This window comes from Bacillus sp. AY3-1 (genome assembly GCF_008368785.1).
In the GTDB taxonomy this organism is placed as follows: Bacteria; Bacillota; Bacilli; order Bacillales; family Bacillaceae_G; genus Bacillus_A; species Bacillus_A wiedmannii.
This window is the reverse complement of sequence record NZ_QORZ01000016.1, coordinates 229,888-287,558: the sequence shown is the minus strand read 5'-3', so window position 1 is coordinate 287,558 and position 57,671 is coordinate 229,888. Positions and strand designations below refer to the sequence as shown.

Sequence of the window (57,671 nt, the reverse complement as noted above, 5' to 3'; positions counted from 1 at the left end):
ATTCTTCGGCAGTTTTACTTTGTTATTGCCGCTCACGATGGTAAAGTTGACACATACTCCATTCTCATCATACACCGCGAACGCACCCTTCGATGGCAATGTCACGGTCATCCTTTTTCCTGCTGCCGCTTGCGGAATCGTAAACCATTTAGCATGCCCATTTGCTTGCAGAGTAACTTTGGATGATTGGCCAGCATCAAGTGGTTTTACGTTGTTTCCACTTACATATAACAACCCGGCCATTTCCATATATTCATTGCCGCCTTCTGTATAGAAATGCGTTTCCGTCGTATCACGGCCATTCATCACGGGGATCTGGAGCTGATGCGCCGCGGTGTTCGGACCTGTAATTTTTCTGCCCTCCCAATAGCCCGCCAGGCCTTCCTTACGAATAATTTGTGTGGTAATAAGTTTCGGTTGTACGAGATATTCAATAGAACTAAATTTCTCATTCACGAGATAGAACTTGACACCTTCCCGCTTCGCCCATGCGGCAGCGGTTTTCTTCGATAGCACATTGTCTTCTAGTTTCTCGGCTAAATAGTGAGTCATCGCACCTTGCCCTAAGTCTGGTGTCGATTTATATGTGCTCTCCCTCAAATAAGTTCTTCCATTCTTCTCGGTGACAAAGTTGAGCTTAGAAGTACCCTTCTCATTAATAAAGCTTCCATCCACAGTATATACATATTTTTCTTCTCGATTAGATGGTAAGAACAGTTCTCCATTCTTCGTAATTTCAATTTTGAAATGAGTTTCGCTATTGCCATAAAAGCCCGCTTTCTTTGCCACGTCTTGAGGCATCTTGACCTTGATCGGCTTGCCAAAAGATTTGTTCGGCTTGATGTTCTTAATTGTCCCCTTCTCTTTAAGCACGGCGAGCAGCAATTCAGTTGCCAGCAGTTGATTTGTAGAGCTTCGTCCACCGGATGACAACACAGCCGCTGCCATTTTCTGTTCCGGAAGCACGACCAGTATAGCATGTTGCAGTGCCGTGTCGCCGCCCTTAGCCAAGCCTTTTATCCCATATTCACTGAATGGGTATAGTTTCACACTATCCCAGCCAAGACCATAGTTAAAAATATTATCTCCATCCCCCGGCCACATTCCTTTTTTATATTCCTCTTGCTCCATCGCCTTAACTACCTTATCAGAGAGGATCCCTTTTCCCTGTCCCATAAATAATTGTGAGAATCGTACCATATCTTCTGCCGTGGAAGAGACCCCTCCCGTACCAATCACATTCACCGATTCAATTGGAAGCTGCCCTTGGTACGCCGGAAAATAAAGTCCAGCCCGCTTTTCGTCTCTCCATTTGTCCTGCGGCGTTTTTGTATGATTCATCTTTAAGGGTTCTGTAAACCGTTGCTGTAGAAATTCGGTAAAGCTCATACCGCTGACTCTTTCCACCAAAATTTCGGCCAGCGTAAAACCATCGTTGCAGTATACCGAGAACGCGCCAGGGTCTGCTTTCAGGCTCTGGTTGGACAATTGCTGCAACAAGAAATCATGGGAATAGGTATCATTATCGTTAAATAAAAATGCATTACTTAACGTGGAACCTTGCAAGCCGGAGGAGTGATTCAACAACATACGCGGGGTAATGCGTTTGTACCGCCCATCTTTCATCTTAAAATCAGGAACATAGTTAACCACAGGAGCATCCAAATCGACTTTTCCTTCGTCGACCAATTTCATTACAGCCGCTGTTGCATACATTTTACTGACTGAACCAATCCCGTATAGAGTATCTTTGGTTAGTGGCTGTTCCCCTTCCATATCGTTCTTTCCAGCCTGCCCCGACAAAGTAAGCTTGCCATTATCAATTAGCGCATACTGCACGCTAGTCGTCCCATGGGACTTCGTGAGTAGCGCAGCCTTCTCTGCTGCAATCTTCTTCAGCTCTTGGCTAGCTACTTCTACGTTAGATACAACTGTAGTCTTACTATCAGAAAATGCTTTCGCCCCTGTTGGTAGAATCATAGTTAGCGCTAATGTAGCGGCTAATACACCAGTTAGTTTATTTTTCATGAGGGAATTGCCTCCTTAGATAAGTGATCAATTTCATCATTTGTTTGTTTAACTATGAAAATATGATAAAATTTATCCGTTCTTCCTTTTGGCCTACTTGCTAAATTCAGCAAGTAAAATATTTTTAAAAGGATCAGGACTATCAGCATTAAGGCTGTTCAAATTGACAGCTAATGTATGCTTGCCTCCAAGTGTACCTCCAGCAAAAGTAACAAACCCTGGAATGCTACCTCCGTGTCCCCATATTGAGACACCGTTTGGAAGCTTAGTTTCATAGATTCCAAGACCATATCTGCCAAGTGCAGCTTCTCCTGTTGGAACTGTAGTAAGCATTTGTTTTAGTTGCTGTTCTTTTATTAATTTACCTCCAAGTAAGTAAGAGAAGAATTTGTTTAAATCATCAGCAGTAGAAATCATATCTCCAGCCGAGCTCCCCATACTTGGGTTATAATACGTAACATCTTTTGGCTCACTTGCTCCGTCTAGTTGGATATATCCACGGGCATGCTTGGTTCCTGGAATCACGCTTGAATTGCCAGGTAAGAATGTATTCGATAATTCAAGCGGTTCAATTATCCGATTTTCAATCTCTTCCGCATAGCTGTTCCCGGTTACTGTTTCAATAAGGATCCCTAGTAATACGTATCCTGTATTTGAATAAGACCAGCTCTTTCCTGGAGCAAAATCTGGGGGCATCGAAATCCCCATCTTTACTAATTCTTCAGCCCTATACGATTTTTTTGTATCCATAAGATTAAAACTTTTTGACCTTGTGTATTCAGCGATACCACTTGTGTGGTTCAATACTTGCCGGATAGTAATCTGTTTATCATCATATCCGTTTCCTTGAATGACACCAGGCAACCATTTTTCAATAGAGTCGTCTAGATTCAAGCGGTTCTCTTCGGCTAATTGAAGTACAACTGTTGCCGTGAACGTCTTCGTCACGCTACCAATGCGAAAGCGAAAATCTGTTTTCATTGGTTTCTTGCTGCTCAGATTCGCTACCCCAGCGGCATAACTCCATGTTTTTCCACCCTCAGAAGTTTTAGCAAGTATCCCCGGGAATCCAAGTTGCAATGTATCCCGCACTGCTTGCTTGACAGAATTACGATCTCGTTGAGTACTTGTTTGTACCGAACTAGATACACTTTGAGTAGGTTCTGCTTTTACAATTAAGGTTGGCGTTGTGTATAACAGAGAACTTCCAGCTATTAAAAGGGCCAGACTTGCACATGTAATTTGACTACATGTTTTCATAGGGCATCCCTCTCCTCTATTCATATTGTATAGGTGGTTTCTTGCTATTTCGTATTAACCACACAGCTACCATCTCCACCAATGAAAAAAGGTCAACATTGAATTCGTAATCATCTTCATATTTATTATTTTTACAAACGCCATTCTGTCCTGGGTAAATCCCTCTTTTTCCACATATATGTTAACCACATAAATTACTTCTTTTCCTTGAAACAGTCTTGTTACTGGTCTGTTTTTCATATATAAGTCATATCTGTTCCGCCTTTCACGCTTCTTTATATTTTTATCATACACAATGAAAATTTCTTTTTTCTTACCCATTTCTTACAAATTACTTACTTTCAAAATCGCTTTTATAATAGGATAGAAGGAGCATCTGTGCCGTAAAGTTCGGTAAATATATTAATCAAAAAGAAACACAGTTTTTTTACTTCTGTGTTTCTTTTTACCATCCTTTTAAATATTAAGAGTCGATTTACCCTTAACAGGATGAATTCTGGCTCTTTTCTAATGTAATTTTTTTCTTGCAATACAACACAAATGACATTGTGCTGCATGAAACACTCCTAACGTTGTTAAAATCACTTGTTTTTAAGTCAAAATTTATTTAACTTAGGGCGGATACTCCACATCCATCAGCTTAAGAAAAATAAACGCCCTCAAAACGAAAAAATAAGCTACCTTCTCAAAGTAACTACCTGTAGAAAAAGAAAAAGAAAATGTTCATTTAGGAGATATATTAAAACCTTAGCTTGATAGTAATGTGGTGCTACCCCACATCCATCAACTTAAGGAGAATAAACGCCACCAAAACAAAAAAAGCCCCAAATTTTTCTCGAAAATAAGGTGGGGCTTTTGAACCAGAAAAGTATATTTTTAACTATGAAAACTACAGTAAATTTTTCCTTTTTTCCTACTTGCTAAATTCAGCAAGTAAAATATTTTTAAAAGGATTAGGACTGTCAGTTCTACCCAAACTATTCCAATTGACAACTAACGTATGCTTGCCTCCAAGTGTACCTCCAACAAGAGTAGTAAACCCTAGAATGCCACCTGTGTGTCCCCATATCGAGACACCGCTTGGAAGCTTAGTTTCATAGATTCCAAGACCATATCCATCGATTCCTTCTCTTCCTGTAGGAACTGTAGTAAGCATTTGTTTTAGTTGTTGTTCTTTCAGTAATTTACCACCGAGCAAGTAAGAGAAGAATTTGTTTAAGTCGTCAGCAGTAGAAATCATATCTCCAGCAGAGCTACCTGCACTTGGGTTATAATAAGTAACGTCTTTTAGCTCACTTGCTCCGTCTGGTTGGTCATATCCACGGGCATGGTTAGTGCCTGGAATAACGCTTGAATTGCCAGGTAGGAATGTATTCGACAATTCAAGTGGTTCAATAATCCGATTTTCAATCTCTTCCGCATAGCTGTTTCTGGTTACTTTTTCAATAAGAATACCCAGTAATACGTATCCTGTGTTTGAATAAGACCAGCCCTCTCCTGGGTCAAAGTCTGGGGGCAAAGAAATCCCCATCTTCACTAACTCTTTAGCCGTATACGATTTTTTTGTATCCGTAAAATCAGCGTCTTTTGACCTTGAGTATTCAGCGATACCACTTGTATGGTTCAATATATGCCGGATAGTAATCTTGTTACCATCATATCCATTTCCTTGAATGACACCAGGCAACCATTTTTCGATGGAGTCGTCTAGATTCAGGCGTTTCTCTCCAGCTAATTGAAGTACAACTGTTGCGGTGAACGTCTTCGTCACACTCCCAATGCGAAAGCGAAAATCTGTTTTCATTGGTTTCTTGGTTCTCAGATCCGCTATTCCAGCGGCATACCCCCACGTTTTTCCACCCTCAGAAGTTTTAGCAAGTATCCCCGGGTATCCAAGTTGCAATGTATCCCGCATTGCTTGCTTGACGGAAGTACGATCTCGTTGAGTATTTGTTTGTAACGAACTAGATACATTTTGAGTGGGCTCTGCTTTTACAATTGAGGTTGGTGTTGTATATAACAGGGAACTTCCAGCTATTAAAAGGGCCAGACTTGCACATGTAATTTGACTACGAATTTTCATAAGGCATTCCTCTCCTCTATTCATATTGTGTAAGTGTTTGCTTACTTACTGTTCCTTACTTCCTGACAAGACTTAGGGAAAGGCCCTCATGCATATAGATTAAAGCCCCAGTACAAAGGTATCTATCAATACCAACAATTTGAGCCATTTAAATCTCCATCCCCTCCTATAACAAAATTATTCAAAGGTATGAAAGCATATTATGTACCCTTAGTTATTGTTAGGATTAACACAACCTGAGACATAACCCCAACCCATATTTTACTTTATTTATCCATAATATGTATTGAGAAAGAATGTAAATTCAAATCCTTTCCGTAACCTAACTATTGATCGTTTTTTTCACCTATTATAATTAATTATTTAGAATTTCATAATAAAAAACTGTAAAAAAAATAACGAGTCCCTTAATGTACAGGAATTTGAAGTACTCACTAAATGAAATTTTTCTTTCTCTACAGTTAGTTATTCTGAGAAGTCAGTTCATTTTTTTGTTTTTGGGGTGTTTACTTTTCTTAAGTTGATGGGCCACATGCCCATCAAGCTAAGGTTATGCAAGTTTAATTTCATGTGAGATTTTTTCTTTTTTCTAAAAATCCAGTGTAAGCTCTTTAAAGATTTTCATACCAAATAAACCCTATCGGGTTTCAATTTTTGAATTACGCTACATGATTGTGAGACAGGGAAAAGTCATAGACGACGCCTAAGATATCAAAAACTGTTTTCTTCTCATACCTATGGGATTTTCGTCCGTTTTTCTGTAAAAGATTGAACAGACGAAACAATATCTTTGTTAATTCTTGGGTGTCTTTTTGCAAAGATTGATAAATAAGTGAAAAATAATCTTTTATGATATAAGTTGCTTTATATTCGCTTAATTCTCGCTTCTTCTTGATGAGGAGTAGTTGGCGCATTTGAAACATGGTAGAGGAACAAAGAAGGATACTTATTAATTGCCCGTATAAGTGACATTCTAGTCTTTCTAATTTTACAGAACTACATTGATGAATACGAAAAAATGATTTCCATGTTTTAAAAATAAGCTCAATTTGCCATCGTAAGGAGTAAAAATCGTATACTTGCTCTTTTGGCAGATATTCCAATGGAATATTTGTAACGTAAAAGTTAATTGCACTAAGCCGCTTACTGCGTTCTTTATAGGCTATTTGCTTCTTATATTCTTTAGATGCTAAATCCTTTTGTCTTCGCTTCATTTGTGTTTCAGTTAATTTATACAGAATAAGTCATGCAGGAAGTTTTTGATACATTCCAATATAGATTTCAGGAATTTCATATGTTTCACCGGACTGTAATTGGTCAATAAATTGTTCCATATCTAATTGGATGTACTCAGATTGCTTTTTTATGGTTCCATTTTGAAAGTATTCAGGTACTTTATTCTTCTGATATATACGTGTATTAAGCTTTAATCATGAAATAAAATAAGCACCACACTCGCTTATAGTATGTAAATCTTTTAAGTCGAAATATCCTAAATCACGTATAAATACATCGTTCGGTTGAAGGGATGTTAAACAAGTAGAAGCATAAGTTTTATCATTGTGTTTTCCTGATCCTACATGAAGAAATTGACCACTTAGTAAATCATACTCTAGTTGAATTTTTACTCCAGCACTTTGACCGCTACCACCTGAACCTTGATATGTAGAAGTGAATTTATCTGGAATTTGAAAATGTGTAGAATCCAATATACGGATACGTCGAAAATAGTTTGTATACAAAGTTGGAATCTTGCTAGAAGAACAAAATTGTTGGTGAAGTAAATGTGCTAAGAGTTGTTGTAAAAACTTAACAGCCTGAGGGTTAAAACGTTGATTGAGTCCCTCAGGACTCATAGAAATACCGGTGTTAGCTTCTAATCGACTACATAATTGTGTCAATGAAGAACGAGCCACATTTTGACTTAACCAGACACACAAAGCTACTAAATCTTGTGCTCGATATTTACTTTTTCGTTTAACAAATCCTATATTTTTAGCTAATTGCTCTAAAGCATCAGGTAACATATATCGTTGTAACTCTTGGGAATACAATTGCAGCTCATCTTGAATTGAAAAGTACATTATAAAAACATCCTTTCTTTTGATTCTAAAGAAAGGTTAACGCTTTTTCCGTTTTTATAACAGGGTTTTTCGAAGGTTTTAATTTAATCCTAATTATATTTTTTATAAATTCTAAAGCACATTCCCTATTTTTAGTATGATAGACAGGAACTATTTTTTAGAACAGGAGACAATAAATGAAAAAAATCATATTAGGATTATTAGTTATATTTCTATTTATATTTATGTACATGTCTTTAGTAGGAGATGAGAATAAGAGTTCTTTAACTCCTAATCTGATTTCAAAGATAAAATACTTAGAGACTGATTCTGTTGCTGGAGGTACATTTAGAGATTATGGCCAAGAAGCAAAATCAGTGTTTGAAAAACTAAGTAGTCAGAAAGATGTTGTAACAAAAAAAGATTTTTGGAAGAAGAAGTTTTTTGAGGAATCTTCTCAACGTAACATTGACTTTGTATTAGATGATGGTAAAAAAATCAAATTCAAAGTATTATTTTTTAGTGTGAAACCATACTTTGATGAAGCGTATGTTCAACGTATAGGAGATGATTCCATTTACCACTTAAATAAAGAAGATGCAACAGATATAGCAACCCAATTTGCAAATCGTTAATACTTTTCTTGAAAATTTATGTTTTATATCTATCAATTATAAAATAAGAACATCCCCAAACGAATTTTTTCGTTTTGGGGATGTTCTTATTGTATTAGCTTGATGGTGATGTGGCGGTACCCCATACCCATCAACCTAACAGATCAGGTTGCCCCCAAACGATAAAATGAACTTCATTGCTATAAAAGACTCAAATTTTTCGTTTTGGAGCATTATAAAATTTTAACTTGATGGTGATGGGGTGGATCCCAAACAGTACGATTTTATTTCAAAGACACAACGATTTTACTACACACTTTTTATTTATCTCACACTCTCATCTGCTAGTATTACTATTTTTTATTACTAATGTTGCCGTTTCACTCGGATGGCTAAGAGGAAAATGATGGCCATATGGAACAAAATCAACCTTACCAAGATGCGATGGAGCAGAATAGCCTCTGTCATAATCCCCCCAAATAATGTGAAGATTATACTTTGTTACTTCATTGAAATCACCTTGATCGTTTTTCAGTAGTAAACTGTTAAGCTGAACCGTAGTATTTAAAATTCTAGGAGAAGTAAAACTGTTACTTATTTTTTCAATATAATGTTCAGGGATGCTCTCCGTACTTTCAAACAAACCATTACTTAATAAATAACGCCCTATCAGATTAGTAGTTGCCAATTTTAATGTCCATTTGTTCATAAATTGAGGAACATTTAGCGATTTAGCATTTTTTTTAGCAACAGGTGGCTGAAGTAAAGTGATTGAATACTTCTTATCTATGTACTCTTGTACCAATGCTTCCAGAAGAATAAACGCACCGAATGAATGGCCAATTAGATGTGCACCATTAGTAGCTTTCTCCAATAACTTTTTCACTACATTCAAATAGATATCTAGAAGATTTTTCTCTCGTTTAAAAGGAGAACGTCCCAAACCTGGAAGATCCAAGATCCATACAGGTTGACCAGTTTTTTCATGAAGTTCTTGTGCTAAAGGAAATAAATCCTCTCCATCACTCAATAAACCATGTAATAAAATAAACGGTTTACCCTCTCCTTGTAATTGGTAAAGGGTAGTGTTATCGCATAATGTTCGTTTAAATAAATGATTATGCTGGCCATTTTGATACATCATTCGATAATCCAGATCAGCTACTACGGCAGGGAAAAATTTCATTACACTCGTCTTCTTAAACCAATCTCCTCCCATAATTTTTTTCGCTGAAACATTTGAAAATTTTCGTTTTGTAATAAAATTCAGTCCATCAGAAGGAATTTTTGTTATTTTACTTACTCCACTATTCATAATTGCTTTCATAAGTGGCATTGGGACAGAGAGTTTTGGTGCCCTCATATTCATACTTTCCGACATAATACTTAATAATTCAGCAATGTTCGGATCGTGCTGTTTGTCTTCAACAAGTGTATATGTTTGAATAGTCGGTTGCTCCAATTTGAAAACCTGCACAATAAACTTCGCAAGCTCATCGTTTGAAATAAGTGGTAACCTATATCCCTTACCTCCAGGAATCACTGGCATGAGCCCTCTTCGCATACTCATCACAAGCAAACCTAATCCTGCTATCTGCTCTGTACTCCCTGTTTTACTACTACCGACTACAGTTGGCGGATTAATTACAGAAAGCGGATAACCTACTGCTGATGCCTGATGACGGATATAAAGATCTGCTAAAAATTTTGTTCTCTCATATGGATTTTTTATTTTCAAATAATTGTTTCCTTCTTGAAACACATCAATTGCAATCTTGCTATTTTTATCATCAAAGGGACTCATATAACCTACAACATGAATAAATTGTTGCAAGCCCTTCAATTGATGAATACTTTTAGCTAATTCACTAATATGTTTGGCACCATTTAAAAATACGGAAGCTGCCTCTTTACTTGTCGCTTGAATATCCATGGGGCCTCCTGCGTGAATAATCACATCCGTTTTCAATACCCTCTCCTTATCTTCAGCACTTAGACCTAAATCTATTTTCGTCAAATCACCTTCAATAAAGTGCATAACTTCCTTTTTTAAGATGCCTCTTTCTTGAAAAATGCTTGTTGCTTTACTTTTCGACCTTACTAAAAGAAGAATTTTAACATCCTCTTTGGCTAATTCTTTCACTAATTGCTTTCCAATAAAGCCTGTTCCACCAGTTAAAAATACTGTTCTCATATAAAATCTCCTTTTTAGTACTACTTAGTACTAATTTGATGTAAAAAAAATGCTTCTTTTATCGAAGCAATTTTAAAAAATGATTAGCTGTTTTCGTGATTACAGTTGCATCCTTCAATGTTTCTGAAATAAATAACGCTCCTTCAAGATTTGTAATAAAAAGTGATGCTACCTCATCAATATTAATCGTATTTCTGAATTCTCCATTCTCTACCCCTTGTTTAAGTAATAGAGAAACTTTCTTTTGTAATCCTGTAAAAAAAAGACCTATTTTTTCTTTTATTTGCGTGGCCTGTGTAGGACTTTGAATATAAAGAGTAATAAATGGACAGCTCCCCTTATACTCTCTCGACTGAACTCCTTGTGATAATTGCTTTAAAAACAGTTGGATACGATCTTCAACTAAAAATTGGTTCTGAGAAAGTACGTCATCAATTGCAGATTGATACATTTCAATCCAATAATCAACGACCCCTTCTAATAATACTTCCTTATTAGAAAAGTGATAATACACATTAGACTTTGAAACTTTGCTTACACGTACTAATTCATCCATACTTGTATAAGCAAACCCTTTTTCTAAAAATAATGTTGCAGCTACTTCAATCACACGTTTTTGATTCATTAATTTTACCTTTGTCATAATTAGAACTATATAGTACTAATTTGAATATTGCAAGTATTTATGTTCATTTAGAAAAAAGTTTGATTAAAAAAGTTCCACTAACATTGATTTTACTGCAAAAAAATCTTATTTTGAATAAAGTTGAACTGAACCCCGAAATTGTTCATTCACTATCGTCTAATAGAGGTCACCATACATGCCCATCAACTTAAGAAAAAGAAATGCCCCAAAAACGAACAAATGAACGGCTTCTCAGAATAGCTATCTGTAGAGAAAGAAAATTTTAATTTAGGGGGATATGAAAATATTAGCTTGATGGTGATGTGGTGCTCCCCCATATAAAGAAATTTTAAACATCTTAATCTGCCTTTCCTTTATGTAAATATGGGAATAATGAAATTACCCCAAGGATAGCTAAACAAGCTCCAATCCATAGCGGAGATACAAAACCATATCCTTTACTGATTCCAAGACCACCTAGTGACGAACCAATAACAATACCTAGCGTAATAAAAGAACTATGAACGGTATTTATCATTATTCCATTACTAGCTGTTTTCATCACCCTCGCAACCATAGCTGGATTCAATGCTACACCAGTTAAACCAATAAAAATTGTAGAAATCACTGCAATGTATTTATTCTCTGCACTTAAAGCAAATACAGACAACGCTATGATTAATATAATTAATCCACCCATAAGTATTTTCATTGTAAATTCATCAGCAAACTTGCCGATTATTATATTTCCAATTACCGTCGCACTACCATAGAGAGCAAGTAAATATGGAATACTTGCACTTGAAAAGCCTGTGACATTTGTAAAGATCGGAGTAAAATAACTAAATGCTGCAAACGTACCACCAATAATGAACATACTTGTTACGTACGCTGCCCAAAGATGAATATTCTTAAATCGCAGAAGTTCGTCTTTCCAATTTAATTGCTCTTTATTTGAAGATGATGGTAACAACCGTTGAATCATAAGCCCTGATACTAGCACAAGAACAGAAACAGCCCCAAAACTAATACGCCAGCCAAAAGATTGGGAAATAACGGTTGTTATAGGTAAACCTAATACAGTTGCGAACATTAAACCTGCAAGTACAATTGATGCAGCTTTTCCCCTTGAATCAGAGTGAACCAATGTCGCAGAAAAGGAAATCGCAACTCCAAAAGCTGAAGCTGAAGCAATACCAGTTATAATACGTGAAATCATCATAATATCATAGTTCCAAGCAATAGCTCCGAGCGATTGACCAATTAAAAATACGAACATTAAAAACAATAATGCTTGTTTGCTGCGCATTCGTAAGAGGATTGCAGTTAAAATGGGGCCTCCTATTACCATTGCTCCTGCATAAGCTGAAATTAAATACCCAATAGATGATACAGAAACCTGGAATGCAAGAGCAAGTTCATTCATCATACCTGCAACCATAAATTCTGATGTAGTCATACAAAAGATTGCTAAAGCTAATAAATAAATAATCGATGGCATAAAAACACTCCTTATTCATTATTGTAATGATTGGTACAAAAACAGTGCGAAAAAAGAGCGCACTAAGCGCCACAAATAGACTCTATTGTTCCTTTGATAACTTGTTCAGACAACACCCGATTTTGCATCGATACATTAAGAACACGGAATCCGTAATAACTGCTTAAAAGCAGACTAGCTAATTCCTCAGCTGATTGCTTCTTTGAAATTTCACCTGTTTGCAATCCTTCCTCCATCACTGTTACAATAGCTTGTTTAAGAAGTTCAACATGCTTCGAGAAAATTTCTTGTACCATTAAATTGTTTTTAGCACGTTCTATACTGGCATTAATCAATAAACATCCTTTTTGATCAACATTCTGAAAGTCTTCTTTCAATGCCCATTCAAAAAAATTACTTAATCGTTCTTTAACTGGAATTGGAGTATGTAACAATTTCCTTTGTTCCTTAATCCCAATTTCATGGTAGCGTTCTAATACTTGTTTATACAGTTCATGTTTACTACCGAAAGTATTGTATAAACTTCCTTTTCCAAGTCCTGTATCACTGCATAAATCTTGTGTAGAACACCCTTCATATCCTCTTAACCAAAATGTTTTCATTGCAACATCTACAATTGAGGAATAATCAAACTCTCGAGGTCTGCCGCGTTTATTCACCCGTATCCTCCTCTCATTTTAAAGATAACATGAATAGAATACCCTTTTTGTACCACGCGGTCAATAATTTTGTTTTATTGTTACTGTAAAATAAAATTTGATTATGTTAGATTACGAATAATTAAAAATAGACCCCTTATTCAAGTTGTCTAGCGAAAAAATCACGTTTTAATAGGCTTCTTTAGCATGCCTACCTTTCTATAAATTACTAGCTATGAAACAAGGATCGTTTCATAACTAGTAATTTACTTGATTAGCTTGATGGGTATGGCGTAGTGCCCCTATAAGCAAAACCCTCCAGAAACATCTAAAATTTGCCCTGTTACCCAGCGGCTATCAGAAGAAGCAAGAAATGCTACTGCATCTGCAATATCTTCAACTTTCCCTATTCGTCCGAACACAGATGAATTCGCAGCAAAATTTCGTATTTCCGGATCATCTAGCAATTTTGCATTGATATCTGTCTTCGTATATCCAGGCATAATTGTATTCACTGTTATCCCTCTTTCTCCAAGATGTTTAGCTAGAGGCAGTGTCATCGTATTTAATGCACCTTTACTTAAGCCGTATGCAATGGAACCTGTAAAACCAAGTCGTACTTCAGCTGATGAAACGTTAATAACGCGTCCCTCTGCTCGTAGTAACGGTAATGTTTGCTGAATTAAGAAGAATGGTGCTTTCATATTTACAGACATAATTTCATCAAAAACTTCTTCTGTCGTATTTTCAATTGTTCCTTGTGTACCTATCCCTGCATTGTTTACTAAAATATCAATCTCTGATGTACCAACTCTTATTTGTAATTCATTCTTCAATTGTTCTACTATCTTTTTGACACCATCAATTGAATTGAAATCCGCTTCAATTAAGAATGCCTTTCCTCCATTAGATTCAATCTCACTAATTGTTTCATCTGCAGCTGCTTTATTTCGGCCATAGTGAATTGCAACTAATGCACCGTCGTTTGCTAATCTCATCGCAATCGCACGGCCAATGCCGCGACTCGCTCCTGTTACTAACGCTACTTTCCCATCAAGATTTTTCATTTTTTCCATCCTTCCTAAATTTCCGTTTGATAAAAACCTATACTTATATTTTTATGTAAACACCAATAATTTAAAATATATATTTATAGGCAATCTAGTTCATCCACCTATGATATTATAGTTATAATTTACGATTTACTTTAGAAAATAAAACAAGGAGGCTACACAATGCAAAACGCAGTAAAACTGGATGAAATCGATCATAAAATTATGAACTTGTTATATGAAAATGCGAGAATTTCCGTTTCAGAAATAGGACGGATCATATCCATGACGCAGCCTGCTGTAAAAGAGCGTATTAATAAACTTGAGGATCAAGGTGTTATAGCGGCTTACCGAACGAAATTTGAGCCTTCTAAAATTAATAAGAACATTCAAGCATTCATCATGTTTAAAACGAGCCAATGCTCTGATTTTATCCAATTTTGTAATGCCGCTCCTGAAGTAATAGATTTATATCGAATTAGCGGGGAGTTTAATTATATGATGAAGGTCATGAGCGATTCGATGGATTCTCTCGCTACATTTTTAGACTCTTTAATGCAATTCGGATTATCATCTCCTTTAATTGTTTTAAAAAGTGAGTTTGAGGAGAAATTGTCGTTCTGATAAAGGAATAAGAGAATTGACATCTCAATGTGAAAATGAACACTTTATTTAAATTGACAGGCACCAGCTTTCCCAAAAAAGAAAAAGGAGTGGATCATCCACTCCTTTTAATCACCTACCCCTGATTTCTCTGCGCCTCTCTAAACTCCTCCTTCACCTTCTCTAACAGCCCTTCTTCCGTAATTAATCGATACGCCGTATTCGCTAGTGCTTTTGCGGATGTAATTAACGCTTTATCTCCAAGTTCTGAACGTGCTGCTTCTCTAAATTCATTCGTATGCGCAATTAAGTCATCTGGACCGATTTTAATGTACGGATGAATTGTTGGTACGACTTGACTTACGTTTCCTGCGTCTGTTGAGCCGATGCCAAATCTTTCTTTCCGATTTACGTCTTCACCTTGTAATTCTAGTTCTTCGGCTACGACGTCATTATATGTTTTTGTTACGAGTAGTTCATCGATTTCGTTTTGGAATTGATGGATTTTCACTTTTGCGCCTGTTGCTAACGCTGCTCCTTGTGCGATATTTTTTACTTTTTCTGTTACTTCTGCACATCTTTTTCGCGTTGCTGCACGGATGAAGAACCTTGCTGATGCGTAGTCAGGAATAATATTAGGTGCTTTTCCGCCCTCGGTAATAACGCCATGAATTTTCACATCTGATGGAAGTTGTTGGCGAAGTGCGTTAATACCGTTATAAAGTTGAATTATCGCATCTAATGCGTTAATCCCTTCTTCAGGTGAAGCTGCGGCGTGAGCTGTTTTTCCGTAAAAATGAAAATCAAGTGGATCGACTGCTAGTGAAGGGCTCGTTGGCGCTGTTTTTCCGCTCGGATGAATCATAAGTGCCGCATCAATATCTTTAAATAACCCCGCTTTTACATAACTCGCTTTCGCACTACCATTTGGTCCTCCTTCTTCAGCTGGAGTACCAAACACGACAACTTCTCCGCCAATTTCTTCAAGCGTTTCTGATAATGCGATCGCGGCCGCAACGCTAATTGTGCCAATTAAATTGTGACCACACGCATGACCAAGTCCTGGTAAAGCGTCATACTCAGCTAAAAATGCGATAACTGGCCCTTGTTTTCCTGAACTTTTTCGCGCGATAAAACCTGTTTCATGTCCAGCTATATTGTGCTGCAGCTGAAACCCTGCACTACCTAGTAATAAACTTAACGTTCTTGATGCGTAATACTCTTGGTTACCAATCTCCGGATTCGCATGAATATCGTGACTTGTTTCTATGTACTTTTCCTTATTTCTTTCTATACTCTCTTCAATTGTTTTTCTTTGTGACGTTACTCCAGTCGCTCCCATTTCTCTTCCCCCTTATATTTTCACATAAAAAAGCCTCTTTCTAAAAGATAGAAAGAGGCTTCTGCATTTACAGTCAAAATGAGCTTCTTTCTTATCTTTCAAGTTACCTTGCTGGAATTGGCACAGTATTCATAAAAGAATCCGCTGCCGAGGTGTCATAGGGCCAGTCCCTCAACCTCTCGTGATAAGAATTTTCATAAGATTATATTAAATTATATTCATTCTATGTTCATTCCAATTAAAAGTCAAGGAATTCCTATCCGAATTTACCGAGTATCTAAAAATCCTTTTAACACACCAATTGTTTCCGGTGCTTGTAATCTTGCACATACGTACGGAAATTCCATACTACCTTCAAACATCATTTGAGATGTGAGCGGTGCTCCTGCCCAAAAGATTTCATCATCGATTACGATAAACGGGAATGCTTTATTTTGTCTTTGTAACTTTACATTTTTTAACGGAACTGGTCCATCACTATACACTGTTATTTGCGCATTTGTACGCATTAACGCTTGCCAGACTCGCTTATCCACTTGCTTTGTACTTGGAAGTGAAATAATAATTTTTCGTTTTGCGGCTAAAATATCTTTCAATAACCCTTTCGGCTCTTCAAGATTCATTTCCATAAACCAGCGTAAACGTTTCGAAATTTTCCGCTCCCACAATTGTCTTGATGTCGTACGATCATACACATCTCCGTGACGTTCTATATGAGCTGTTAATTGTGATAACGCTTGTTTTCTCGAAAGGTTTTTACGCATATAATGACAATCTGATAATTGAATGAACTTCCCTCTCGCCCTTGTCACTGCAACGTTGACGAGGCGATGATTTTTATGGTCAAAGAATAACACGCCAGGTCGTTCTTGCGGATAACTATCAACCGTATCAAATATCATCATATCTCTTTCAGAACCTTGAAACTTATGAACCGTCGCCGCTAAAACTGGTATGTTTTGATATTTCGTTCTCTGCAACATTTCTCTAATACACGTTGATAAAAAGCGGGATTGTGCCCTGTAAGGTGTAACAACACCGATCGATTGAACACCATCTAACAGTCCGATTAACATCATTTGCATCGCTACTAAACCAGACATAATGTTAAATCGAGAACCAGAAGCAGCGTCCTTTAACGAAAAGGCTCCCATTAAGCTCGTATCAAATAAAACACTTGCCTCATTTGCGAACGGTTGCAATCGCGCAAGTTCTTTACGCTCTGAAACAGACGGATGGTCATATACTCTATTTTTATAAATAAATGAATTTGTAAACTTAGATATATCCGCATGCATACGTCTTTGTTCCTGCAACATAAATAGGTTCGGATGTGCTTCTGATTTATTGACAGAATCAACAATCCCAGCATGGTAAAACATATCTTCCCCAAGCCATTTTCGAACGAGTTCATGGTTCGCCATCGCAATTGGAGGTAACTGTAAAAAGTCCCCACAAACGACGATACGTTTTCCAAGTGAAGCTGCTAATGCAATTTGCGGAACATATGCCATACTCACTTCATCTACGACAACTAAATCAAATGTACGCTCATAAATAAGTGAATCAATGGCACATTTCGATAAAGTCGCACCGATTACTTTCGCATTTTCAATATATTCTTTTTCTACTTCTTTAATTTTCGCTTTTTGCTTTCGAAGATCACTTTCAATCTCTTGTATACGCTTCTTATCAGCAGAAGTCGCTTTATATGATAAAATCTTTTCACGAAGATCTTGTCGTGTTTCCTCTAAATAGAGTCTTTCTTCTCCCCATGATCCGTTCGTGGTTTCAACTAGCTTCGACGTAAGTAATGTTTCATGATTTCTTATATGTTCATGTTGACTATAACCGTAACGAACAATTTCGCCAGGTGTCCATTTCTTTTTCTTCTCAATTTGCTTCGTTACTTCACTCATTAATACGTCTACTGCCGCATTACTATGAGCTAATACAAGTACCGATTTTCCTTTTTGATAATGCGCCGAAATAATACGTGATAAATTGTAAGACTTCCCTGTTCCAGGGGGTCCCCACACGTACGTTGTCGGATTGTAAAATGAACGATATGCCAATTCATTTTTCGGATTTTTCATCTTCTCAATATGTTTCGGACTGCTCGTCCCATCAACAAGACGCTTTATACGATTACGTTTTAACTTATCTTTATGTGCCTCTTTCAATCGCTCTTGTAGTTGCTCTAACAATTGCCACGGTTCACTGTATAAAACAGCTTCTCGTATTTCACCTTGTATATAATCATTTAATTTCAGTTCTATTTCTAATCCATGTACAGATAATACTTCTCCTGTCGCTTCCTCACCATCAAACTCAATTCGAATTGGTGAACCTTCCGGTAAGCTTACTTCCGATATGAGCTGAAATACGTATACTGTACTTTCATAATCTGTATATAAAAAACGACCGTTCATGATAGAAATTTTACTACCACCTATCGTTTTCCAATGTTTAATTTCATACGCTAATGCATAATGCCACTCTTTCATCGTTGCCGATAATGAAGGAGTTTGAGTAGGTGTATTCATCGTATAATCTCCTTCCTTCTCCCCAAACATACTTTCTCACTATACCATATAACACGCTAAAATTTGTAAGGTTTTTATCTTGCTTATTTTCTTAATTTTCAATAACATATTGTGTATAATTTTCAGAAAGAAGGAATCTACATGCCAGTTAGAAGAATCGAACACGTCGGTCTTATGGTCGCAAACTTAGAAACATCTATTTCATTTTATGAAGAAGTAGTCGGCTTACAGCTCATTAAACGTATGGGTCACCCGAATCCCGACTTAAAACTCGCTTTTTTAGGTGTGGAAGAATCGAAGGAAACGATACTTGAATTAATTGAAGGCTACAACCCTTCTCTTCCGGCAGAAGGAAAAGTACATCACATTTGCTTTAAAGTGGATTCATTAGAAGATGAAATCAAAAGACTACAGAAACACAGAGTAACCTTTTTACTAGGAGAAGAAATTGAAACATTACCAGATGGAACACGTTACATATTCTTCGCTGGTCCTGATGGAGAATGGATTGAGTTTTTTGAAACGGAGAGATAAAGTAAGACTTTAAGATAGAAAAAGAGCCGGAATTCCGGCCCTTGTTTTTATAAGTGCACATCCAGTAACAATGAAACATACCTCCAACCTGAAAATTCACCAAGATTAGAAAACAATCATTTTGTTAGGAGGAGAGAATGATAAATACAATCTATAGTCTTGTTTTTTGGATACTTATACTCTTTCCAATCCTTTACGTAATCAAGATAAAGCATTGGAATTTAAAAGTAGTTGCCGTATTTATTGGAAGAATTCTATTAAGTATTATCTTTTTCATAAATGGAATGATGTGAGGGCTGCAACGGGATTGGATAGAGCCTCCCTATGAAACAGAATGGGATTTCTTTATAAAGTCTTTATTAAACGGGAAAACTGATGCACTTATACACTTGTTACTTCTCATTATTATCCTTACCTTGGATTTAGTCATTACATTTTATTATATTAATAAAAAGAAATAGAATATTCTCTCCTATTTCTTTTCTTAATGTGATGCTACCCCATGCCCATCAAGCTAACCAAGTAACTTACTAAATATGAAACAATCCTTGGTTCAAAACCAACAATTGATAGAAAAATAGGCATACTAAAGAAGCCTATTAAAATGTGATTTTTTCGCTAGGCAGCTTGTCTATCCTTCACCGTCATTTTATACACAATCCCTAGAATATCAAAGACGGTCATTTTCTTATACCGATGACATTTACGACCGTTCTTTTTGAGCAATAGATAAAGACGATGCAAAATTTTTAAAAGCTCTTCTGTGCCAATAGCTATCGCTTGAAACAGTAACGGAAAGTAACCTTTAATCATATAAATCGCTTTATATTCACTCAGCTCTTGCTTTGTTTTTTCAAGCAGAAACTGTCGCATTTGAAACATCGTGGAGGAACAGAGGAGAATGCTAATTAATTGTCCATATAAATGGCACTCTAGGCGTTCTCTTTTTATATTTTGGCATTCATTAATTTCAAAGAATGACTCCCACGTTTTAAACAAAATTTCAATCTGCCAACGAAGTGAATATAATGAATGCACGTAGTTCGTCGGTACTTCTTCTAGCGACGTATTCGTGATATATACATTCATGCCTATTAAACGTTTACTTTTATCCTTCATGACAATGCCTTTCTTCTTTTCACGTATCGCTTGGTTTTTCAGACGTATTTGTGTTTGATCATCGGTTAAACGATGGATAATGACACGTGCTGGAAGTTTCTGATTTTGGCCAATGTATGCCTCAGGGATTTCCATCGTTTCACCAGGGATTAGACCAGACAACATTTGTGTCATATCAAGCTGGATGTATTCTGTTTGCTTTTTTAACGTACCATTATTGAAGTATTCTGGTTCAGGGTTCTTGATATAAATGCGTGTATTCAACTTCAACCGCGAGATATAGTAAGTCTCTTTATCATGAATGGCTTGTAAGTCTCCTAAATCGAAGTAACCAAGATCACGTAAACACAAATCGCCTGCTTCTACGGTTTTAAGACAGATGGTACCATATGTTTTATCATTATTTTTTCCTGGTCCAAGCTGCACGTTAAGGAATTGACCATTAAGTAAATCATATTCCGATTGGATTTTCACGCCTGCCTTATTACTACTCCCACCTGAACCTTGATAGTTAGTGGCGAATTGATCGGGCAGTTGAAACACTGTTGCATCTAGAATACGGATACGATTGAAAGTAGAGATTATATGTGCAGAAAGTAAGTGATTTGAACAGAGTTTTTGTGTGAGAAGAGAAGTAAAAACTTCTCGAAGAAATGCGACAGCTGCTGGATTAAAGCGTTGATTCAGTCCTTCTGGACTTATGAGTGTAGCTGTATTTGCATAAAGCTGACTACATAATTAAGTGAGAGAATCACTTGCTACATGTTGACTAATCCAGATACATAAAGCAGCCAAATCAAGCGCGCCATACTTACTTTTACGTTTTCCAAAACCTGTCTCTTGTGCAAGTTGTTGAAGAATATGTGGAGATAGATATCGCTGTATTTCTTTAGCGAACAACTGAAATTCATCCTGAATTGATAGAGTCATAAAAGAACGCCATCCTTTCTCTGTATTTCTACAAAAAGAATAGCGTTTTTTTTCTTTACGGATACACTTTTTTAGCTTGATACCGATGTTTTATGTCTCTCAATCAATTGAAGAACCTCAGCCGTTTGTTTAAATAATTAATATCCCAAAATATCTACTTCAGCTGCTGAAGCAAATCCATTCTGTCCATTTGTTACTTCTACTTTAACATATTTTGCAGTAACAGGATTAAATGTTGCATTTTTCTTATTACTATTATTTTCCCATGTTCCTGATGATATTTTGTCATACTTAACACCATCTACACTCGTATAAATATTGTAAGTTAAAATACGGCCATTTTCTGACCCATCTTGCCTTGGAAGATATGCCAATTGTGAAATGGTACGTGTATCACCAAGTTCTAGTGTCAAATTGTAAGGATATTGATTTGGTGTCCAACTACTATGCCAAAATGTATCTGTCTTTCCATCTATCGCCTTACTAGCTGAACCCGTTGATTCCTCACTATTTGCACTTGCTTTCATTATTTTTTTAGACAATACAGCAAGTGGTTTAACAGGTTTAGCATCCGTCGCTTCCCAGATAGGGGCAATTAATGTTGGATGATTCAAAGCTTCGATTTTTTGTCGTGTTTCTGTTGATGCTTTCAGCCCCCATTGATCAAAGAAAGGAAGTAAATTTTGTTTTGCTACCTTTGAAGTATTGTAAATAAATGCTTGTATTTTATCTTCGTCCGTTTTTGGAAGTTGATCCTCTGGTAACTCTCGATATAGTTTGTGGAGATTTGGATAAAAATCATCACCATATGCTAAATGAAGCTGCCAAAGCATAACAAGTTTTACAAACAGGTCGTCAATGTTTTTATATTCTTTATTCGTTTGTTTTAAGTAAGCAAAAGCTCTATTATAATCTCCCTCTGTATCTAAACGTGTTGGTTGATTTGGGTATATTTTCTTGAATGCAGCTAAAGAATATAGATTAACAGTGACTTCACCCATACCTCTTAAATCATTCCAAGTCCATGGATGTTGTTGTCGTGCATGTCCCGCTTCATGCATTTGTCCCCATCCAAACTCATTTACATTTAACGTACTTTTGATTGCTTCACCAGCAGTCGTAAAGACAGCTCCATCCCAACTTGCATACATCCCCCAACTTTGTGCGTTAGGGTTTTCTACAAAGGCCCAAATGCGACGAGTTGAGCGATGTAAAGGATTAGGCTCTGTTTCAGATAGCCCCGATATCCTATCTTGCGCTCGAATCATTTCATCATACTTATTTAATAGTGGCACAGGATCTTGATTTACAATATATTTATTGGCACTATCACGAGTTACAGTTAGTACTGCTCGTTCTGATTTTAATTGTACCGCATGTGCATTTGGATAGTTGTTCATCATGGCAATCCAGTCTGCTTTTGTGTGTTTCCCTAATACAAAGAAAGGAATCGGACTACCGCCTTGCGTTACTTGCACCTTAACTGTTCCTGTGCTTTGAAAATTATCTAACCCCAATACGCCGCCGTTTGGTGAAGAGATGGTATTAGAGCCAGGTGAAAGATCAATTTCTTTTCCCCATTCTTTATCATATTGATGTGTCCCAATAATGGCTCTAATCTTTTGCGTTCCTGATACTGTAATTGTAACCTGTTCATTAGGTTTCACATATATGCCTGTTGGCATATAATTTTTTTGCTCACCTCTTTTTTCTCTTTTTGCTTCATCCCAAAAACTTCCTGTACCAGGAAGGTCAAACTCTCTTTGTTCAAATTGAGTTGCAGTTTGTGCAGTTTCAGCATGTACATCTAAATTGTTTGACATAATAGGTGCAAATAACGTGGTTGCTAAAATAACGGATGTCGCAAGCACTTTTATTGGCTTTTGTAACCTGCCGTTCTTTTTTCTATTTATATAAATCAATCCTTTCTCATTCCCGTTTTTTTTTAATAAATATTTTAGATGAATTAAGATATCACCTGTATAAAATATACATTTTTTAGAAAAAAATGTATATTGAGAAAAATATTTTAAGAACTTTTTAATATATGGATAATTTGATTTTGACTATGAACTGTAAAGAAAAAACGTTTTCTATTTTAATAATCTAGTTTGTTTAAAAGTAATAATGATTTTTACTCTTAGAGGGAGTTAGTATTCTTAGGTGATAGATATGGGGTACCGTCACATAATCATCAAATTGAGATATCAGTTGTTTCAAAACGAGCCGAACTTACATAAATAACTATCAATAGATAAAAATTTCATTCTGGGGGTACTGCAAAATATTAACTTGATGGGCATGTGGTGCTACCCCAAATATAAGTATTGAGTCAATGTATTCATCTTAAAGCGTAAAAAAAGACACAATGGAAAGTGTCTTTTTTACGTTGACATGCTATAAAAGAAGATGTAGTGATTAATCATAGTTTGTTGGATTCTTCTTGGTTGATAGTAGTATAACATTATCATTAGCGATTTTAAATACAATTATTCATATATAAAAATTTCATTACATTAAGTTTGTAGCTATGTTTTTTCTTCTTATATATGGTGCATAACTTAAAATTGTATAATGTCCTTCCATAAATCCTCCCTCATTGAAGTAGAAGGAACATCTATACTAGGAAACAAAAAACAAAAAAGGAACATTTTAATAATAGAACTAGATTTTATAGTAAAATAGATACCATGGTATGAATGTACGTTTTACATATGAGCCCAATGAACCATATGTTTATAGAATTGAGAAAGAGCTTAAAACAACTAAGTTACATATGTTAAGACAGTAATACTTCAAGCTGTATAGTTGGAAACGTCAGGAACTTAAATGATTTAAGATTCAAACTATATAAAAGATAAAGTATATGACTAAGGAAAAGAAGGTTTTGTAGTGTACTGCACATTCAAGAATTAATTCTTACGTAGGGAGTGCTTATATGAAAAGATTGAAACATGTAATATTGCTAGTATTATGCTTCTTATGTCTAAGTGGTTGTAATCAAGAAAATGGAGCTGAGGTAAAAGAATATATTAAAAAAAAACACGGTATTGATGTTGTTGTAACAGATTGGAGCCCGATAAATGAAAATAATGGTGGTAATACATACCATACTGTGCAAGAAAAAAATAACAAATATCTAAAATTCCGAGTAAAGGTACAAGGTCTCCTCTATTCATATCCAGTAGGTGATGAATACCAATATGGAAAAAAAACATATGAGGAATATAAGAAATTCAAACCAACACTAGAAGAAATGAAAAAATTAGGCTACGTGGAATCTGAAACGGAAAATGCTCTTCAATATATTTTAGATAGTAAAGATCCAGATGAAGGAAAACCAACTAATGAATTATTATTAACTTTGCAAATGAGTAACGAGATTGACTTTAGCCAATTGGATTCAGTAGAATTAGATCGTTTATATGCTCTATTTCAACTCATTCAGAAGAATAATAAAAAGATAACAGAACTAGAGATTAAGGATCAAAATGGTGAATCTTTAGGCGGACCTTTTAAAAATGTACAAAATATAATAACAAAAGAAGAACTGTTACAAACAATGAAATCTAAGATGTCAGATGCCATAAACAAATATTAGGAAAATCGGATTAGAACGCACACCAAAGTAGAAGAAAGATTACATGAAATGCAAAACGATCGATTTGCATTTCAAAGTATTACTTATTCAAGTTCAGATGATGAGGATAGTCGAAAATATTTAGTGACTTTAGTTATAAATACCACCAATAATATATTTGAAAACACTCCCCTTTTAATTGAGGATTTAATCAAAGTAACTACAATCCTTAAAGAAGAACTATATAATAAAAACTTTAACATCTATTTAACCAATAAGACAGGAACAATAAATAAAAATTGGTTATCGTCAAAAGAAATCAAAGAAGCAAATAACATCGAAGATCTTGTAAAAGAAAGAGATCTTGCGAATTAAATTTAAAGTCCTTTTCATGTTTGTTATTTGATGCGAATGCACAATATTTCGAAGTCTCAACCCAGGCTAAAAATCCCATGTATTTTTGAAAGAAAACCGCTTATATTTTCATTTTGAAGTATTTACTTTTCATAGCTTGATGGTGATGGGGTAGCGCCCTCAAGCTATGATTTTTAATTCCCCCAGAACGAAAACTTTATGCATCATTGACTACTGATAATGATGCTTTATGTAGATCACACAGTTAGATAGGGATATGCAGCCTAGAACAAAGGAAATCTGAAAAACAATAACAAAAACAGTCCTTTTATCAGGTCTTTTCTTGCATTTTCTCTGCTATACTCCTTTAAAAACAACTTAAGTCATACAACCTTCGTTATTCCTAGTTACTAAATAATAGTTTTGTTCATAATTTTGCAACATGTATAGACAGGTATATATGTTACAATCAACTTAGCAAATTACAAATAAATTTGCATTTCCTGTGCCCCTTACCTCCCAGTAAGGGGCGTACCCTTTTATAAATAATTATTTCAATACAACTTTTCCACAGTACTTTCACGTCTATTTCACAAATATAAGAATTCTCATATGTTCGACTTGGTACAACCTTTTCCAAGGAACTATATGCCGATACACGAATCCCTATTTATATAGAGATTTTTTATAAAGGAAGAATTCAAAAAAAGAAGGAGATTCCCCCTTCTTTTTTGAATTACGTGTCCCTTATTATTTACTATAACCATGATTCAGTTTCGTTAACTTTTCATTAATGTGAAAAATTCTTACTCTAATATCTTTAATACCAGATGCTTGAAGTCTATTCTTGTGCATTTCGGCGTATTTTTCAGCATCTTGTTTTTCTTCAAATACATAGATGCCTCCTGCTCCTTTCGTTTCTTGATTCTCCGTCCATATTTTCCAATGGAATCCTTCTTCTTCATTAATACTTTTTGCTAAATCCAAAAATGCTTTTTCCATTTCTTCACCAAAAGGACCTTCAAACGGAAAATCAACTTGCAATAAATATGCCATTTTCACTCACTCCTATGTTCAATATTTTCAATTCGAATGCATACAGTTTAACGGCCTTAGGTTATGTTTTTAAAAAAACAGCCATTCCTTAGTGAAACGGCTGTTTTCGTAATTCATTAAAAGCTCCCAGATTGCGGTATATATTTTTAAATATTATTTTGTTTTTTTGACTTGATTATAATAAAAGATGAACTTCGCGATTCGTTTATTAAATCTGGCATTTTCTCTATCCCTGCCAAAGTTGCTTGTGGTTCGATTATTTTATCCAGAGAAAGCCCGTGTTCAATTAAAGTATATATTAATGTGGCAACAGTTCTATGGTCAACTACCTCCACTGAGGTGACACGTTTCAGTGGGGGCTTGAGTTAGAACGCTAGGTCTTTTCATCTATCGCTAGACAGTTGACGCTCTAGCATTCATGCCACCTTATGGTAACACCCCAAGTATGTTTTTGGTTGGTACTGGCAACGAACTATTGTTTTCCCACTTGCACCACCCTTTCGAAAAAGAGCAATTCTTCCTTATGGAAGAAGCCACCACTCAGATGAATCCGGCGTGTGCTACAAGCCCCGACAAGTCGAGTACACATGGATGGTTGACGCACCCACTAAGCTATGCGCGAAGCAACAGCCTTACGTTTTTGCACTTCTAATAGAATCGGCGTTTTCACTGTGAGATTGTCATCCAATTCTACAACTCTTGATTTTTGCAATGTATTCAGCGCACCATTAATATCAGCATGGATACATGTTCCTGCTTTACTTTGGTACAGACCACGAGTCATTCGTTTACCACTAAAGTGATAATACGTCTTATCATCCTTATTCCAAACTGGAACCGGATCTTTATCAAGAAAACTAGCTTTTGAAGTATAGCTTTCTTCTTGTTTTAAAAATCGTATACCTTCTTTTATACATTTATTCTCAATCGCTGCAATCAGTTTATGAAACGGGATTTGAACAAATTGTTGATTATTCTTTTTTCCCATATCTGATTTTTGTTTCCAGCCAGCGTTATACCCTACGACAACCGTATCTATGCCAAATGCTTTCACTTTTTTGAACAGCAGGCCTACCGTTTGTGAAATGTAACCATTTATTTGTCTTTCCCGTTTATGCCAAAGTGCAGCCATTCTATTCGTTACAACGTATTTTGAAATTCCATTTTCAATATTTTTCTGCTGGAGATTACGTATCATTTTGTTGAAGTATTGGTTTATGGATTTTAATTTTTTTCCATCAATTAAGAAAGTATCGCCTGTATTTGTCACGCAACTTACTAATCTGTCTACACCTAAATCACAACTCAAAGCGTTACTCGTAGTCGTGGATGGTTTCTTCATTTGAGAAACGTGCATTTCATATGTGTAATGCACCTCAAAGAACCGACCTTTTTGCTTCGGTACAATCTCAATGTAGGAGATTTTTTTATGTCTTAAGTTTTTCGGCATACTTATTTTAATGGAACCGAATTTTTTTCTGAATGCCACATTCATCGGAATCATCCAATACCCGTTCTCATCTACTTTTGGAACTTGATAGATTTCAATGATTCGTTTGTCAGTTGAACGAGAATAATTCGGAAACTTAGGACGCCCTGTGAACTTCTCAGGATTTTCCTTCCACTTTTCCATTGTTTTAAAAAAGCTCTTTATTTCTGCATATAAGGCTCTACGAATCGCTTGAACAGAGTTTGATTGAATGCCCCAGTAGTTCATATCGGCTTGCATGGCGGTGTCCACTTCTTTTACAGTAGCCATTTTATTATGATTCAAATAACTTTGTTTAATCGTGTACAACCCAACATTTCGCAATGCTTTTGAGCTATGTGACATGCGCTGCAGTAAACGAAATTCTTTAGCTGTGAGACCAGCTCGTCCGATATTCTGTTTCTGGGTGAATCGTTGTATTGTTTCTCTTTTCTTTTGTTTACGTAATACTTTCACTACTTTCTTTCTAGCCATTGTTTTCACCACCTTTCTTAGAGAGTTCATTAAAATTAATTTTGACAATTCAACATTTGGAACGAAATGTAAAAATAGTCTTCATCGTAATTCCGTTTGGTGCAAGTAACCGAATGATTATTATTATCCAATTTCGTTGTCTTACGATATATTCCCTCCTTATCTAAGAGCAGATTGTATCGTAAGACAAAAAGAAACAAATATTGGCCCCGGGAACATTGTTATGAACGAAACAAATGAGTTCAGCCTACCTTCTGACGGCAATTCATCTCCACCTGAATTGTTGGGTTTCACCCGTAACACAAATCAGATGGAGTCTTCTTGCCGAAAACGATAAATAACCACACTATCGTCAACAAACCAGTTGTGTACTCTGATTCCTTCTTCTTGATAATTATCTAATGCCCAGTGTGATTTATTACCATCCTCAGTTTTTATCCAATGGTTGCTTCCTTTGCGAGCTGTTGCTATTGGATGTTCGGTTGAAAAGATAGCACAATTTTAATTATGATTTTGATTTGAACAATGCGTTCTGAGACACTACTCTTCTTCTAAAATAGCGTAATAATATTCATCCCACCATTCATTTCCATGGGGTATACACTTCCTGAAATATCCTTCTCTTCTCATTCCAATTTTCTCCATCACTCGATATGACGGGGTATTTTGTGGCTGACATGTAGCTATAATTCTATGTAATTTCATTTCCTTAAACCCATATTTTAATGTAGCTTGTGCTGCTTCAGAAGCATATCCTTTATTGAAATATTTAGGATTGAATACCCACCCAATCTCATAAGTATGCTCACCAAAATATTTATGAAAAACAATATGACCAATCAGAATATTTTCATCTACCAGTATCACAGGAAAGCTCCCTGCATTTTCACCCATATTTCTATTTACAAAGTTTCTTGTATCTTCTTCAGTAAAAACTCCTTCGGGTATGTATTTCATAACATTGCTATCTGATGTATACTCATGGACAGCTTGCCAATCTTTGAACTCAAAATTTCGTATTAATAATCTTTCTGCTCTTATAAACATTTACTTTTCTCCTCTCAAAAAATCGTTTCTTTATTTCAAATCCACATTCAACCCTTAAACTAAAAAGAACTTGTAAGAATCTCTGCAAGTTCTTTTTAGTTTAAGGTGAATATACGAGACAAACAAACTATCTTACAGATTCTTTATAGAAACTACTGACAGATTCTTTATAGAAACTACAGGAACAGTACTTTGACAAATATATCATATAACAAATATTAACATTTGTATATTTTCGAAAATTGCGTCAATTAAGAGTGGAAATAGCTTTTTCTTAACTATTCTTAATTTCGTTTACTATTAACTTCATTCTTATATGGTTTAAAATCGAATACATATTTTTCTGCTGGCCAAATATCATCAATGTTGACAGGCATTGTTTGAATGTCTGCATTATGAATAAATACAGTTAATTCTTTAGGTAATTCAATTTCATTTTCACACCTAAGTAAATATTCATTTACAGCTCCATTTACATAAAAATGTTGGATTGCTTTTCTTACTCATTCATTCATAAATGAATCCTTTCTTAACCCATTTTCAAATCATATCCCCCAGATTTGTGTGAAGATTTTGTTGAGTTTAAATTAAAGTCTACTTCTCCCTGATGTTTCCTCTTTTTATTAAGTCAAATCTACCATGTTGTGTATATAAAGCATAAAGATTATTAGATTTTGAATCAACATATACGTCCCTTTTATTTAAAAATAAGAAAACCCCATATTCAATAAAAAATACAGGGTTTTTATAAATCAGTTTATTTTGTTTAAAATTATACTTAGTCGAAAGAAGTTCGTGAATGAAATAGTACTTATCTAATTAAGAAGAATTTAGATTCCAGCCCAAACATCTTTTCCATATCGCCCTTCATCTTGCAAAGAATCCAACCAATCCCTTGCCTCTTGTTCCCTTACTTCATGAATTTCTTGATATGCTTGACAAAGGGTGTCTTCTACGTCAGGAGCCATTTTACTTCCATCACCACATATATAAAGATGAGCTCCATTATCTAATAGCGAAATTAAATTGCTTCTATCTTGTTTTATTAAATGCTGTACATATGTTTTAGGATGTCCTTCCAGGCGAGAAAAAGCTGTGTGTAACGAGATTAATCCATCTCTTTCATCATTTTCTAGTTCTGTACGATAGAGATAATCTTTTTCAGGATGACGGCAACCAAAATATAGATGTGCTTGTCCTAAGTTCATACCTTTTTGCTTTTGAACACGACGCGCTTGCAAGAATCCACGGAATGGTGCAATTCCAGTACCTGGTCCAACCATGATAATTGGTGTTTCTGGATTTTCAGGTAATTGAAAGTTCGATTGTGGCGTTCGAATGAAACAGATAATCTCATCTTTATTATGACGCTGAGCTAAATAATTAGAAGCGACTCCTTCATATGTCCCTACCCCACTCCATGCAGGTGCATTAACAACCCCAACCGTAATGCTCAGACGATCCTGTGCAACGAGTGGAGAGCTTGAAATAGAATAGTAACGCGGTTTGAGCGCAGGAAGAAGTTCTAAAAAGCGTTCAAATCGGATTTCACAAGCCTCATACTTTTCAAGAAGATCCAACATTGACATACGTTTCTTTAATATTTGTTCATGATAAACTCCCTCTTCCAATAATGATTCCAATTCCTTTTTATGAGGAGGGCATGCTGTGAATGTCACCATTTCTCGTATTTGTGCTCGAGTGGCTGCTTCTTGCACTTCTACACTATAACTAAGAAGGTCAAATAAACTAACAGGACTGTCTAAAGGTATGTGATTTACACTTCGTCCACTTGCACTCAGTATGACTTGATCCTTCCCATTTAATCCAAAGCGTTTTAAAATTCGGTTGACATTTTTCTCACTATTAATTGGCAGCACACCAAGGTGGTCACCTTCTTGATACGTAGCGCCTTCTGGCAAGGATATCTCAATATGTCGCGTGCTTCTTTCACTGCTAGATGATTGAAGTTCACGATTTTCTAGTATAGACGCATAAACTGCTTCATATGTTCGCGCCAGAGGAGATCCTCCAAGACGACTAACAAATTGTAAACTTAATGTACTGCGTTCTCTCTCAATGTTTTTGTTAAGTTCCAATCCAAATGCCTTCATCGCATCAGACCACATGCTTTGTTTCCATTGCTCGAGCTGTTCCTCGAAATCACCACTTGCATCCGCTTCTCCACGTGTAGAAAATCTTGTTGCTCCTTTTTGAGCCATTTGCTCATCAATGTATCTTGGAATTCGCTGATAAGTACTAGCCCAATTATGATCTCCACAACCAAAAACTGCGTATTGAACACCTTTTAGCTCATCCGGTTTTAATTCTTCCAACCATTGCACAAACTGCCCTGCATTACTTGGCGGTTTTCCATTATAAGAAGAAGTTACAATAAGAACCGCCCCTTCTTTTGGCAGACTTCCAATTCGATCGTTAAGAGCTACCACTTCCGTTTGAACACCTTCTAAACTAGCTGTATCTGCTAGTTCTCTGGCAATACCTTCTGCTACCCCTGTATCCGATCCATATAGAACAAGAAGCGAAAGATTATCGGCCCCAATAATAGAAGGAGTCTTCTGAACTTGCTGCTTGGTTTCATGGTTTTTCAGTTTCTCTTCTATAGGCGCAAGAACAGTAGTATGGCTAATAGTTTGATTTCGGGGTAGAATCCTAATTTTAAAATCATCAGGCTTTAACGTTAATGTTTGTTTTACATCCAGCTGATAGTCTTGATAATCAATGAATTCAAAATGTTGAAGAAGCATTCCCATTACGAGTGTAGCTTCATGAAGTGCAAACTGCATACCGATACATGCCCGTTGACCATTTCCAAATGGCTTATAAGCATGATGAGGAACCTTATCCAGATCTTCAAATCGTTCAGGTTGGAATTCTTCCACATTGTCTCCCCACGCGTTTTTATCCCTATGTAACTGTGGAATAAGAACAGAAATACGATCTTCTCCTTTCTTAATTGGATATTTCCCACCAATCACTGTATCTTCTTTTGCATAGAGACTGAATGCTGGAGCAGTAGGCCATAGACGTAGCGATTCATTTAAAATCATCCGTATATACTTAAGTTTCATAACTTGTTGGTATGTTGGAGTAGGATCTGTCAAAACCCGATCTACTTCTTCATAGGCTTTTTTCAATTTATCCGGATTCTTTAATAAAAAATAGATTGCAAAAGATAATAATCCACTTGTTGTTTCATGCCCAGCTATTAAAAAAGTGATAATTTGGAAACGAATATTTTCATCATCTAATTTTTCACCAGTTTCCGGATCCTGCACATTTAACATACGGGAAAGTAAATCATTTTCTTCCTGATTTCCACTACTTTTACGTTCAGCAATAATATTATCCACTAAGGAAAACATAGATTGAATATCATGCTGAAATTGACGTTTCGTTCTCCACATGATTTTGTCTTCTATATCCAGCCGCTGTAATTGGTGCATCGCCTCATCTAGAGCACGGCTCATGCTAGTAATAAAAGGATGAGGGGTCTCACGATAAAAGCTATTAAATCGATAATTAAAACCACATAGACCAATTGTATCCAATGTAAGGCGAGTCATATCCTCCGGTACATCTACGCTTTCATTCGGATTAAGCCGTGCCCATTTTTGAACGAGTTGTACGGCAAGATCGACCATCATAGCATGATAATCTTTCATTGCTCGTTGGCTGAATGTAGGCATCAAAATATTATGAGCTTTTTTCCAGTTAGGCTCATGAGTCTCACTTGTAAATAATCCGTCTCCAGCAAAGGCGCGAACTTTCGCTAAAGCACCCTCTATACTTTTATCAAATCTTGTTTCGTCACAGACTTCTGCTACCAGTTCATGCCCAGAAACGACAATGATGGTATCACTTAAAGTTTGAATTTGAAAAATAGGACCATACTCTTCCGCTATCTTGATAAAAGATAAGGTCGGTTTATCTTTATCGATTAATGGGAGATTCCCCAGCAATCCATATGTTTTCGGTTGAGGAATGGCAGATACTTTTTTATCCATTAAAAACACCCTTTCAAAAAAACATAAAATAAAATATCCCATTCAATAAACAATGAATCGCCTGGGATAAAGATATGTAATTGATTACCTTATTTTATCTTTTCCCTAACTATTCACGATTATGATATTGCTTATAAGGTTGTTAATCTAAATTGTTTGTTGCTATTACATGTATAACTTGCAGAAAAAATACTAAATTAAAATGAAGCGTATTATTATAATGTTTATCAGAATTTGAGAGCTAAAGATTGTAGTATTAGGAAAACCAGTAGTTTCTAATGTCACTTCAAACAAATAAGATAAATAAGTATACTGTGTTGCTAATAAAAAAGGATCTGATATGAATATCAGATCCTTTTTACTATATATAATTATTTCACTGGTTCTTTTCCAGCTTTAAAGACCAGCGCCTTAGCAGCAGAAATTTGCATTTCTTCATAGTCTAACTAAACATTAAAAACTTGTAGAAATTATAATCTAAAGTTTTATTTTGCTCTACCGATTTAACCTCTCGACAGCTTCCGCACTTGTATCTACACGTTTCACGAAAAAAACTAATAGTAGTGCAACAATGTTCATGCCAAGCGCTACATAGAATGAATATTGAATTCCGGATAATAAAGCCTTCTGAGTTAACATTGCCTTCGTAGCTTCTGTGAAGGTTGTTGGATCTAATTCAGACATTAGACTTTCAGCTTTTGTTTTTGTTACAGAATTCATAATCGTAACAAGAATAGCAGTACCAATTGAACCGGACACTTGTTGAGCTGTATTATTAACAGCTGTACCGTGCGGATTTAAGCGAGTTGGCAATTGATTAAGGCCATTTGTCATAAGTGGCATCATCACCATCGCCATCCCAAACATCCGCAGTGTATAAATAAGAATAATATGTGTGTGACTAGAGTCAATTTGCAGGTTTGCCAGCATATAAGTTGAAACGGCTGTAATAGAAAGTCCTACTATACCAAGAATCCGAGGGCCATATTTATCAAATAGTTTACCTGTAATTGGTGACATAACTCCCATTATTACCGCACCTGGAAGCATCATCAGCCCAGAGCTCAGCGGTGAAATACCGCGGACATTTTGTACATAAGCTGGTGTTAAAATCATACCCGAAAACATGGCCACTGCATTGACAATTGCAATTACAGACGCAAGTGCAAACATTGGGTACTTGTAAACACGTAAATCCAATAAAGGTTCATTCATTTTTAATTGACGGATAATGAAAGCAATTAAGGCAATAGCGCCTATGATTAAGGTTGTTAAGACCACTTTATTCGTCCAACCATCGGAACTTGCAGAACTGAATCCATACAACAGACCGCCAAAACCGACAGAAGATAATAATAATGAGAGATAATCAAGTTTTGCATTTTTATTTTGCCTCATGACATTCTCCGATTTCCAAATCCCTAACAGTAAGCTAATGATTGCTAACGGTAATATCATTTCAAACAGCAAACGCCAGTCATAATACTCTACAATATACCCCGATAGTGTCGGTCCAATTGCTGGGGCTGTAATCATAACTAATCCAAAAATCCCCATTGCTGTTCCCCTTTTTTCTCTTGGAAAGCTTACTAGCATAATATTCATTAACAAAGGCCCCATGACTGAAGAACCTGCTGCTTGAACCATCCGGCCAGTAAGTAATAAATCGAAGTTCGGTGCTACAGCCGCTAAGGCCGTACCAAGAATAAAAATCATCATAGATGTAATAAATAAGCTCCTATTGGAAAATCGGGTTATTAAAAATGCTGATGCCGGAATTAATATACCACTTACAAGCATATACCCTGTAGAAAGCCACTGAATCGTTGAATAATCTTTAATGTCTAAATCCTTCATTATTGATGGCAAGGCTACATTTAAAAGTGAGTTATTTAGAAATGAAACAAATGCCCCAATAAAAAGGATTACAAGCATTACATATGGTGGTTTTCTTTTATGTAACGTTTCACTCATATATTTATTTGCCCCTTCATTATCAATTCCATTGATTAATTTAACTCGTTTGCATATTTGCACGAGAATATATTACCCTTGCAGTATTTTGCCAAACTCTTCGAATGGATATTCTCTTTTTAGCAATTCTACTTGCTCGACATAAAATGTTAAAATTTTTTTACTGATTAAACCTTTATAAACACGTTTGTTAACCGAAATTAAATTAGGCTGAATTAAACAAAAGGAGCAATTGAAAATACCCTTAAAATAAAGTGAAACTTTAATCAGTGGTGCTTTTACAGGCAGCCGCTTTCACTGAATTTTGAGGTGGAGTTGTCTTATTGCCCACAAATTGCGGGATACATCAACAAGTCAATACACCTATTCCTTTAAATACAGGCTTGTAAATCTAGTTATGTAACCATCCATAAAAAGGAATATTACATAGGCTAAGTCTAACATTACATTTTTAAAGTGAGGGGAATAAACTTATGCACCAATATTGGTATTTGAATTCAGAGGGAAATGGAGAGCAATATAATAACCAAATTGCAATGTCATCATTATATTTACAGCCCCAAATAGCTAAAGCTGAGGGAATGAATGATGTGAAGATTCCTGAGAATTGGAGTTGTCGAGTCTATCCATTTGGTTGGGATTCACCAGCCAACTATACGGGTTTCAATCCCGAGCCCCTTCCCTTCTCTTTAGGTCAGCCAATCCATTATGCAGGGATGATGCCCCAAGGACATCCTGCTAATTGGACTCCATTACCAGGCCATGCAGGTAATTTCCCAAAACCTCCCTTACCCTGGGCTCAACCATTCAATCATACAGGGATGTTCGCACAAGGTCATCTCGCCGCTTTACTATCGCCACCAGCTAAAGCTTTTAATTTTAATACCAATAATAACTGGGGTATTTTGGGAAACCCTCCAGGATGGGGAGGACAGATAAGTCCCATGGGATGGGGGAATAACGGAGGTTACGGCCAGCCAGGAATGCTTGGAAACTTACTTACAGTAGGAAAAGGCACTATGAATGGAATTGGAATGCTTAGTAGTCTAATGGGTATGGGGAAGTTCTTCTTTTAGTGGATTAGAACGAGAGGATAGGTCCATAGCCCCGACTTAAAAACCAGTTCCTTTTCTCCATTGATTCCATCTTCTTAAACATGCTTTCAATACTCCCTCCAAATTCGTTTCCTCGTCTTTCAAATTATAAAAACATCTATTATCTTGTATCTAATAACTTTATAGAGGTGTGGTAGCACCAACAAAACGCAAAAACCCGGTTCCTTTACAAAAGAACCGGGTTTTTAATTTTAATTTATTTGAAAAGTATTCAAATCTTTATAGAATCTTTTTCCTGTTCATCCAAAGTCGACTGAAAATCCGCATGTAATAGCATCTCATTTAACGAAAGAAACTTGTTAATTAATTACATAACGCTATTCTAACTTTCCTTGCGAAGCTTAGCGGATCATCAACGTCTTCAATATTAACGTAGATTAAATTTGGATCATCACATAACCACTCATTGTGTATAGACGAAACGATTATTCCTTGTTTAATAATTGTAGCAACAAATCCATTGACTTCTTTTTGTAAGAGCGCTACCCGTCCTAAACATAATGCCCGTCCAGTTTTTTGATCTCTTGATTCGAATGAGAAAGAACTTGTTACCCTAAAACGTTTCCCTAAGATTGTTGCCTTTATTTCATCCCGGTTTATCGTTGCCACGCATTTTCCACCGGCAAATCCTTCTTGACCACCAATAATTCTTGCAAACTGTTGACAAATTAATTCATCATTACACGCCATACCTTCCATCATCCCCCCCTTTTACTATTAGGTTATGAATGAATACAAAGGTCTGAAACGGTAATGAATCTATTCTATTACAAAAAAGATTATCAGAACCTAACGAATTCCATTATATGGTAATATATTTTTAGAAAGCATAAAAAATACACCCTAAGGTGCCATCCTGCGACTTGAAAATCCTATCTATGTATGGAGACCTATATAAAAAAAGCTTCTAACTGTAATGTATCGAGCTCTTATGGTATTAAGAATCTCCGTTATATTACTTTCTGATCAGTCTCGTTAAAGCCATCCCAAGAAATCCAACACCCATTCCTATGAGCCATCCAGTTTGAGCATTACCTAACATAGATCCCACTCCTCCACCAAGAAACATACAGCCAACAAATACTAATCCTCCAATTCCCCAATTCGGTCGTTCCATAGTTCAATCACACCCCTTCCATAAAACATATGCGATTAACTAGCCTAACTTTCTTGCATGGGATAGTTAATTATTTTGCATATGTTTAGCACTTTCAGGGCATTCAAAAGATGCGGAGATTGAGTCATTTGAATAAATTACAGAAGGAGAATTTCATTTTTTCATATTAAATAACTTAAGAGTGTGTTTCACAATTTCTGACTCACCCCACCGCTATCTAGATCAGACAAGAAAGCAGAAACGAAAATTATATGCATCATTGACTACTGTTAATGAGACGTTACGTTAACCTCACATGAAGACCTTATCCATCCAAATTTATACAAAGTTATCCTTGCTGATGGTACAATTAAAATCATGGAGGGATATTATGGGAATTTATTTTGTAATAACACTACTTCTTATAAACGGCACTGCAATATTCTTATTTTTCTTGTCTGTTTCACCAAAAATTAAGGCTAAAAACCTATCTTCAATAATGATCTGTTTAGGGATAAATTTAATCATAATTCCAGCGGCTTTTCTTATAGGTGGGATAGCTGATTATGCAGGTGTAGCGGCTAATTATGGGGCTTATTTCGCGGGTGAGTCGGCAACAGCTCCTCCTCTAGTTAGTCGTGCACTTTATTTTTTGGGAGGATTTCTCTTTATTCAGGGAATACCGCTGCTCATACTACTTGCAGCTTTTTGGAAGTTTGCTAGAGCAAAGAAAATAAAACAAGTATAGAAGGATGAGTGGATACTTTTTAGAGTAGGGATTCGCTTTTTTCTCGCTACCAATAATAGGATTTCATGTCATACAATGGAGTTAATATTAGAAAACTGTGAGGATGATTACGTTGATAAAATTTGTAATTTGTTATGCTGCAAGTCTGTTTGCTTTTATTTTTGGATGGTTCTTGATTTCATATATTTCTCATCCTAGCTTTATTCACCCGAACGTTGTATTAGGATTCATTAAAACGATCTTCACTTATGGTAGTATACCAGCTCTTATAGCTTGTCTAATCGGGGAAGTGTTATACAGGAAAATCAAGCGATGTAGAGAATTTCAATTTGGAATCCCTGTATTTATAGGACAAGCAGTTATCTATACACTTATACCATTTCTTTTGCTTTTTCCTTTTAATTTTTCCCATTTCTTTGATTTCGTTGCACCTGTAATTATGGGGTCCTTAGCTTTTTATTTAGTACGTCGAAAAATATAATTAACTTCAAGAGTGTGGCAAATAGAATCCGGAGTAGTAAAACCACACTGTATAACCAAACAGAGCTCAAATAACGCATCAATTCTTGCGAAATAAACAAGAAAAAGAATAGAGGGTTTGAGGAAGAAAATAAGTAATTGCGTGAAAAAGAAAATGTAAAGCTTACTGATTACTTCATAAAGTTATAAAATTAGGACCGTACATATTAGATATATCTAAAATGTACGGTCCTTTTGTTTACTAGTGGTTCACTTATCTAACCTATAGATAAGTATGTGGTCCTTTTACCATTTAAATTTCTTTTTAAACTGCTTATATTTTCTATACGAACGTCTAACAATGTTTAACATAAAATACGGTATTTTAATAGGGGAAGGGAATTTATAAATGAAGGGCAAATAAATTGTAAAATATGCCTTTTCTATGTCTCTCCACTTACTATCTTCTTTTGTTTTTAAGAAATCAGATACATCGACTACATATCCTCTTCCGTTTTCCATCATCACATTTTTCCCGTGAACGTCACAAGGAGTTAATCCTTGTTCTCTTGCATACTCTAAAGCTTCATTGATATCAAAGATCACCTGCTTAGGAATTTTAATGCCCTTATGAATAGCATCGTATAAGGTAATTTCTTTTAAACGTTTCAATACTATGAAATTTTCTCCTTTATATATAAGCTTCGAATAAGAAGGATGGTTTCCAATTCTTCGGTATACTTCTGACTCTTTTTCAATTCCTTCTCCTTCTCGCGCGTAAACTTTCACTACCCAATCTTTGTATTCTTGATGCATAAATACTGCGGCATAATTACCTATTCCTAAACACTGCCAAAGTCTAGGAATATCTTTAACTATTACAGGCTCGAATTCATCCTCACTTCTAATGCTTACCTCTTTTAATAATTCGTCCTTTATCAATCTCACAAAACTGTTTATACTCATCATTTCCACTCCGGTTTTGCTAAAAGGGGGCCCACCCCATTGCCATCAACCTAAGCTTTTGAGATACCCCCCCCATAACGAAATTTTCACCTTTTTACAGTTATTTATGAGAATTCAGCTCATTTTTTCGTTTTGGGGAACAATCAATTTCTTAAGTTGATGGGTATGTGATAATGCTTCCATTTGAACAAATTTTCCTTTTCCATATCGATCACACATCTTTTGTAGAGTAATAGTATCAGCATATCCCAGTTCAAGAGGTTACTTACAAAATATTTAGAATTTTTTTGTGATAATCCTCCGAAATGTAATACGGACTTTAAATACTTTCATTTATAATTCTCTATTTGTCTATACTTTTCATATCGCTGTTGTATAAGCTCTTCCGAGGATGATAGTATCAATTTTTTTAGAGATGATTCGATTACAGATTCAATCATTTTTGCCTGTGATTTTATATCATTTTGTGCTCCACCCTTAATTTCAGGAATGATTTCATCAATAATTCCTAAATGTTTTAAATCTTTTGCTGAAATTTTCATATGTTCAGCAGCTTCTGGAGCATACTTAGCGTCCTTCCATAGGATAGATGCTGCTCCTTCTGGCGAAATTACCGAGTACCATGAATACTCTAACATATGGATATGGTTACCGACACTAATGCCAAGAGCTCCACCACTTGATGCCTCTCCAATTACAATACAAACAATTGGCACTTTAAGTGTAGCCATTTCAAATAGATTTCGAGCTATCGCTTCAGAAATTCCACGTTCTTCAGACCCTTTCCCTGGATAGGCGCCTATTGTATCAATAAATGTAATAATAGGGCGATTAAATTTATCAGCTTGTTTCATAAGTCTTAGCGCTTTTCTATAACCTTCTGGATGTGCCATTCCAAAATTTCTTTCTATACTTTCCTTTGTATTTCTACCTCTTTGATGACCAATAACCGTAACGGGCATCCCTTTAAATTTTGCAATACCACCTATCATTGCTTTATCATCACCATATAATCGATCACCATGAAGTTCGAGAAAGTTTGTAAACAATAAAGGTATATAGTCCAATGTCGTGGGCCGGTTACGTAGCCTTGCAATTTGAACTCGTTGAAAAGGTGTAATATTAGAATAAATTTTATCTTGCATTTTATTTAAACGTTTTTCTAATACATGAATTTCTGGCGATAAATCTACATTATTTTCTTTCATAATTTTCTTTAATTCATCAAATTTCTCTTTTAATTCTATAATAGGACGTTCAAAATCCAAACTCATTTTACCCTCCAAATGTTATGATTTACCTCACTCTAATCAAAAGGCTTAGAAATAGAATCAATAAATAATTCAAAACCATCCACAACTATTTTTTGTTCTGATTCTGATAAATTATTGAGAATACTTTGATAAAATGTAATGGATTGCTCTCTTAAGCAATTAACAGTTATGTGACCTTTTTCTGTGAGGTGCAGAAAAAGTTCTCTTCTATTTTTTTCATTTACTTCACGATAAATAAGCCCCTTTTTTACTAACTTATCTACCAATCTACTTACAGTTGAAGTCTCTAATCTAAGTTTATTGGATAGTTGCCAAACAGTTAATTTTTCCACCTCTAGTTCCTCTAACGCCATCATTTGAGAAGTTGGTAAAGGTTTTTCAAATGGTCCATTGGGCAAATTTTGAGATTCAAAAACCCCAGTTATTATAATCATTTTCCTAATATCTGTTCTTAGTTTTAAAGCATCTTCTCTTTTCAAAAAGGTCACCCTCCTACAACTAATGTATCATACATCAATTGCATTATACATGAATATGTTTTTTTCACAAGCTTAACGTAAGCCAATATTACAACATGGACGAGATATTTCTTCTTGTTAAAATGGTATAAGTGGATTGTTTTCTACAAATGGCAGAACATCAATTATGTATCAGGGGCCTTTATGGGGTACCGCTCATCGCAATCAAGCTAAGAAAAGTAAATACCCCCAAAAAGAAAAAAATGAGTTGAATTCTCAAAATAACTAATTGTAGAGAAAGAGAATTTTCATTTAGTGTGTACTTCAAAATAATACCATTTAAAATACCGGTTCTTATTAGAACCGGTATTTTAAATGGTATTAAGCTTTAGGATTCATTAATTATAGGATGGCCTGTAGATATAACACATTCCCCTATAGTTAGGTTACTTAGATTTTTTTAATTCTTTGTTTGCTTTATCTATTAACTTAGAAGCAGTCTCTAATCTTTCAACCCCAGCATCAACTTCATTTTCTTTACCCTTATCTAAACCTTCTTGTATGATTGCCACTCCATCTTTTACATGAATCATCGCTACACCTACATTATGTTGTACTGGGTGATCTTTTTCTTTATACTCTAACTTACTTATTTTTTCCACTAACTCTAAATAAGGTTTAGATACTTCTTTTAACTCTTCTGACTTTTTCTTCATTGACTTGCTACTTTTTACAATACCGTCTATTTCCTTAGATTGTTCGGAGAAATCTTTCATTAAATATTCTAGGTTTTTACTGAAGTCTTCTTTTTTATTCTGTTTAACAGAAGCTTCCATTGCTTCATCTTTCTTAACCTTTGTCTCACATCCAACCCCAGTTAACATTAACATTGGAACTACTAAAAAAGATAAAATCTTACGTTTCATTGACATATACCCCTTTGTTTTAAAATGCTTTTTCTATTCTTTCCACTTTTATATTTGTTTCCATTTTATTTGGCACTACAAATATCGTTTATTTTACCTATTTTCCTATTGTTTCAGCAACGTCTTCAATCTCTTTTAAATATATATCGTTCACATCACTTATCCCCTCTAAATACTTGTCAAATGGTTCGTTTAAAGATAATCTCCAAAGAAGTCGTATATCCTGCGAGTGTTAGCGTAAGGACTTGAACAAATTCCCAACCATCCTCAGCATGTTCTATAATAATACGCTTATAATCTTCTTTGGGTTGCCCTTTCCATCCATCAATTTCGACTTTCACAAATTTGTAATCATACATATTCTTCCACCCCTTTTCCCTAATTGTACCATTTAGAAGAAGCGATGTATTGTACTTTTTTGACTGTATACTCTATACATATGGAGTTAACATAACGCATCATTATCAGTAGCAAGGACAAGGAGGAATCTTCCCCTTACAAGGGAACCTCCTTTCTTTGTTCTATCGACCTATGCATTTTTTTATACATTCCTATCCTGGCACGGTTTTAGGGTTCTTTTTTGTTGTTGGATCAACAAAAAAATTGTATTAAATTTTGCATACTCCTAGGGGTCACTATATATGAACGCTACGTATTTGACTTTCTCAATGACCAACATTATTTAACGTGGTAAAATAGTATTCGGATGGGAATCCAATGTTATTAAAATTAAAGTGGTTATCAAGTCGGAGGAAGGCACCTTAGGGTGTCTTTTCTTTTTAAAATATATAAGCGCACCATCCCTTTCATAATAGAGGCCTCCCCCTCATACCTCCTTACAAGGAGAATGATAAGGCTTTTTTTATTTACCCAATTACCGAGCTCTCAAATGTTTTAAATAGTTACAATACATGTATTGCTTCAATAACATATGACATTCTTAAGAATGTCATTGAAATGTACCAATAGATGTTAGTGCAGCAAAATAAATTGTGTTATGATGTGAGCAAATATAAAGCTATCTAACGGAGGGATTCACATGCCGCATGTTGTGTTTCGTGGAATTACTACTGAACAATTAAAATGCATAAGCAAGCCATTAATAGAAGAGCTCGCAGAGATTTGTGAGTGTGGTACGGATAATTTTACGTTGGAACTACCAAGTTCTACGTTTGTATTCAATGGAGAAGAAATAGAAGCGTTTCCTCTTATTGAAGTGAAATGGTTCGAGCGTGGACAGGAAATTCGTGATCGATTTGCCAAGGCCATTACTACATATGTAATGGATTTTGGCCTTCCAGAAGTAGAGGTTGTATTTACGGTTTTCACAGAATCAGCGTATTATATTAACGGGAAGCATTGTGCAAGTTAGAACTATTTGAAAGATTTTTGTAACATTTATAAGGGGTAGAACTACATTGCCATCATGCTAAGAAAAGCGAATATCCAAACACAAAACATGAAAAAACTCCTAACAAATTTTGTTAGGAGTTTTTTCAAATATGCGATATTTTTTTAATCTTCACTATTGATTTCTATTGTACCTGTTCTAGCACTAACTTTTAAACTATTTAACAGATTATCAGGTGTCTTAATTTCCACTTCATATTCAAATGTAGATTGTGCTAAGTTGTCATCTTCTAATTCGAATTCTTTTTTCACATTAATAATTTCTCCATTTGTATGTGCTAAAGAAATTTCACGAACTTGTTTCTCTGTGTAGTTTTCATTCTTTTTGGCATAGTTGTAACCCATACCATAATATCCACCAACAATCGCAATACCACTTACTAAAATAGCAATTATACTTATCATTATTTTCTTTTTATGTTTTAACATTTTCATCCACTCCTTCATGATTAATCATCTATTCCAAATCTTGCTTCAAGCGCATTTTCTGCTTGCTCTAATTGATCTTCCAGTATATCGTGTTCTCTTTCTTGCGCTTTATATTGTTCAATAGTTATCGTTCCAGCATGATAATCTGCTTCTAGCTGATTATCAGATAGATCTATTTTGTCATCTCATTGATCAATTTCTTTTTTTGCTGCTAAGTACGTATTTAAGTTTTCTTCCTTTGCTCCAACTGGTTTCGTGTTATTTGCCTTTTCAACGATAGATGTGACTTCGTTTTTGAAATCTTGTATTTGCTTCGTATCATTCGCAGCAGCTTGTGTTTTGATTGATTCTTTTTGTAGTTGAGCACTTTCTTTTTGCAATGTATCATTTTCCACTTTCAGTTGTTGTACTTCTGTATTGTTATCAGCTTGAGTAGAACAAGCTGTTAACAATAAATAAGAGAATGCTCCAATCAACATCCACTTTCTCATTCTGTTTCCTCCCTTTACATGTGCACCTTATCCTTGCCTTTATATTACTGAACAAACATTAAAGGAAGATTAATGTACAAAAAAATAAAATGATATAATTAAATAGTTTCTAATCTTTCTTTAATGTTTTTGAATTATAGTGATACATATTAATAAGAAGAAAAGGAGAATGGTAATGCGAGTTCTTATTGTCGAAGATGAACAAGACTTACAAAATATATTAGTAAAACGATTAAATGCTGAACATTATAGTGTCGATGCATGTGGGAATGGAGAAGATGCCTTAGATTATATAAACATGGCTACCTACGATTTGATTGTACTTGACATTATGATTCCCGGAATAGATGGCTTACAAGTATTACAAAGATTACGCGCGGACAATCATACAACCCCTGTCTTGCTTCTTACAGCTAAAGATACAATTGATGATCGCGTAACAGGACTCGACTTAGGTGCAGACGATTATTTAGTAAAGCCGTTTGCTTTTGACGAACTGCTAGCAAGAATTCGAGTGTTAATGCGAAGAAATACAGGAAGCACATCTAATGTGTTTGAAATCGCTGACCTAGTGGTAGACTGCAATATGCATAAAGTAACAAGAGGAGGCCAAGTTATCACTCTTTCCAGTAAAGAATTTGCTATTTTAGAATATATGATTCGTAATAAAGACGTTGTGCTGACACGAGATAAAATTGAACAACATGTGTGGAATTACGACTATGAAGGTGGCTCGAATATTATTGATGTTTACGTCCGCTATCTTCGTAAAAAAATTGATAGCCAGTTTGAAACGAAGTTAATTCATACAATACGAGGAACTGGTTACGTATTGCGAGTAGAATCATGAAAAGACTATCAATCAAAATGAAAGTAACCCTGTGGTATACAGGGCTAATTGTAATTATTATGGCACTCGTGTTAGCTTTTATTTTAACTTCTTCAGATAAAGTTTTGCTTTTTAATATGAAAGATCAATTGAAGAGCACAGTAAAAGAAAGCATGGAAGATATTGAATATAAGCATGGACAATTAAAGATGGACGATGATTTTGAACCCTTAGAAGATGGAGTAAATATCATTATTTATAATAAACAAGGTGAGCTGCTGGCAGGAAATAGTCCAACAAGCTTTAATAAAAAGATATCGCTTAAACCCGATGAAATACAAACCATTAAAGACGGTAATAAAGAATGGATTGTATATGATTTTCTCCATAATGCAGGCGGCGATGAGCAAGTCTGGGTTCGTGGAATTATGACCATGAACCAATTATCATCAACGATGAATACGCTTATTGTGGTAACACTCATCTCATTCCCATTACTTATTCTCATTTCCGCAGTGGGAGGATATTTTATTACGCAAAGAGCGTTTCGACCTGTGCAACAAATGAGTGATTCAGCTAGTAAAATTGGTGATGGTAAAGACCTTTCGAAGAGAATTAATTTACAAGGTTCACCGAAAGACGAAATGTATCATTTAGCACAAACCTTTGACAAAATGTTTGAGCGATTGGAGACATCATTCGAAAGTGAAAAACAATTTACATCTGACGCATCTCATGAATTAAGAACACCCACATCTGTTATTATTTCACAATGCGAATACGCTTTATCACTGAGGAATAATCCGAAAGAAATGGAAGAATCGTTAGAAGTAATTTTAAAGCAATCACGTAAAATGTCCGCGCTAATCTCACAACTCTTATTATTAGCAAGAGCTGACCAAGAAAACCATAATACTTTCCAATTTGAATGTATCAATATGAGTGAATTAACGGAAATCGTTGTAGAAGAGCTTTCATTAATGGTTCAAGAAGCTTCGATTGATATCACAACTCATATAGAGGAAGACCTGTTTATGAAAGCAGATCAAACATTGATGATGCGTTTATTAATGAATTTACTAACGAATGCGATTGCTTATAGCAAAGCGAACGGCACTGTGCATATGCAACTGTTCCGTGATGAAACCAACATAATAGGTAAAGTCTCCGATAATGGCATAGGCATCAGCGAGCAACATATTACGAAAATATGGGACCGCTTCTATCGAGTTGACGCAGCACGAACATCTTCAAGCACCGGAAACACAGGTTTAGGATTGTCGATGGTAAAATGGATTGTCGAACTACACGGAGGAGAAATTACAGTTGAAAGTAAATTAGGAGAAGGCAGTACGTTTACATTTAAACTACCAATGGAAAAACAAGCATAATTTATGCGCATCTGTAGCTTCCAAATAAAGACTGATTCAAAAGCTCTCTTCAATATTTATGTAAAAATGATTGACACATTTTAAGCAACATCGATTTTATCATTTTGGACAACCTTTTCTGTTAAGTTGATATACATGTAGAAAAAACTATAGAAATAAAACCCCCAGAAATCCAAAGGTCTCTGGGGCTTCATTATATATTTAGCTCTTTTTGCTTTTTGTTTTGTTTATGTTTATACAGCAATTTTCGGCTTATGAGAGAAATCAGTAATAAGACCAGTATTAGTACGAAAAGTTGCATAAATGATAAATCAAAATATTTAGCACCTGTAACGATTAACAGTGTAGAAATCGTACCTTTTACAATGAAAAAAATAATAATCCATAATCCGCCTTTTTTCCAGTTCATTTTTATATTACCCTTTCCTACTTTTAAATTCTTAAATGGGACACCTTATTAGAAATCTATTATATTAATAAAAAAATCATGTCTAATTAAATGCAACGATTCTATATTAAGTGAAAATGATATTCAATGTCAATTTTATTGACTATTTGAATACTTGTTTCTTCATCTCAATCACTTTCTACTTTGGTTCTTAGAAGCAATGAACTCTTGTTTTCAAACAAAAACACCTCCATTGAAATTGCACACTTAGTATGCAATTTCACGAGGTGTATTTTCATGTACCATCAGGTAAGATTTCCTGCTTTATTTATTTCTTGATACGCAGCTATTTTCTAGTACACAATAACTGGATCATATGTGTTCAAACTATCATACACAGTTTTTGCAACGTTAGGAAGAAGGTTTACACACCCGCCTGATCCTCCTGTTAAATAAGCATTATTTCCCCAGTCTTTTCGCCAGCCTGCATCATGGAATCCTTGACCGCTATTTGTGAATGGAACCCAGTAATCTACTTTAACTGCATAATCAGCTTTACCTACTGCGCTTCCTTTAAGCGTGTATGGTGTTCGTTTATATAGAACGTACCACACACCTGGTGATGTATCTTCACTCGTGCTATGTTTACCAGTTACTACATTTGTTGTGACAACTAATTTCCCATCTTTATAAATCCAAATTTGTTGATCTGCAATGGAAACTTCTGCATATGTGTCTCCGATGCCATTATTCGATGTTGTTTTATAGCCGATTCCTTCCTTCTCCCAACCATTCCCGTGAATATTAGAAGCAGAAAGCGATTTTTCGCCTTTCTCAAAGGCTTCTTGAACTTGTTTTGTTTCTTTTTCCACATCTAGTGCCCAGCCGTATCCTTGTCCTTTTACTGATATAACCGAACCAGAATGTGTTTTAAAAGCGAAGTCTTTATGTAATGTAGATTTAGCCTTATTAATTTCAGCAACCTTATTCTTAATGTCGCTCGCATCGATTGTTACTTTCATATCCTTTGACATAGTAGCATTTTGAATTAAATCTTTCGCTTTTAATGAATACACTTCATCCTGCACTTTATAATCAACGGACTGCCCCAGAAGATTCTGTAATGCTTTCTCTTCTTGTTTGATAATCGGATCGCCTTCTTTAATAGGCTGTATGTATGCAGACTTTAGATGAATTTCGCTTTTATGCTTCTGCTTGTCGTAATCTTTTAGTAGATTCGTAACGTCATACTGTTTTCCATCAACGCTCTTCGCAATAACAACTTTTCCTTGTTCGAGCTTAGCCATAGCATCTTGAGGCGCTTTTAATTTTTCATTCATAGAGACAAGCTTTTCTTCTACAAGTTTTTTCATCGTTTCACTACGATACTGATCCGCTTCTTTCGGTAGCAATGAATAATCTTTTTCCTTTGTGGAAGGGAAAAATGTCCACTGACTTTTTAATAGCTTCTTAACTTGTGGCAAGTCTTTTTCCGTCAGTTCCGTTTTTGTATCTTGTTCATCTAAAATTTGTTGTTGATCAATATAGACTTTGTTTGCTAGTCCAGATGTTTTTAATTCCTGTATTGCCTGATCAGCGCTCAAACCACCGACTTTTGTATCGTTAATCGTAACATTCGAATTGAAGTGAGTTGCTTGATAATAGCTCATTCCTCCAATAAGAAGTGCAATGAAACCGCCACCCGCTGCGATTAGCTTCCAATTTGTAAAACGTTTTTTTGATCTTACCCGTTTTTTCTCAACTTCTTCAACAGATTCATTTACTGTATTGTTATTCATTAATCTTTCCCCCGTATACATTAACGTCAATCGATTTTAAACCAAAACCATTGAATAGTGTACCTTATTTTTCCTGAAATTTCATTATTTTTAACAGATTTCATCTCATTTAATCGATTAAAGTTAGATTTTTTAATAGACAGATACATTAAGATGGTAGATAAAGTGAAAAAAGGACCATATCAATCGAGCTACTACGGGTCCCTCGCATTCGCCGAATTTTGAAGGGCGACACTACTTAACTTGGTAAAATAATTTTCGGATGGTTCAAATCAGAGGCAGGCACATTAGAATGTCTTTTATTTATGAAAAATATCCACAAAAAATGGCCTACATGTAGACTCTTTTTTGTGAATATTTTAATTTCGCATATTTTATTAATTTAAATGCGAACTATGCTTCCCGCTTTTCACCAGGTTTCACAACCTCTACTATCAGCCTAACGAATTTCACCTTATGACCTTTATCATCAACAATTTCAAGTTTCTTAAAACTATTATATATGTTTGTACCACGCTTTATTGATACGATTAATCTTTTCAGGTGTTGAAGTTTTAGAATCATTCTTTGGTGTAATCCTATTATTAGAACATCCTGCAATGGTCAAACAGCATGTAGCCAATAAAACTAATAATATTAATTTCTTCAAATAGCCACTCCTATATAAGGAAAATATTATATTGAGAAAATTAAACATAACATCAAATCTTTGTAAAAACAATATATTTCCTAGTATTATTATTCAATGGCGGATTAATGGACACCTTAAGGTTCACTAATCCGCTTATACGCGGAGAACCTCATGCTCATCAAGTCAATGTCCATTTTATCCGATTCTCAATGTTTATTCCAATATAAAAAGATAGCTATTTTTGTTGAAAACTAATTATCTCCAAAAATGAAAAATACGAGCTGAATTTCTATAACCCTATATACGCTTATTCAACTAGTTTCTCCCCTGTAACAATCTGAAACAAAGTGGCTGCATGTTTCCCTTCTAATTGAACGTACCGACTATCCCCCGCTATGATCTCTATTTTATCCTTATTAGGACTTATCCAAATTTGATACAACACAGCTTTCGCCTCTATTTTCGGATTTTTAAATTGAAAAATAAAGTGATAATCAGCTGGACGAGACATTTCCACTTTTTTATTTTCAAAAGTAGTATCATTTAATATTTTCTTTACTTGCAACACTTCGTTATTATCTGTCGCCATCTTAAAATCTTTATATTCATTATCACCAATATGTTTTTGCACTTGAATTCTTTGATCTTCATTTCCTACTATATTTGAACAGCCGGTTATTATGAGTATACAGATCGCAATAAAGACTAGAGACCAATTTCTAATTTTCATATTAATACCCTCTTTTCAATACAAAATATTTTAATTTGTAAAATAAAGGTAATTAATTTACACTTAAAAATATAAATAATAAAGAGAAAGGAGTATCGTTCCATGCAATTACAAACATACACTTGGAAAAGTTATACGTTTCTCATTGTAAGTATATTCGTTACTATTAATCTCTTTCTCTTCTCACCTATTTTAGACAGAGTTGGAGTAGAATATGTCGTGCCTTTCGCCTATTTCATATTAGCTTCCGCTGTTATAGCAATAATATTAGCAGTTATCTCTTTTTGCAGCCGAGCTGAGAAGAAAATTTTAGCCATTATCGGTTTATGTTTTACTCTATTTAACACAGCAATTATTTTATTTTTCCTTTGGTTTGGTTACCATTTCACTTAATTGAAATATAAATAAACTCCATAAGCCACAAATAAAATTAACAGAATAGAAATGCTAAGTACCCTATATATGATCCATTTTACATTTGAACTCATATAATCTCCCTTCTCATTTCATGATAATTCCAGTATATAACAAAAAAGCATTGGATACCCAATGCTTTTTTACACTTACGCAAATAAAGATGTATTCGCATATAACGCTGGTGAACCACCTGAATGTACGAATAAAATGTTGTCTTCTTTATTAAATGTACCTTTTTTAATTAAGTCGATTAGTCCCGCTACTGCTTTACCTGTATATACTGGATCGAGTAAAATACCTTCAGTTTTCGCAAGTAATTGAACTGCTTCCACCATTTCTGGTGTTGGTAACGCGTAACCTGGTCCTACATATTCATCAAAGCATGTAACAGCTTCGCGCGGGATAAAGTTCGGAATACCAACGTGAGCTGACGTTTCCTCTACAAGTTTTGCTACTTTCTCTTCTTGTTCTGCTTTTCCTCTACTTACGTTGATTCCGATTACAGGAATGTGACTTTGTGTTCCAGCAAAACCAGTAATTAAACCAGCGTGCATACCAGCACTACCACTTACACAAACAACTGTACTGAAATCAATTCCTTGGTCAAATGATTGTGCCATAATTTCTTGCGCACAAGCAACGTATCCCATTGCACCAGTAGGATTTGATCCACCAACTGGTATGACATATGGTGTATTACCTTTTTCACTTACTTCTTTCGCTACTTTATGCATCTCTTCCATAAGATCTGCTCCGTTTGGTACAACAATTACATTTTCAGCACCTAGTAAATGATATAAGAAATAGTTTCCATTAAAGTCTGGCTTCTCTTCTGGCTCAAGCCCTTCTTCTAATACAAGAATACATTTCATTTTTTCTTTTACCGCAGCTGCAAGTGTTAGACGGCAATGATTTGACTGAATACCACCAGCTGTAATTAACGTATCTGCACCTTTTGCCTGTGCATCTGCAACTAGAAACTCTAACTTTCTCGTCTTATTACCACCAGCTGTTAAACCAAGTAAATCATCTCGTTTAAAATAAATAGTCGGCCCACCAAGTGCTTCAGAAAAATTGTTTAATTTTTCAATTGGAGTATATGACTCTGTATATTTTTTTCTCGGGAATTTAGCTAAATTCATTAATAACGCTCCTTTTGTACTTCTTTCACAATGTATGTAACGATACTATTATTACATGTAAAAATGATGAAGTCACCTTTCTAGGGGAAAAATGTATTGGAATTCCGTGCCGGTGTATGAAATTATACTTATGAATTTTAACTTCAATACGGTACATGAAATGTATTTCAACGATTTTTCAAATATATCGTTCATAACTTGAAATATATCAACGATTTTTTCAATATATCGACGATTCGACATAAGATATCGATTTATCGACAAAAAAACAAAACAAAAAGAGCCCACACATTCAAATGCAGGCTCCCTCCAATCACTTATTTACCGAAAATCGGAGTAGCTGCGTTAATCCTGGTTCTAAATTCATTTCGCCTTTATGGCGTACGTATATAATTTTGTCCCCATCAATTTTTGGTGGATTTCCTGGATTATACGTATTCCACTCGTTCGTTCCTTCTACAGAGTACTCCATATATTCCGTTGCACCGACGATTACGTTTTTACTATCATCAGCGGTTACATTTGGTGCCATTTGTGCGACTTTAGCATCACTAATTAATAGCTTCTTTATATCCTTATCACGTTTATAATCGTAAGCTGTTACCATTACATCGTTACCATATGCTTTCACTTGTAATCCTTGTTTAAATGAATATCCATCTGGAGCAGTCTTCTCTCCGCCATTTGGTCCAGCTGACATCCAGCCTGTTTCAATACCACCCGTATTCACAACTGTAAAGCCTTTTTCATCTCCGCCTGCAATTTTCTTTTTACCAGCCCAGTCTGGTAAGTTTAAATCCCAATGCGTATGACTCGTGAAGAAAACAACTTGCGGATAGTCCTTTAATATATCGTACAATTTATCAATGTTTAAATAATCTTGTAAATATGGATTTTGTCTTGATCCAGATACTGTATCCGGTAAAACGTGATGAGAGAAAATAAAAATTGGCTTATTTTTATCTTTTTGGCTATATTCTTCTAAATTTTGTTTTAACCAACCTAATTGCTCATCACTCATAAATACTTCATCCCACATTTTTGAATCGTGGTATTTCATATATTTTTCAGTTCCTAAAAATAAAAGCGGATAACCGTCTAATTCTTTTTTATGATATACCTTTTCTTGCCCGCTAAATTGTAAGTAGCGGTTAAATAGCGTTTCTTCCGTTACACCATTTGGCCATGTACTTTGAGAGAGCTTCCCATCAGCTGTCCATTTACCAGCGTAAAACTCATGATTCCCAACAGTTGACCATACATTTTCTGGATGCTTATTTTTGTTTAACACACGCTTCACATCATCATATTGTGACTGTTGTCCCGTTGACGTTATATCCCCATTCATAATAAGTGCTCTAGAAAGTGGTGTCACTTTGTCCATATCTTTTAATACGTGATCAAAATCCCCTAAATCCCCTTGAATGTCACTAATAACATTAAAAGTTGTAGCTGATTTTCGGGTTTGCTCTTTCCCTTCCGCATGTGCTGAAAATGTCGGTAATAATGCCGCCATAACAGCTAATGAAGCAACTGCCTTTTTCATACAAATTCTCCCCCTAATAATAGAATGTATAAACTGACATGTTCTGCTTTCTCTTAGGTGCTTGTCCAATTCACATTATAGGGAGGGATTGTAAAGGTTGATTGGGTAAAAAATTAAGAGTTTTTTAAGGGGTTTTGTCTTTTTTACACGTCTTATATAACAATTCGTACTAATTTTTCTATTAACCTATTAATGTTAACTGAATGTAAAATTATACGAAAAATCACTTAATTCAATGCGTTGTATTTTAATTTGCTTTACATCATTGTAACAAGAAGAATAAGATGGCCTAAACGGTCACTTATAGGTAAAGTGACCATCATTTCAATAAAGCACTTTACCCCTTCAAATTTTCTTCATTTAATCCGAACAACTCTTGTAAAATAAACCGTCCATCTTTTCTTATCAGTACATCATCAAACCAAATTTCACCGCCGCCATACTCTGGCCTTTGAATGGTTACTAAATCCCAATGTATCGCTGATTTATTCCCGTTGTCTGCACCTTGTAGCGAATCTCCAATTGCTATATGATAACTACCGTTTATTTTTTCATCAAATAACGTATTATTCATCGGGTGTAATATATAGGGATTAAACGCCAGTGCAAATTCTCCAATATATCTTGCTCCCTCATCCGTATCAAGAATTCGATTTATTCGTTCTGTATCATTTGCATATGCCTCTATTATTTTCCCATGCTTCATATGTAACTTTATATTTCGAAATGCATAACTTTGTTGAACAGATACTGTGTTACATGTTATTACTCCATTTACAGAATCTTTGACAGGTGCTGTATATATTTCACCATCCGGAATATTATCCGTGCCATCCCCCTTTAAAACGCCTATTCCTTCAATGGAAAACTCCAAATCCGTTCCTTCTCCAATAATCCTCACTCGTTTTGTCTTTTCCATTAATTCTTTTAATGGCTCCATTGCTTTGGACATTTTATTATAATCTAGCGTACATACATCAAAATAAAATTTTTCATAAGCCTCAGTACTCATATTCGCTTCTTGTGCAGATGCTGCATTCGGAATTCGCGTTGTCACCCATCTCGTTTTATACACTGCTTCACTATGCGCTTTTCCAAATACCTTTTGATATAATTTCATTTTTTCTGCTGGTACATCTGCTAATTCATATGCATTTCTAGGGCTTCGGAGATTAATATACACTTGCATCTTACTTAATCGGCAACACTCCCCATCTGCTAACAACTTAAATTGTTCTTCAGATCCTGACAAAATTAATTGCCTCGTTACAGACACATCGCGCATTGATACATGCGCATATCCACCTGCTTTTTCTACGGACTTAATAATTTCACGAACGACTGCGGGATCTATTTCTGTAACACTTTGGATCAACACTTGATCACCAGGCTGTACTTTCGTAGAATGATTGACTAGTATATCTGCTAATTTCGATAATCTCTGCTTCACTACACCTCTCACCCTTTCATTCCCATTTCAAAAACTGAAAAAAGAGAACTACTCTTCAAGCACTTCTCTCTTTCATCCAATCGATAAATATAAAATAAATTATTAAAAATATACTATATAAACTCCATAACGTAGGTAGTGCAGCTACACTTAAATAAAGAGTTCCAGGTAACAAGCAATCATAAAAGTCTTTTTGTTTAAAAGCGATGTTTTTTTGCCATCGGTTCTATATATGTATTTAATATCCACATTAATACTTTCCATACCTTTTGTTGGCTAGGTGGTAGATGATTGTTATATACATAACTGTATTCAATTTGCTGTGTTGCACCACGATTTCGTTTGAACTCTCCAGCCCCAGCACTACAATGGCAAATTAAATTCTTTTCGATAGAATCCATTGTAATAAGGAGGGAAAGTATACGGTATAAACCTTGTTGCTGGTCAGAGTTTGTATTATAGCCAAGGATCGGCGTTGTCATAACTCCATCCCGAATAAAATAAGCAATAACACCATCAATTGTATCCCCTTTTTTTATGGCCTTTATCTCAAATAAACGATGCTGAAGAGCATTCCATAAATAAGCTGGTGTAAACATTGGGTTATGGGCGGAATATTTTTCGATATATAGTTGGTTGTATAAATGGGAAATTTGTAAAATATCCTCCTTTGTTAATTCTTCATTCGTAATGATTTCATAATTGCTTTTCTCTAATAAGCTTTTATCGTTTAATAAGTCTTTTCGTTTTTTTCGATTCATTTTTTTATAGTGTTTCGGATCAAATAAGTATATAGAACGAGACATAATTTTCTTGTAACCTACTGTAGATAGTGCTTCTGTCGTTACGGGATATAATTCGTTATTTAAAGAGCGAAATAGAATTGTATGCTCTGGAAATTTCTCAACAAATAGATTTGTTATTTGTTCGATTTGTTGTTCGCTGATAGAGTGATAAAGGTTTGTTGAAAGCATCCAATTATTTACGACAATTACTTTATTAATATTCGTTCGTCGTAGCCAACTTCCCATAAGATGAATCGGATAGGTTAATAGCTTCTCTAGCCATGGCTTTTTCAACTCCCATAGCTCTTCTAACGCATAAGATACGTAATGTGTATAAGGAGAACATACATATGAATTTTCGAACTCTGCGTTATTAAGAGTAACTGGCAAGATGAGATCATCGATTTCTAATAGAAAGAGCTCCGTGTTAACATTTTCAATACATGCTGTAACGCCCTTTTGAAAAAGAGGCAGGAAACTATCTCGCACATATGCCCCATCTTTTTTGGATTCCCAATCAATACTATGCAAAGAATGAACATCATGTAACTGAATCATTTATGTTCACCATGCCTTACAAGACTTTCTATTCTTTTTAATTTTTTATCATATACTTGAATATCGTAATGTGAAAAGAAGAACTGTGGTATGGCACACTTTTTAGTAGACCATAGTGTATGTAACTCTTTCATTACATTTGATTGACATAATTCCAGATTTTCAGGTAGTGCTTTAAGTTTAATTTCAATTTTGTCTACGCTATGCTGTATTACTTTAAATTCTTGAATGTCACTAGATGCAAACAAAATTGCTCTTCTAATGAAATCTGGAAAAATAGATATTTCTTTATTATCCAATTCACTTATTCCAATAAATATATCGTCACATCGACCATCAATTCGTTCTAACGCTAAAAAAGGTGAACCACAGCTGCAAGGCGTTTTCTTCTCAATTAATATGTCATTGAGACGATAGCGTATAATCGGCTGTGTTTTCCTCATGAAATCAGTAATAATGGGAACGAATATCCCTTTCTCTTGATCTAAGTATTCTTTTTCAATATGAACGAGATCTTCATTAATGTGTAACGTCCCCTGCTTGCAGGTGGTAGCAAGAAAACCTTCTGTACATTGGTAAACTTGGTGTACTGTTTGCTTAAAAGTTGCACAAATAAACTCTCTATCAATATCTTCAAGCACTTCTGCTACAGAGATAATTTTTTGGGGACAAATCGTAATGAGTCCTTCTTGTTGCCAGTCAGCAATGTTCCGTAACATAGACGGGGGTGCAATTAAAATAGAGGGCTGTATTTCATTTAATCGCATGATATGCTGCTGAAACGAATCTAGTAAATCAAAAAAATGAAATGAGATTCGCTTATTTTTTGTCGCTTCATATAAATTGCTATTTGCACGTAAGAAAAACGCAATCGTGTGTTTATGTAGAATGCTAGAAGGAAGCACCTTTCCAATAATCGATCCAGCCCACAACGTTTGTTCTTCCTCAGAAACGAGAAAAACCCCACGATTTCCACTAGTTCCTGATGATAAACCAACAGTTATATTACGAATGGTTGGTGAGAAATTCCGGGTCTTTTCTGCTTCAAATGCTACATGAAACGCTTCTTCCTTTGAAATATGGGCTGTATTTAATGTATCAAAATGTTCCATCATTACTTCTTTATCTATAATAGGGAGCGCAGCCAAATTCCCCTTTTGAATTTCATTTGAAAACGGCGTATATAACTGGCGATAAAAAGGAGACGCCTCTATCGTGAATAAAAGATGTTTTTCTATTTGTTGTTTATGAAACTGTTCCAACTGTTCACGATTTGAAAATCTCGAGCCATATTTTGTTTTCAAGTATTGCTTGAGAATTCGAAGTTTATTCATAATACACCCCTGCTTTAATTTTATCCCATGTATGTTCACAATGAGTTGGTACAATTTCAATCTCAGGTGATGTTTGTGATAAATGGTGTAACTTCTCAATATTCTTTCGGTAAGATTTTGGATCGCTCGTTAAAAGGTTGGCAATCTTACTAGGAAATACAAGGT

The 57,671-nt window shown here is 35.2% G+C and carries 44 protein-coding genes, 7 pseudogenes and 1 riboswitch (2 of these 52 only partly in view); of the genes and pseudogenes, 12 read left to right on the top strand and 39 right to left on the bottom strand.

What is annotated here, in order from left to right; genetic code table 11:
• From DN389_RS12690 to DN389_RS12670, 4 genes and pseudogenes are all read right to left on the bottom strand, one after another.
• Positions 1-2,028, bottom strand: partial view of a serine hydrolase domain-containing protein gene (locus DN389_RS12690; RefSeq protein ID WP_098190721.1) — the 5' portion only. 57 nt of this gene lie to the left of the window's left edge; the window shows 2,028 of its 2,085 coding nt (coding positions 1-2,028); its start codon is at positions 2,026-2,028; the stop codon falls past the left edge of the window.
• Between the two features lie 93 nt (positions 2,029-2,121).
• Complete coding sequence (locus tag DN389_RS12685; RefSeq protein WP_060486496.1) at positions 2,122-3,288, bottom strand: serine hydrolase domain-containing protein; 1,167 nt, start codon at positions 3,286-3,288, stop codon at positions 2,122-2,124.
• A 913-nt stretch (positions 3,289-4,201) separates the two neighbouring features.
• Complete coding sequence (locus DN389_RS12675) at positions 4,202-5,371, bottom strand: serine hydrolase domain-containing protein (protein WP_149237204.1); 1,170 nt, start codon at positions 5,369-5,371, stop codon at positions 4,202-4,204.
• Between the two features lie 659 nt (positions 5,372-6,030).
• Positions 6,031-7,455, bottom strand: a pseudogene (locus tag DN389_RS12670) (IS4 family transposase).
• Positions 7,456-7,631: 176 nt separating this feature from the next.
• Here DN389_RS12670 and DN389_RS12665 point away from each other — a divergent pair.
• On the top strand, positions 7,632-8,069 hold the full coding sequence (locus tag DN389_RS12665; protein ID WP_098057082.1) for a hypothetical protein: 438 nt from the start codon (positions 7,632-7,634) through the stop codon (positions 8,067-8,069).
• Positions 8,070-8,385: 316 nt separating this feature from the next.
• On the opposite strand, the gene DN389_RS12660 is transcribed toward DN389_RS12665, so the two are convergent.
• The 5 genes from DN389_RS12660 to DN389_RS12640 all read right to left on the bottom strand — a co-directional run bounded on the left by DN389_RS12660 (position 8,386) and on the right by DN389_RS12640 (position 14,073).
• Positions 8,386-10,242, bottom strand: a complete 1,857-nt coding sequence (locus DN389_RS12660) for an alpha/beta fold hydrolase (RefSeq protein ID WP_064057503.1) — start codon at positions 10,240-10,242, stop codon at positions 8,386-8,388.
• A 58-nt stretch (positions 10,243-10,300) separates the two neighbouring features.
• Positions 10,301-10,867, bottom strand: coding sequence for a TetR/AcrR family transcriptional regulator (locus DN389_RS12655; RefSeq protein WP_048566096.1), 567 nt, complete (start codon positions 10,865-10,867; stop codon positions 10,301-10,303).
• A gap of 358 nt (positions 10,868-11,225) precedes the next feature.
• Positions 11,226-12,368: an MFS transporter gene (locus DN389_RS12650; RefSeq protein ID WP_149237203.1), complete on the bottom strand. Its 1,143-nt coding sequence runs from the start codon at positions 12,366-12,368 to the stop codon at positions 11,226-11,228.
• A gap of 62 nt (positions 12,369-12,430) precedes the next feature.
• Positions 12,431-13,027: a TetR/AcrR family transcriptional regulator gene (locus DN389_RS12645; RefSeq protein ID WP_098057085.1), complete on the bottom strand. Its 597-nt coding sequence runs from the start codon at positions 13,025-13,027 to the stop codon at positions 12,431-12,433.
• 281 nt (positions 13,028-13,308) lie between these two features.
• Positions 13,309-14,073: an SDR family oxidoreductase gene (locus DN389_RS12640; protein WP_142950354.1), complete on the bottom strand. Its 765-nt coding sequence runs from the start codon at positions 14,071-14,073 to the stop codon at positions 13,309-13,311.
• 168 nt (positions 14,074-14,241) lie between these two features.
• Here DN389_RS12640 and DN389_RS12635 point away from each other — a divergent pair, with 168 nt between their 5' ends.
• Positions 14,242-14,682, top strand: a complete 441-nt coding sequence (locus DN389_RS12635) for an Lrp/AsnC family transcriptional regulator (RefSeq protein ID WP_071742269.1) — start codon at positions 14,242-14,244, stop codon at positions 14,680-14,682.
• 115 nt (positions 14,683-14,797) lie between these two features.
• Here DN389_RS12635 and DN389_RS12630 read toward each other — a convergent pair whose 3' ends face one another.
• Together DN389_RS12630 and DN389_RS12625 are read right to left on the bottom strand one after the other, a co-directional pair.
• Positions 14,798-16,003, bottom strand: coding sequence for a M20 family metallopeptidase (locus DN389_RS12630; RefSeq protein ID WP_097889763.1), 1,206 nt, complete (start codon positions 16,001-16,003; stop codon positions 14,798-14,800).
• Between the two features lie 88 nt (positions 16,004-16,091).
• A riboswitch (SAM riboswitch) is annotated at positions 16,092-16,194 on the bottom strand.
• Positions 16,195-16,269: 75 nt separating this feature from the next.
• Positions 16,270-18,579: an AAA domain-containing protein gene (locus DN389_RS12625; RefSeq protein ID WP_060486490.1), complete on the bottom strand. Its 2,310-nt coding sequence runs from the start codon at positions 18,577-18,579 to the stop codon at positions 16,270-16,272.
• Positions 18,580-18,690: 111 nt separating this feature from the next.
• On the opposite strand from DN389_RS12625, the gene DN389_RS12620 reads away from it, so the two are divergent.
• On the top strand, positions 18,691-19,083 hold the full coding sequence (locus tag DN389_RS12620; protein WP_097889762.1) for a VOC family protein: 393 nt from the start codon (positions 18,691-18,693) through the stop codon (positions 19,081-19,083).
• A 137-nt stretch (positions 19,084-19,220) separates the two neighbouring features.
• Positions 19,221-19,544 (top strand): annotated as a pseudogene (locus DN389_RS28435) (hypothetical protein).
• A 157-nt stretch (positions 19,545-19,701) separates the two neighbouring features.
• Here the strand turns inward: DN389_RS28435 and DN389_RS12615 are convergent.
• Positions 19,702-21,132: pseudogene (locus DN389_RS12615) on the bottom strand (IS4 family transposase).
• 137 nt (positions 21,133-21,269) lie between these two features.
• Positions 21,270-23,045: a M60 family metallopeptidase gene (locus DN389_RS12610; RefSeq protein WP_098190724.1), complete on the bottom strand. Its 1,776-nt coding sequence runs from the start codon at positions 23,043-23,045 to the stop codon at positions 21,270-21,272.
• 1,025 nt (positions 23,046-24,070) lie between these two features.
• On the opposite strand from DN389_RS12610, the pseudogene DN389_RS12605 reads away from it, so the two are divergent.
• Positions 24,071-25,087 (top strand): annotated as a pseudogene (locus tag DN389_RS12605) (hypothetical protein).
• Between the two features lie 729 nt (positions 25,088-25,816).
• Here the strand turns inward: DN389_RS12605 and DN389_RS12595 are convergent.
• The 7 genes and pseudogenes from DN389_RS12595 to DN389_RS12550 form a co-directional block, all read right to left on the bottom strand.
• Positions 25,817-26,122 carry a monooxygenase gene (locus DN389_RS12595; RefSeq protein ID WP_097889862.1) on the bottom strand — a complete coding sequence of 102 codons (306 nt, stop codon included), beginning with the start codon at positions 26,120-26,122 and terminating at the stop codon, positions 25,817-25,819.
• Positions 26,123-26,268: 146 nt separating this feature from the next.
• Positions 26,269-26,451, bottom strand: a pseudogene (locus DN389_RS12590) (SAM-dependent methyltransferase); the annotation flags it as partial.
• A 278-nt stretch (positions 26,452-26,729) separates the two neighbouring features.
• Positions 26,730-28,085 (bottom strand): RNA-guided endonuclease TnpB family protein, encoded by a 1,356-nt coding sequence (locus tag DN389_RS12580; protein WP_149237202.1) that lies wholly within the window; start codon positions 28,083-28,085, stop codon positions 26,730-26,732.
• Between the two features lie 333 nt (positions 28,086-28,418).
• Positions 28,419-28,577, bottom strand: a pseudogene (locus tag DN389_RS12570) (SAM-dependent methyltransferase); the annotation flags it as partial.
• A gap of 48 nt (positions 28,578-28,625) precedes the next feature.
• Positions 28,626-29,132: a GNAT family N-acetyltransferase gene (locus DN389_RS12565; protein ID WP_149237201.1), complete on the bottom strand. Its 507-nt coding sequence runs from the start codon at positions 29,130-29,132 to the stop codon at positions 28,626-28,628.
• Between the two features lie 830 nt (positions 29,133-29,962).
• A complete protein-coding gene (gene cypD, locus DN389_RS12555) occupies positions 29,963-33,160 on the bottom strand; it encodes a bifunctional P-450/NADPH--P450 reductase (protein WP_149237200.1) in 3,198 nt (1,065 codons plus the stop codon).
• 495 nt (positions 33,161-33,655) lie between these two features.
• Positions 33,656-35,134, bottom strand: a complete 1,479-nt coding sequence (locus tag DN389_RS12550) for a DHA2 family efflux MFS transporter permease subunit (RefSeq protein ID WP_088081581.1) — start codon at positions 35,132-35,134, stop codon at positions 33,656-33,658.
• A 473-nt stretch (positions 35,135-35,607) separates the two neighbouring features.
• Here DN389_RS12550 and DN389_RS12545 point away from each other — a divergent pair, with 473 nt between their 5' ends.
• Complete coding sequence (locus tag DN389_RS12545; protein WP_097889858.1) at positions 35,608-36,210, top strand: hypothetical protein; 603 nt, start codon at positions 35,608-35,610, stop codon at positions 36,208-36,210.
• A gap of 342 nt (positions 36,211-36,552) precedes the next feature.
• Here DN389_RS12545 and DN389_RS12540 read toward each other — a convergent pair whose 3' ends face one another.
• Entirely contained in the window at positions 36,553-36,939 is a 387-nt protein-coding gene (locus tag DN389_RS12540; RefSeq protein WP_097858734.1) for a DUF1259 domain-containing protein, read from the bottom strand.
• Between the two features lie 265 nt (positions 36,940-37,204).
• Positions 37,205-37,366 (bottom strand): hypothetical protein, encoded by a 162-nt coding sequence (locus tag DN389_RS28430; RefSeq protein ID WP_033691926.1) that lies wholly within the window; start codon positions 37,364-37,366, stop codon positions 37,205-37,207.
• Between the two features lie 370 nt (positions 37,367-37,736).
• On the opposite strand from DN389_RS28430, the gene DN389_RS12535 reads away from it, so the two are divergent.
• On the top strand, positions 37,737-38,093 hold the full coding sequence (locus DN389_RS12535) for a hypothetical protein (RefSeq protein ID WP_097858688.1): 357 nt from the start codon (positions 37,737-37,739) through the stop codon (positions 38,091-38,093).
• Positions 38,094-38,196: 103 nt separating this feature from the next.
• Entirely contained in the window at positions 38,197-38,574 is a 378-nt protein-coding gene (locus DN389_RS12530) for a hypothetical protein (RefSeq protein ID WP_088122573.1), read from the top strand.
• 284 nt (positions 38,575-38,858) lie between these two features.
• On the opposite strand, the gene DN389_RS12525 is transcribed toward DN389_RS12530, so the two are convergent.
• The 5 genes from DN389_RS12525 to DN389_RS12500 all read right to left on the bottom strand — a co-directional run bounded on the left by DN389_RS12525 (position 38,859) and on the right by DN389_RS12500 (position 42,535).
• Positions 38,859-39,518 (bottom strand): protein kinase family protein, encoded by a 660-nt coding sequence (locus DN389_RS12525; RefSeq protein WP_149237199.1) that lies wholly within the window; start codon positions 39,516-39,518, stop codon positions 38,859-38,861.
• Positions 39,519-39,847: 329 nt separating this feature from the next.
• Complete coding sequence (locus DN389_RS12515; protein ID WP_088081578.1) at positions 39,848-40,792, bottom strand: acetyl-CoA carboxylase carboxyltransferase subunit alpha; 945 nt, start codon at positions 40,790-40,792, stop codon at positions 39,848-39,850.
• A gap of 32 nt (positions 40,793-40,824) precedes the next feature.
• Positions 40,825-41,271: a MarR family winged helix-turn-helix transcriptional regulator gene (locus tag DN389_RS12510; protein WP_149237198.1), complete on the bottom strand. Its 447-nt coding sequence runs from the start codon at positions 41,269-41,271 to the stop codon at positions 40,825-40,827.
• A gap of 425 nt (positions 41,272-41,696) precedes the next feature.
• The gene (locus DN389_RS12505; RefSeq protein WP_060486478.1) at positions 41,697-42,182 is read right to left on the bottom strand and encodes a hypothetical protein; all 486 of its coding nucleotides are present in this window, start codon (positions 42,180-42,182) and stop codon (positions 41,697-41,699) included.
• Between the two features lie 173 nt (positions 42,183-42,355).
• The gene (locus DN389_RS12500) at positions 42,356-42,535 is read right to left on the bottom strand and encodes a DUF4177 domain-containing protein (RefSeq protein ID WP_088080346.1); all 180 of its coding nucleotides are present in this window, start codon (positions 42,533-42,535) and stop codon (positions 42,356-42,358) included.
• 680 nt (positions 42,536-43,215) lie between these two features.
• On the opposite strand from DN389_RS12500, the gene DN389_RS12495 reads away from it, so the two are divergent.
• The gene (locus DN389_RS12495; protein ID WP_097858685.1) at positions 43,216-43,548 is read left to right on the top strand and encodes a DUF1904 family protein; all 333 of its coding nucleotides are present in this window, start codon (positions 43,216-43,218) and stop codon (positions 43,546-43,548) included.
• Positions 43,549-43,691: 143 nt separating this feature from the next.
• Here DN389_RS12495 and DN389_RS12490 read toward each other — a convergent pair whose 3' ends face one another.
• On the bottom strand, positions 43,692-44,015 hold the full coding sequence (locus DN389_RS12490; protein ID WP_088081080.1) for a PepSY domain-containing protein: 324 nt from the start codon (positions 44,013-44,015) through the stop codon (positions 43,692-43,694).
• 20 nt (positions 44,016-44,035) lie between these two features.
• A pseudogene (locus DN389_RS28770) lies at positions 44,036-44,506 on the bottom strand (hypothetical protein).
• 175 nt (positions 44,507-44,681) lie between these two features.
• Between DN389_RS28770 and DN389_RS12480 the strand changes: the two are divergent.
• Entirely contained in the window at positions 44,682-45,356 is a 675-nt protein-coding gene (locus DN389_RS12480; RefSeq protein ID WP_087984229.1) for a response regulator transcription factor, read from the top strand.
• Entirely contained in the window at positions 45,353-46,726 is a 1,374-nt protein-coding gene (locus DN389_RS12475; protein WP_149237197.1) for a sensor histidine kinase, read from the top strand. Before DN389_RS12480 ends, DN389_RS12475 begins: the two co-directional genes overlap by 4 nt.
• Before the next feature lie 193 nt (positions 46,727-46,919).
• Here DN389_RS12475 and DN389_RS12470 read toward each other — a convergent pair whose 3' ends face one another.
• The 4 genes from DN389_RS12470 to DN389_RS12455 all read right to left on the bottom strand — a co-directional run bounded on the left by DN389_RS12470 (position 46,920) and on the right by DN389_RS12455 (position 50,274).
• Entirely contained in the window at positions 46,920-47,135 is a 216-nt protein-coding gene (locus DN389_RS12470) for a hypothetical protein (protein WP_001104092.1), read from the bottom strand.
• A gap of 332 nt (positions 47,136-47,467) precedes the next feature.
• Positions 47,468-48,913 carry a L,D-transpeptidase family protein gene (locus DN389_RS12465; protein ID WP_149237196.1) on the bottom strand — a complete coding sequence of 482 codons (1,446 nt, stop codon included), beginning with the start codon at positions 48,911-48,913 and terminating at the stop codon, positions 47,468-47,470.
• A gap of 393 nt (positions 48,914-49,306) precedes the next feature.
• On the bottom strand, positions 49,307-49,477 hold the full coding sequence (locus tag DN389_RS28420; RefSeq protein ID WP_165761967.1) for a hypothetical protein: 171 nt from the start codon (positions 49,475-49,477) through the stop codon (positions 49,307-49,309).
• 374 nt (positions 49,478-49,851) lie between these two features.
• Complete coding sequence (locus tag DN389_RS12455) at positions 49,852-50,274, bottom strand: YhfM domain-containing protein (protein ID WP_149237195.1); 423 nt, start codon at positions 50,272-50,274, stop codon at positions 49,852-49,854.
• Between the two features lie 102 nt (positions 50,275-50,376).
• On the opposite strand from DN389_RS12455, the gene DN389_RS12450 reads away from it, so the two are divergent.
• Positions 50,377-50,667 carry a hypothetical protein gene (locus tag DN389_RS12450; RefSeq protein WP_001176970.1) on the top strand — a complete coding sequence of 97 codons (291 nt, stop codon included), beginning with the start codon at positions 50,377-50,379 and terminating at the stop codon, positions 50,665-50,667.
• Between the two features lie 170 nt (positions 50,668-50,837).
• Here DN389_RS12450 and cuyA read toward each other — a convergent pair whose 3' ends face one another.
• The 6 genes from cuyA to DN389_RS12415 all read right to left on the bottom strand — a co-directional run.
• On the bottom strand, positions 50,838-51,833 hold the full coding sequence (cuyA, locus tag DN389_RS12445) for a D-cysteate sulfo-lyase (protein WP_001046585.1): 996 nt from the start codon (positions 51,831-51,833) through the stop codon (positions 50,838-50,840).
• Positions 51,834-52,146: 313 nt separating this feature from the next.
• The gene (locus DN389_RS12435; RefSeq protein ID WP_097858679.1) at positions 52,147-53,379 is read right to left on the bottom strand and encodes a DUF4073 domain-containing protein; all 1,233 of its coding nucleotides are present in this window, start codon (positions 53,377-53,379) and stop codon (positions 52,147-52,149) included.
• A gap of 337 nt (positions 53,380-53,716) precedes the next feature.
• The gene (locus DN389_RS12430) at positions 53,717-54,829 is read right to left on the bottom strand and encodes an aminopeptidase (protein WP_179874319.1); all 1,113 of its coding nucleotides are present in this window, start codon (positions 54,827-54,829) and stop codon (positions 53,717-53,719) included.
• Positions 54,830-55,026: 197 nt separating this feature from the next.
• Positions 55,027-56,172, bottom strand: coding sequence for a hypothetical protein (locus DN389_RS12425; protein ID WP_149237194.1), 1,146 nt, complete (start codon positions 56,170-56,172; stop codon positions 55,027-55,029).
• Positions 56,169-57,506: a F390 synthetase-related protein gene (locus DN389_RS12420; RefSeq protein WP_098190623.1), complete on the bottom strand. Its 1,338-nt coding sequence runs from the start codon at positions 57,504-57,506 to the stop codon at positions 56,169-56,171. Before DN389_RS12420 ends, DN389_RS12425 begins: the two co-directional genes overlap by 4 nt.
• Positions 57,499-57,671, bottom strand: the final stretch of a protein-coding gene (locus DN389_RS12415) for an MBL fold metallo-hydrolase (protein ID WP_088122587.1). 679 nt of this gene lie beyond the right edge of the window; the window shows 173 of its 852 coding nt (coding positions 680-852); its start codon lies beyond the right edge, outside the window; it ends in the stop codon at positions 57,499-57,501. Before DN389_RS12415 ends, DN389_RS12420 begins: the two co-directional genes overlap by 8 nt.

Bases quoted from the DNA above. Each gene is read 5' to 3' on its own strand.
- DN389_RS12685 (WP_060486496.1), bottom strand. From the start codon at position 3,288: ATGAAAACATGTAGTCAAATTACATGTGCAAGTCTGGCCCTTTTAATA.
- DN389_RS12675 (WP_149237204.1), bottom strand. From the start codon at position 5,371: ATGAAAATTCGTAGTCAAATTACATGTGCAAGTCTGGCCCTTTTAATA.
- DN389_RS12665 (WP_098057082.1), top strand. From the start codon at position 7,632: ATGAAAAAAATCATATTAGGATTATTAGTTATATTTCTATTTATATTT.
- DN389_RS12660 (WP_064057503.1), bottom strand. From the start codon at position 10,242: ATGAGAACAGTATTTTTAACTGGTGGAACAGGCTTTATTGGAAAGCAA.
- DN389_RS12655 (WP_048566096.1), bottom strand. From the start codon at position 10,867: ATGAATCAAAAACGTGTGATTGAAGTAGCTGCAACATTATTTTTAGAA.
- DN389_RS12650 (WP_149237203.1), bottom strand. From the start codon at position 12,368: ATGCCATCGATTATTTATTTATTAGCTTTAGCAATCTTTTGTATGACT.
- DN389_RS12640 (WP_142950354.1), bottom strand. From the start codon at position 14,073: ATGAAAAATCTTGATGGGAAAGTAGCGTTAGTAACAGGAGCGAGTCGC.
- DN389_RS12635 (WP_071742269.1), top strand. From the start codon at position 14,242: ATGCAAAACGCAGTAAAACTGGATGAAATCGATCATAAAATTATGAAC.
- DN389_RS12630 (WP_097889763.1), bottom strand. From the start codon at position 16,003: ATGGGAGCGACTGGAGTAACGTCACAAAGAAAAACAATTGAAGAGAGT.
- DN389_RS12625 (WP_060486490.1), bottom strand. From the start codon at position 18,579: ATGTTTGGGGAGAAGGAAGGAGATTATACGATGAATACACCTACTCAA.
- DN389_RS12620 (WP_097889762.1), top strand. From the start codon at position 18,691: ATGCCAGTTAGAAGAATCGAACACGTCGGTCTTATGGTCGCAAACTTA.
- DN389_RS12595 (WP_097889862.1), bottom strand. From the start codon at position 26,122: ATGGCATATTTATTGCAAGTTGATTTTCCGTTTGAAGGTCCTTTTGGT.
- DN389_RS12580 (WP_149237202.1), bottom strand. From the start codon at position 28,085: ATGGCTAGAAAGAAAGTAGTGAAAGTATTACGTAAACAAAAGAAAAGA.
- DN389_RS12565 (WP_149237201.1), bottom strand. From the start codon at position 29,132: ATGTTTATAAGAGCAGAAAGATTATTAATACGAAATTTTGAGTTCAAA.
- cypD (WP_149237200.1), bottom strand. From the start codon at position 33,160: ATGGATAAAAAAGTATCTGCCATTCCTCAACCGAAAACATATGGATTG.
- DN389_RS12550 (WP_088081581.1), bottom strand. From the start codon at position 35,134: ATGAGTGAAACGTTACATAAAAGAAAACCACCATATGTAATGCTTGTA.
- DN389_RS12545 (WP_097889858.1), top strand. From the start codon at position 35,608: ATGCACCAATATTGGTATTTGAATTCAGAGGGAAATGGAGAGCAATAT.
- DN389_RS12540 (WP_097858734.1), bottom strand. From the start codon at position 36,939: ATGGCGTGTAATGATGAATTAATTTGTCAACAGTTTGCAAGAATTATT.
- DN389_RS28430 (WP_033691926.1), bottom strand. From the start codon at position 37,366: ATGGAACGACCGAATTGGGGAATTGGAGGATTAGTATTTGTTGGCTGT.
- DN389_RS12535 (WP_097858688.1), top strand. From the start codon at position 37,737: ATGGGAATTTATTTTGTAATAACACTACTTCTTATAAACGGCACTGCA.
- DN389_RS12530 (WP_088122573.1), top strand. From the start codon at position 38,197: ATGATTACGTTGATAAAATTTGTAATTTGTTATGCTGCAAGTCTGTTT.
- DN389_RS12525 (WP_149237199.1), bottom strand. From the start codon at position 39,518: ATGAGTATAAACAGTTTTGTGAGATTGATAAAGGACGAATTATTAAAA.
- DN389_RS12515 (WP_088081578.1), bottom strand. From the start codon at position 40,792: ATGAGTTTGGATTTTGAACGTCCTATTATAGAATTAAAAGAGAAATTT.
- DN389_RS12505 (WP_060486478.1), bottom strand. From the start codon at position 42,182: ATGTCAATGAAACGTAAGATTTTATCTTTTTTAGTAGTTCCAATGTTA.
- DN389_RS12500 (WP_088080346.1), bottom strand. From the start codon at position 42,535: ATGTATGATTACAAATTTGTGAAAGTCGAAATTGATGGATGGAAAGGG.
- DN389_RS12495 (WP_097858685.1), top strand. From the start codon at position 43,216: ATGCCGCATGTTGTGTTTCGTGGAATTACTACTGAACAATTAAAATGC.
- DN389_RS12490 (WP_088081080.1), bottom strand. From the start codon at position 44,015: ATGTTAAAACATAAAAAGAAAATAATGATAAGTATAATTGCTATTTTA.
- DN389_RS12480 (WP_087984229.1), top strand. From the start codon at position 44,682: ATGCGAGTTCTTATTGTCGAAGATGAACAAGACTTACAAAATATATTA.
- DN389_RS12475 (WP_149237197.1), top strand. From the start codon at position 45,353: ATGAAAAGACTATCAATCAAAATGAAAGTAACCCTGTGGTATACAGGG.
- DN389_RS12470 (WP_001104092.1), bottom strand. From the start codon at position 47,135: ATGAACTGGAAAAAAGGCGGATTATGGATTATTATTTTTTTCATTGTA.
- DN389_RS12465 (WP_149237196.1), bottom strand. From the start codon at position 48,913: ATGAATAACAATACAGTAAATGAATCTGTTGAAGAAGTTGAGAAAAAA.
- DN389_RS28420 (WP_165761967.1), bottom strand. From the start codon at position 49,477: ATGATTCTAAAACTTCAACACCTGAAAAGATTAATCGTATCAATAAAG.
- DN389_RS12455 (WP_149237195.1), bottom strand. From the start codon at position 50,274: ATGAAAATTAGAAATTGGTCTCTAGTCTTTATTGCGATCTGTATACTC.
- DN389_RS12450 (WP_001176970.1), top strand. From the start codon at position 50,377: ATGCAATTACAAACATACACTTGGAAAAGTTATACGTTTCTCATTGTA.
- cuyA (WP_001046585.1), bottom strand. From the start codon at position 51,833: ATGAATTTAGCTAAATTCCCGAGAAAAAAATATACAGAGTCATATACT.
- DN389_RS12435 (WP_097858679.1), bottom strand. From the start codon at position 53,379: ATGAAAAAGGCAGTTGCTTCATTAGCTGTTATGGCGGCATTATTACCG.
- DN389_RS12425 (WP_149237194.1), bottom strand. From the start codon at position 56,172: ATGATTCAGTTACATGATGTTCATTCTTTGCATAGTATTGATTGGGAA.
- DN389_RS12420 (WP_098190623.1), bottom strand. From the start codon at position 57,506: ATGAATAAACTTCGAATTCTCAAGCAATACTTGAAAACAAAATATGGC.